We start from the raw sequence: 57,083 nt of genomic DNA, 5'->3' as shown, positions 1-57,083 counted from the left end.
ACGGCATGAACCAGGTCATCGACGATCTTAAAAATCCGATCAAGTGGAGCAAAATGTCCAGCTACTCGCCTTTCGAGTGGCTCGCGCTGATCGTCACTTGCAGCGGTCTGCTCGTCGCATTCCTGTTGTCGGGAAATATCCTGTGGAAATGGGGCCGTGAACTGCTCAAACGGTTCAAAAACTGATACTCGCTGCTGCCGCGTGCGCGAGCAAATGCCTGCATCAACGATTTGCTGTGCCATCAGCAAGAAGATAGCGTGTGCCGGGGGGCTATAGACCCCCTTTCACCCGTTTTAACGATATCCCCTTCGCTCAGAAAAATGGCTGCAAAAATGCGGAGACCCTCGCTGTGCCTTGAGCTTGCCGAAGGGTCATTGCAGATCGCTTAAATCTGCGCTTGTTTGAGCTTATGATGCGAACACTTGACGAGATTTAGCGCGTTTAGAGCGCCATCTAATCGGATGTACGCCAAATCTTTTTCCAACCAGATCTCGATATATAATTGTAGCCGTCGTCCCGCACAAGCCCATCAATTCAACCATTGATCCGCTGCGGAACATGCGACGGAAACAAAACTCGTCCAGATACGCCTGCAGATGCTTCGGGCCAATCCCTCCGAATGTCCGGGCCAGCCACCTGACGGCTTCCGTCCATGCTGCATGCAGTCCCGTACGCTCTTTGCGATTGCGACGATCAAAGATCTTTACTTCGCTGGAATCATTGGCATGATGCTGCAGAAACCGCCCGATTACGCCCCCAGCATCCTGGCCGGCTCTCGTGCATTCCACGCGCTTGATCTTCAATTGCTTAACCATATCCGTCTGTTCATTGACCGAAGCGCCGACGACTACAGACTGAGACTTATCCTCTTGCGCCGCGCCATTGCCGCTAAAATGACGGTGGAATTCGTATCCGTATAACTCGCTAAGCAACTGTAAACTCCCTTCTAAAGGGAGGTCGGCATCCCGCTGCTCGATGGCGTAGCGAAGCTTATGGTTCATTAGCCACGCGGTCTTATAGGTCACCTGAATGAGCTCGGACAGCAACTTCGCGCTTATGCCGATCTGCATCAGATACATCGCCTGAAACCACTTGCACAACGGCGTGCGCGTACCTTCGAGTATCGTGCCTGCCGTCAGCGAGGTCTGATGCCTGCAGGAGACGCACTCAAACAGCCCGCGCCCTCTCGAGGAAACGCGATAATAACGCGGATGCGAACAGCGAGGGCACCTATACCCTTCAGGCCACTTCGCCATAAAGAGGGCGCCCTCGCAATCTTCCTCGCTATAAGTCGGCATTCCGTCTCCGATTGAATATCGGCTTCCGCTCATCGCATCTCACTCCAAAGGGAACATTTGTTCTTATTTTAGCAAAATGCGAATGCCGTGTCTACTGATTTTTTGTGCTTTTTGGGCGGGGTAAACAAGCTTCGCAAAGCTGCTCGTCTCCCCCCTGATCGAAGGGGATATCGTTAAAACGTATCGCGCGAGCCATGCGACTGTCCCTGATTAAAGGGGATGCCGTTAAGACATATTGCGCAAATGTTCGCTCCCTGATTGAAGGGGATATCGTTAAAACGCGGCGGCAGGCACGGCTCTGGCGCATAAAAAAGAGAACGCCGAAACGCCCTTTATAGGGCGTCTTGCGTTCTCTAGATGGTGGAGCCTCGGCAGTTCAGACAATTAGAAAGTGAACCGGCTCCTTGCAATATTCGCAGTGCTGCGGCGGATCCCAGGCGGAGAACTTGGTCTCCTTCAAATTGACGAGATCGGGCGCATCCTCGTATTCGTCGACGAAGGTGTCGATCGCGAGCTCTACGTGTTCTTTACATACGCAATACATGATGAGATATCCTTCCTCTTGCCGGAGATCGGCTCATGTGGTTAGCCGTCGTTCTCGGTCTTCTCGACGAGCTTCACGCTGAGCTCGCCCTTCTTCCCGTCACGATAATAGGTAATATCTAGCGTATCCCCGATTTGGGTTTTCGTATACAAGTACTTGCGCAAATCGAGGGTGCTGCTGATCGGATGGCCGTCGAGCGATACGATAATGTCGTTAAAGGCAAGACCTGCCGCTTTAGCCGGGCCGACGGCTTCGAGAACGACCACGCCGTCGGTAACGCCGTCCGGTATGACGAGCTCTTCGCCTGCGGGAACATCGTCGTCGTCGCCGTTCGAATCCGGCGTAGCCTCGGCGTCTCCGTCGTCGGACGGCGCTTCGTCTTCCGAACCTGCCTTATTATCCAGGTAGATGGACAGGTCCATCGAGTAGACGCCCAGATAAGGACGCTTTATTTTGCCGTGCTCCATCAATTGGTCCACAATCGGCATGGCGTCGTCGATCGGAATCGAAAATCCGATGCCCTCTACGCTCGTATCCGCGACCTTCATGCTGTTGATCCCGACGACTTGGCCCTTCAAGTTGACGAGCGCGCCGCCGCTATTGCCCGGATTGATCGGTGCCGAGATCTGGATGACCTCTTCCTCCCAATCGTAGACACCGTCCTGGTTGAGCGAGATCGGCACCGTCGTCTTCAAGTTGGAAACGATGCCGTTAGACAGCGAGTCGCTGAATCCGAGCGGATTGCCGACCGCGATCACCGTCTCGCCTTTGCGCAGCTTGCCCGAGTCTCCGATGTCGGCGACTTGATTGATCCCCTTGTCGTCCGTCTCAAGGACGGCCAGGTCCGTGATCGTATCCTTGCCTACGACAGTCGCGGTCTTCTTGGTCCCGTTTGACAGAACGACCTGGAGCTTCACGCTATCTGCAATAACGTGAGCGTTCGTGATCATATAAGCCTTCCCTTTTTGTTTCAGGAAGATCACGCCCGAGCCCAGGCTGGTGCCTTCTTGGATCGCTGCCTCGTTGTTCGAGGATCCGCCTTGCGTCTGATTGATGACGCTCACGACGACAGGACCGACCTTGGCGGCAGCGGAGATGATCGCCTCGTTCGTATCGTACCCGCCCGAGACGCTTGACGATAGCGCCGGCGCCGCGGATCCGCTTTTCGGACGGTCGACGGCCAGATAGAAAAGGGATGCAACCAGCACGGAGCTAGCCAGCGAAGAGACGAGCGCTATTTTCAAAGCGGAATTCTGGCGGCCCCAACGGCTCGGCCGATTCCAGGAGCCGGACGGCTCCCGGCTGCTTCGCTTAACTTTGGTAGAGTAAAAATCGTCTTTGAAAAAGCCCATGAGACGCCTCCCTCGCTGACCGATTAAAAGCAAAGAAAATTGGAATGAATGGTAAGCGATTTGACTAAAATAGTAATAGATTAACAGAGCCATAGCAAGCAAACCGACGACAAATCAAAATGGTAATGCAAGGAGGACAAGCGCTTGAAACCCACGTCTCCCCATTGGTCGTTCGTAGACTTCGCGGCGCAGCTCGCCGACCTGAAGGACGACCGCTATCGTCAACTGCTGGCGCTCACCACGCTGATCGAAGTGTTGGTCGACAAAGGCATCGTCACCGCAGAGGAGCTGCGGTTAAAGTCAGAAGAGATGGAAGAAGAGCTGGAGCGCCATCTGTTCTGACAAACTACGCCTTCACCAGATCCCAAGGCGTCGGCCGGTCGGCGTACGTATCGCATAGCGCAAACTCGTGCTTTTGATAGAAAACGCCGTTATCTTCTAATACGGTATTCACCGTGAGCTTCGCTAAATCCATCAAATTGTGCTCCTGGCTCAAATGAGCGAGGTAAACGCGCTTGGTACGGCCTTCGGATAAGAGCCGGCATAGCGTATCGCCGGCCGCTTCGTTCGATAGATGGCCCATATCGCCAAGAATGCGGCGCTTGATGTTCCAAGGATATCGGCCCATCCGGAGCATGTTGATATCGTGGTTAGCCTCCAGCACGAGCACGTCCGACTCCAGCAGTTGACTCATGACTTTGTCGCTGACGTATCCAAGATCCGTCGCCAGCGTCAGCTTCGTGCCGTCCGACCGGAAGCAGTAGCCCACCGGCTCCTCCGCATCGTGCGAGATTGCATACGACTCGATCCGCAGGTCGAACAGTTCCATGACGCCACCGGTCGGCAGCACCTTGCGCTGTTCGTCCGGCAGCTCGCCGACATGCTTGTTCATGGCGCCCCATGTCTTCTCGTTGGCGTAAACGGGGAGGCTGTACTTGCGGGCAAAGGCGCCCAGTCCTTTAATATGGTCAGAATGCTCGTGCGTCACGAAGATGGCGTCCAGCTCGCTGCCCGACACCTCTCGCTCCTGCATCAGCGATTCGATTTTTTTGCCGCTTAGACCGGCATCGATGAGTACTGTCGCCGCGCTCGAGGAAACGACGGTCGCATTGCCCGTCGATCCGCTGGACAGCACCGTGAAGCGAAGTCCCATAAGCTTTGTTTCCCTTCTCTCTTCTCTCCGGCAAGGCTATATGTCTCTCTAAGGATCTTTATATTCGCGCACTCTATTTTATTCTATCAGATTAGAGCCCCTCAGCGTTAATTACTTCGGGCGCGCTGCGAGCCTTAAGGTTCCGATAACGGCTCGAGAGAGGTCTCCTTGTCCGTGGAAACCTCGCCGCTTGCCGCATTGACGTAGAACACGCCTCCGTCTTCGAGCAGGACGCGCCAGGAGGGCGCGGCCACCTGCGTATCGGAGTTAAAAATGCCCTGGCCGTGATAACCGAGCTGCACTTCCTTAACGGCGGCCCCTGTCGGCAAGTATTTTTTCAGGATCAGACTCGTAAGCGCCTGGGTTGCAGGCAGCACCTTCTGGTCCGGCCCGCCTTCGGACGGCAGCGTCTCGATCAAATCTTGGCTGTATTCCTGAATTTTCTGCTCGCTATAATAGAGAATCAGTTTGGCGTCGAAGAGAGGCAAGCCCTCGACCTTGCGATTGAACGCATATTCGCCTTCGCTCGCGCTGCCGTAATAATCGAATTGATATCTCGACAGCTCGGGAATGACATCCCCAAGCGCCTGCAACAGCTCTTTATTATTAAACACGATACGCGTCTCTCGAGACGGCTCGATCGCAATTCGTTTGTTCCCTGCCGCTCCGGACGGCACCTGCTGCTTGTACGCAATATCGCGCAGGCTTGGCGTATCGGTCGGGATCTTGGCTTCAATGCGAATGTTCTTCTCCTGCATGATCTGCCTAGCTTCAGCGGGCAAGGAGGTCCAGTCGACCGTCGAGTCGATTCGCTCCCGCCACTCGAGCCATAGCTGATATCCGAGCACGATATTTAGCGCTAAAAAAGCGACGATGAGCACCGTTTTCGCTCTTCCCCAGTCCACCTTGCTCCCCCTTCCGCAGAAAATGCCTTTTTCCGTCCGGCTCAGCCGGCGAAGCGAACTTCTCCGCTTGACGTGCGTATCGCCCATACCGGCTCCAGCACCAGCTTATCCTGAGCCAATGTCGTGCGGTAGGCCGGGAAAAGCGATGCGACCTGCTGGCCGCCTGCCGCTTGGCGAATTTTCACCAGCAGTTGATTGCCTGAAATCAGGTTGTACGGCTGCGCGGTTCCGACCTTGTCTCCCAGTACAAGCAGCGACCGCTCATAGGAGCTGACCACGCCCTGCTGCACGGTGAGCTGCATGTAGCCGAAACTGAACTCGCCAGCGGAGAGAAGCGGCACGTCGCCGTAGTATTGCTGGAACCGGATCGACGAGTCAGCATCGTCTGCCTGGGCGGAGCCCGGTGCCTGCGCCAGGCGAAACGTGCCGTTCCAGCCGCCGTGCAGGTTGACGAACTGAACGGCAGACGTGATGTTCTCCGCGGGGTCGTCCCGTCCCTCTGCCCGCGCGACGGGGTCCTTGTAGGACAGCCAGCCGCCCGCTTGCTCGATCTTGAGTCCGCGCTTCGTATCCGTGTAAATCTGCGCGCCGTCCTGGCTGTCCTGGATCATTTTTGTCGTCGTCGGGTCGTTGAACAGGTTGCGCTGCATCTGGTCGGCCGTATACTTGGTGAAACCCACCTCGACGCGACTCAGCGCAAGCGATTGATCCGGCACGTAGACGCCGTTGGCCCAATAGCTGAACGGCTTCCAATATTGGCCGAAGCCGACGCTCTGCTCGACGTCCTGCGCGGTCAGGTCGACCTGAGCGGCCTCGTACACCTCGGTGCCGTCGGCGTTCAGGAAGAAGCTGCGCACTTCTCCGCTGTCCGGACGGGCGAAGATCCAGATTCGGTCGATCGATCCCTCGGCGAGGATCGCCTCGCCGTCGATGCCTTTGAATGCGCGCTGCAGCATCGAAAAGGGGATATTGCGCCCGAAGCGGATCTCGATGCCCTCGTCCTGCCGACGCACCTGCTCCCAGTCGATCGCTCTCGCTTCGGCCCGCTGGAAGCCTTTGAACTCCCGGCTCGACAGCTTGTCCAGTACCATTCTGTAAAAAGTGTCTTGCGGGTAGAAAACGGTATGCTTGTCCTGCCCCATGTGAATGACGAGCGATTCCGGGAAGAGCAGATTCTCAACCTTCTCTTCGGGCCCCAGTTCCTCGGTTTTGACGTAATCCTGCTCAGTCTTCACCTGGATCTCCAGGTTCGGCATGCTGTAGGCCAGGAAATAGCTCTGCACAAGACTAAGGACGACGAGCAGCGCGAGCGCGACGGATTTGGCTTTATCGATCAAGCGTACTCACTTCCTTCCTGAACCATCGGAAGCATGACCGTCACGGTCGTGCCGACTCCCTGCTCGGAATCGAGGAGTATGCTGCCGCCGTTGACGCGGACGATTTCCCGGGCAATCGACAGGCCGAGACCCGTGCCGCCCATATTGCGCGAGCGCGCCTTGTCCACGCGGTAGAAACGGTCGAAGATATGCGCCAGATCCTTCTTCGGAATCCCAATGCCCGTATCGCGCACGGACACCGAGAGCTGTCCAGACTCGGTCGGCCCCGCGGTCAGGCGAACCGAACCGCCGTCGAGGGTGTACTTGATCGCGTTGGACACGATGTTGTCGAGCACCTGATCGATGCCGTCACGATCGATCCATACCTTGGCAAGGCTCGGATCGACCTCGACCTTGACCGTGATCGCCTTCTGTCGCAGCTGCAGCGAAAAGCGGTCGACGACGTCCTCCATCATCTCGCCGACGTCGGTCATCTGGCGCCGGAGCTGCGCCTGCTTGGAGTCGAAGCGCGACAGATGGAGCAAGTCGTTGACGAGCCGGATCATGCGCTCCGTCTCGCTGCGGATAACGCCGACAAAGCGCTCCGCAAGCGGCGGCTCGGCGAGCGCGCCGTCGTCCAGCGCTTCGGTGTAGCTCTTGATCGTCGTAAGCGGCGTACGCAGCTCGTGCGAAACGTTCGCGACGAACTCGCGACGCGAATTGTCGAGCTTCTCGGCCTCGGTGACGTCGTGGAGCACGGCGATGACGCCGACTACGCCCTTGTCTCTGCGGCGGATCGGAGTAAGCGACGCGCGGAATACAAGCTCTTCCTCGCTGACGGGCTGCATGCGAGAGATGAGGCGCGTCGACTCCTTGCCTTCGAGCGTGCCGGCGATGGCGGCCTTGTCGATGGCCAGGCACTCGGACAGGGTCATCCCTTCGATCGTCTCCTGCCCGAGCATCGCCCGGGCGCGGCGATTGGCGACGATGACCCGCCCGATCTCGTCCGTGGCGAGCACGCCGTCGTTCATGTTGGAGAGGATGGAGGAGAGCTTCTCGTTCTCCTCCTCGTTAATGGACAGCGCCTCGCTGAGCCGCTCGGTCATCTCGTTGAAGGCCGCGCTGAGCTGTCCGATCTCGTCGTTCCCGAGAATCGGCACCCGCTCGTCGAAGCGGCCTTCGGCTACGGCAGTGACCTGCAGCGTAAGCGCCTTGATCGGAGAAGTGATCGTGCCCGACAAAAGGATGCCGAGCACTGCCGTTAATCCGAGCGCGAGCAGCATGCCTGAGACGAAGATGCGGTTAATTCGTTCCACCGTATTGTAGAGCTCGGACATGGAGGCTACGACATAGACCGCGCCGATCACTCGGTCGCCGCTTAGGATCGGCTTGGCAATGACTTTCTTGCGGATGCGGTCCTCGTCGATGAGCTCGCCCGTATTGTCGCTGATGCCCTGGAGCGCGCGGCTGACGAGAAGCGACGTGTTTTTGCGGCCGATGTAGCTCTGATGAGACTCGAGCGAGGTGGAGAGCACGCGCCCGCTGGCGTCGAGCACCTGGGTCTCCGTGCCGTTCTGGCTGAAGAGGCTGCCGACGAGCTGCTTGAGCGACTCGATGGCTTCGTCGGAGCGGTTGCCCTCGCCGTCCTGCTTGGCGAATTCTCCCGAGCCAAGCATCAAAGCGAGCAGCTGCGCCTGCGTATTGATATTCGAAGTGAAGTTGTCGATGAGCGACTTCTTCATCGTGCTGATAAAGTAGACGCCGATCAGCTGCACCGCGATGAGGATGAGCAGGAGCACCATCATGATCAGCTTCGCCTGAATCGTGCGCAGCGGCGCGAACAGCTTCATCCCCCGTACCCGCCCGCCATCTTGGGACTGCGCATCAGATAGCCGAGGCCTCTGCGGGTCATGATCAGCTCAGGCTTGCTCGGATCGTCCTCGAGCTTCTCTCTGAGCCGCCGGATCGTCACGTCCACCGTCCGTACGTCGCCGAAGTACTCGAAGCCCCACACGGCTTGCAGCAGATGCTCACGCGTCATGACCTTGCCGCTGTTGCGCGCGAGATAGTGCACGAGCTCGAATTCGCGATGCGTCAGATCCAGCGGCTGGCCATTCTTGTAGACAACGTACATATCCGTATCGATAAAAAGATTGAATAGCTTGAGGCCCTGCCGCTCCGGCTCCGCCTCCTGCTCGGCACCCTCGCGGGGCTCGTCCAGCTTGCGCTGGCGGCGCAGATGCGCCTTGACCCGCGCAAGCAGCTCCCGCGTACCGAACGGCTTCGTGACATAGTCGTCCGCGCCGAGCTCGAGGCCCAGCACCTTGTCCAGCTCCGTATCCTTGGCCGTCAGCATAATAATCGGCGTCGACAGCCGGCTGCGAACCTCGCGGCAGACGTCCATGCCGTCCTTGACCGGCAGCATCAAGTCAAGGAGGATCAAGTCCGGATCGTGCTCGAACGCGAGCTGCACGGCCTCTCCTCCGTCAAAAGCGCAGATGACCTCGTAGCCCTCTTTTTCCAAGTTAAACTTCAATATATCGGCGATCGGCCGCTCGTCGTCCACGACCAGAATTTTGCCCGGCATGCGCTGGCCTCCGTATCCCTGTCCCGCTTCCTCGGATCTCAATCGTCCGGCGGCTATGATTAGCCTTATTTTAACATACCCTAGGTTTCTGCCCAACAGAGAACGCCCTCCGAAAGCGCGTTTCGAAGGGCGTTTGCATGGGTAAATGTTTACAAATAATCCGCGGGGTTCTTAAGCTTGCCGTTCAAGTAGACTTCGAAGTGCAGATGCGTGCCGAAGGAGTGGCCCGTGTTGCCCATCACGCCGATGGCTTCGCCTTGCTCCACGACTTGGCCGACCTTGACGTTTATCTTGCTGAGGTGACCGTACAGGGTTTTGTACCCGTTGTTATGATTGATAATAATGGCGTTGCCGTAGCCGCTCATGCTGTCGTCAGCGAGCTCGACGACGCCGTTGTCGGCAGCCTTGACGCTGCTGCTGCCGACCAGGTCTAGGCCCTTGTGCAGGCGGCCCCACCGCTTGCCGTAATAGCTGGTAATCTTATGACCGGATACGGGCCAGATGAAGTTGCCCGAGCCTTCGCTCGGCGTCACCTTCGTGCCCTTCAGCATGACGGTTGAGAGCGCCGGCGTCACGACTTGAGCGGATACCTGCTCTTCTTCGATGACGAGCCCATTGCGCCTAAGCAGCTTGTAGGTAACGATGCGCTTGCCGTCCGAGCCCGGCCTGACGATCTTGGATATGCCCGCTTTGAGTTCATCCGTCTTGCGAATCTCGAGCTGCGATTCGATCGTCTCCGTTTGCGTCACCGTCTCCTCGGACCGGACGTTAAGCAGGGGTTCCTGGACAGTCAGGTTCAACTGGTCGCCGATCTTGATCTTGTCTTCTTCAATCCAAGGATTGTTCTGATAAATGAGATCCTCGGACACCTGCTGCTCGTCCGCGATGCAGCCGATGCAATCGCCGGCCTTCACCGTATAGACGCGCTGCACGGTATGTCCCGCGATCAGGCGCTTGACGAGCGCTGCGTCATCCTCGATCTTGCTGGCATCCACCTCGGCCGGCTCCGCGATCGCCACCGTCTCCTCAAAGGTCGCACTGTCGTCGGCCACAGGCTTCTGTGCCGCTTCCTTGCCCGTCGCCGCGACTTGTCCGTCGCCGGCAGCAGGAAGCTCGTCGCCGGCTGTCGAAGCTTGCGCGCTGAAGGACAGCGACTGTACTTCCTTGGCGGCTGGCTTCTTCGCATTCTTTGCAGCCGCCTCTGCAGGGGCCGGCGCGTAGTGCGCCTTGATCTGCTCCAACACTCGCTCCGCGGTCTCTTTGTCCCGCACGACCGCAACGGCCTTGCCGTCGACCATCAGCTCGACGCCGGTCGGATGCGTCTTGAGCACGCCGCCAACCAGAGCAGCAACTGCCGCATCGTCCAGCTTTTTTCCGTAGGCTTTGGCATCCTTGTAAGCGACCTGCCCATCATCCAGCTCATACAAGACCTCGCCGCCCGCCTGAGCCAACTGGGCTGCCTTAGCGGCGACGCTTCGCTCGATGACACTTCGGTCGCCGACGTCCCCGACATGCTCGCCGCCGATCCATACTTCAGAATAAGACAACGTATGAGCCTCTATATGCTGCTTGACGAGCACCGTGCCTCCGCCTGCCGCGACGACTGCCGCGCATAAGGCGATCGCCGTCTTGCGTCCCGCCCGGCGTTTGATCCAGACGGCCGCTCCCTTGACGGCTCCCGCAATTCGCTTGCTTCTGCTGCCTTTATTCATGGATAACTCCTTGATCGCTATGTATGATAGATTGCCGCTGCAAAAAGCGACATCTTCAACACTGTAGCATAGCGTCTATCGGGCTATCAATGAAACGGGGCTTAGAATTCTCTCATCTAAAAGACTACTGCGCCTCCGGAACCTTCAACGCCTCCAGCATCGTGGCGTATTCTTTGTCGCTCAGTATGGGCTTCAGCAATGCCTCCAATTGAGGCACCTCCTCTGCGGTCAAGCCGTTGCGAATCAGCCCTGTCAGCTGAGCCAACTGATCGCTTGTCAGCTTGCTGACGACGACGGAGTAGATCTGCTGCTTCTCCTCGTCCGTGAGCCCGGAGACCGCCGACGAACCATTTTCTCCGTTCCACACAGGTACCGCTCCGTCGTCCTGCAAGCCATCGTCGCCCGTATCGCCCGGCGAAGCTGCAGCTTCCCCATTCGTCACCGAACCGCTTGGTTCCGGTCCCGGCTCCGGCGATGGCACGCTCCCCGCGTTGGCATCCGGCCTAGCCGCGCCGCCCCCGGTCGCCGCATCCGAATCAGGCGTGCCCATGCTGGATGCATCCGGTTCCCCTTGGCTCGACTCCACTCCGGCATCGGGTCTCGCAGTCGCAGTCGGCTCGGAAGTACCTGCTGCCTGGTGGTCCCCGTCGTCTACGGCCTGAGATTCCGCTTCCCCTTGCGCCGCTTTCTTTTCGCCACCCGCTCCCCACAACTTGCCCCACACGCCGCTCATCGCGAATGGCTGCTCATCCAGCGCAATGCCGTAGTCGGCCAACGCCGTCTGCACGTAGCTCGTCACGATATAACCCGTCGTCCAGATGCTCAAGAAGCTGACAAGCAGCGTCGCTCCGATTAATTGTCCCGCCCAGCGGATCCATTTCCACATGATGCGCGCCCTCCAAATCTATGAATTTCCATAGCATCAGTATGGGCAACCAGCAGGAACGGCATTCCGTCCGAGGCAAATAATGATGGCGGTGCGCTGCTGCGTTTTAACGGTATCCCTCTCAATCAGGAACTATCGCTGCGCAGCGTTTTAACGATATCCCCCTCGTTCAGGAGCATACTCCGTTTGCACGTTTTAACGATATCCCCTTCGATCAGGAACGCAGGCATCTCGCGTCAGCAATTACAAATGATTGCCAGTACTCAGATACGAAAAATACCCCTCCACCAGTAACGGAGATCCGTTCCCTGTCCGAAGGGGATATCTTTAAAACGGCGTATACCCGACATGCTGCCGACACGTTCGCCAGCTAATATTTGAATCGCATGCGCAGCAGCTTGCGAATGCCCCATGCGCTTAGCACGCATCCAAGCACAAAGCCGATATCGTAGCCAAGCCGGTCACCTGCGTTGAGCCTGAACAGTTCCGTACCCAGCATGCCCGCTACCATGGACGCGCAGAGGACGAAGCCGTAACGCAGAACAGTCTCTGCACTTTTGAATATCACCAGCTTGCCGTTGTTCTCCGTCGGATTGCGGCTGTACGCGAACCGGCCCAGCGCCAAGCTAGCCGCCGTCAGAGCGAGCAGGAATAGCGCTTTTCCCCACTTGATCTCCAGATATTGCGCGGAGGAATAATTAAAAAAGTTGAACCAGGAACGGATGCGATCTCCCCACATGACCGGCGAATAAGAGTCGTACCCCTCGCGGCGAGACATCTGGATGCCGTGCGCCTGTAGGGAGGAGTCAAGAAGCTCGACGAACAAGATCGGGAGCGCAGCCAGCACCCCTGTAAGAATGGTCTGAGAGGCAACGCTGCCTGTCACGGTTCCGATGAGGAGCGCGCAAGTGTATCCGGCCAGCACGACAAGAAGAGAATAACCGAATTGAACGGCAAAGTAATCGCCACGCAAAAACGCAGAGGCCGGCGATACCGCCAGCACCGTGGCGTCAATCAACGTATTCAGCAAAAGCGAACCGCCGAACAATGCAGCGCCAAGCAGCCACTTGGTCAAAAAGATATCGCTGCGCGAATAGGGCAGCGAGAATAGCAGCTCCTGAGAGCCGTTGCGCCGCTCGACGCCGAGCTGAACGAGCGCGAGCACGAAGGCCGCAAGCAACAGCCAGTATCGGCCGGCGGTTTCATGCGCGCCATTATCGTAAACGTAACGGTATAAGTCGCCGTGCGTAAAGGCGCTCGTCTGCAGGCGATCAAGCAGATTGGTACCTGGTCCGTTCCATAACCACTGATTCATGCGCGGCAGCCCCAGCGTCAGAAAATGCACGATCGGCACTGCGAAAATGAATAGACGCGCCTGCGCATATTCTCTGCCGAGCAGCGGTCGCATGCCGCTCCACCATGATTTAGTTCGCATACGTCTCGCCTCCAAGCTTCCAAACGTACAGATCCTCAAGCCGCACGGGCAGCGGCTCGACCAGCAACGGATTCATCGCCTCCAGCTCTGCGGCGGCCGTGCTTCCGGAGGCGACGTTCAGCAGCAGCGTATACACGCGGCCGATATGATCCAGCACCCGGACGTCGGTAGAGCGCAGCCAACCTTCGGGCGCTTCGCCTTGGAATACGACCTGCAGCTTCGATACGATGCCTTCGGCCGCGCCCTCGGAAGCATGCGTCTCGACGGTACCAGAGCGCAGGATCCATATCGTGTCGGTCATCCGCTCCAGCTCCTCCAGCAGATGCGAGGAGACGACAAGCGACATGCCGTCCGCAGCGGCTTCTATGAGTAGCGTCAGCACCTGCTTTTTGGCGATCGGATCGATTCCGTTGGTCGGCTCGTCCAGAAGCACGAGCCTAGCGCGCGTAGCCAAGCCTAGCGCAGTGCTGAACATCATCCGCATGCCTTTGGAGAAGTGACGTATGTTGCGGTCAAGCGGCAGACCGAACCGTTTCATCGTATCTCTGAAGTAGGCGGGATCGAAGCGCGGATAAATCTGACCGAACATATAGGCGGCTCCCCAGCCCGTATAACCGTACCAAGCCTCGGGCGTGTCCGGTATAAACACCAGCTCCCGTTTGGTCCCAGGCTCGCGGTGGATGGACCGGCCGTCGAACAGCACTTCGCCGCCGTCCGGATCGAGAATGCCGGACATGATCTTAAGGAGCGTCGTCTTGCCGGCGCCATTCCGTCCGATCAACCCGGCCACCTTGCCCGCTTCCAGCTCAAAGTCCACCTCTGTCAACACGGGCTTGCCGTCAATCCTTTTGCTCAAATGACGCACCGTCAGCACCGGATTCCCTCCCCTTGCCGTATTCCTTGATTTCTTCCTGCAGCCAATCGAGCAAGCGATCGCTTCCGACGCCCAGATGATGGGCCTCGACCGCGATGCGCCGCAGCTCTGCGCGCAATCGCAGCAAGCGTTCACGCTCCATGCCCGGCTCCTCCGCCGCCTTTGCCACGAATGCGCCTTTGCCCCGCAGCGATACGATTACGCCTTGGCGCTCGAGCTCTTGGTACGACTTGGCCACCGTGTTGTGGTTGACGAGCAGCGTCGCCGACAGCTCCCGTACCGAGGGAATCCGATCGCCTTCCGCTAACGCGCCTTTCGCGATCAGCGCTTTGAAGTTCTGCACGATCTGCTCGTAGATCGGCGTCGGACTTCTCTCATCGATGCGTATCATAGGACAACCGGGTCAGCTCCTTTTGCGTGTACCATTGTTGCGTGCAAAACTTTTATGTGTACCACTTTAACTAGTACACATTATACATTTGTAGGAAAGGACTTGCAAACCTCTTTTCGGACATAAAAAAAGCTCCCCCGCCGATCCCCGAGGGAAGGCGAGAGAGCTTGAAATTATGAGGTTCTATGGGATGCGCTGCTCCCGTTTAAGCGTAAATCTCCGCAACCTGGTTCGTCTGCTCTCGGTTGCGGCCGACGGAGAAGATCGCGATCGGGATGCCGGTCAGCTCGGAGACGCGCTGCACGTAGCGACGGGTATTCTCCGGCAGATCGTCCAGCGTCTTGGCGCCGGTGATGTCTTCGCTCCAGCCCGGGAGCTCCTCGTAGACGGCTTCGCACTCGGCGAGCATCTTGAGGTTGGCCGGATAGTGCTCGATGAGCTGGCCGCGGTAGTTGTAGGCGGTGCAGATCTTCACCGTCTCGAGGCCGCTCAGCACGTCGAGCGAGTTGAGCGACAGGCCCGTGATGCCGCTCACGCGGCGGGCGTGACGGACGACGACGCTGTCGAACCAGCCGACGCGGCGCGGACGGCCCGTGACGGTGCCGTACTCGTGGCCCTTGTCGCGGATCCATTGGCCGAGATCGTCATGCAGCTCGGTCGGGAACGGACCGTCGCCGACGCGCGTCGTGTAGGCCTTGGCCACCCCGATGACTTGCTGAATCTTGGACGGACCGACGCCAGAGCCGATGCACACGCCGCCGGCGGACGGATTCGAGCTCGTCACGAACGGATAAGTGCCTTGGTCGATGTCGAGCATGACGCCTTGGGCGCCCTCGAACAGCACTCTCTGACCGGCGTCGATCGCGTCGTTAAGGACGACGGACGTGTCGGTCACGAGCGGACGCAGGATCTCGGCGAGCTTCAGATATTCATCGATGATCTGCTCGGCGTCCAGCTTCTCGCCGCCGTACATTTGCTCGATGACCTGGTTCTTCTCTTCCACGAGACGGCGCGTCTTGAGCGTGAACTCTTCGGCATCCATCAGGTCGGCGATGCGAATGCCGTTGCGAGCGGCTTTGTCCATGTAGCAAGGGCCGATACCCTTGCGCGTCGTGCCGATCTTGTTGTCGGCTTTGCGGTCTTCCTCGAGTGCGTCGAGCACGAGGTGGTACGGCATGATGACATGCGCGCGATCGCTGATGCGCAGATTATCCGTGCTGAACCCGTTATCGCGGATATATTGGAGTTCCTCCACCAACGCGGCCGGATTGATAACCATGCCGTTGCCGATGACGCATACTTTGTTTTCGTTAAAAATGCCGGAAGGAATCATGGTCAGCTTGTACTTTTTGTTTTGAATGAGGATCGTATGTCCGGCATTGTTGCCCCCCTGATAGCGGGCGACGACGTCTGCCTTTTCCGCCAGGAAGTCCGTGATCTTGCCCTTGCCTTCGTCTCCCCACTGCGTTCCTACAACAACTACTGTAGACAATGCAATCCCTCCATCCGGCCTGTTGGCACTTGGCCAGCCGGCATGATTAGTGCCGCCCGCACGGATGCGAGGATGCCGAGGGCGCCAACTTCAAGCGCACGCGACAACGCACCGGGAAGAGTACGCTCCCCCGATGGACGGCAAATGGCCGCTATCGCGGCATTGTCTAGTTTAGCAAGCTAAAGCGTTCAAGTCAAATAAAAAAACCGAACGATCGGAAGGGGGTCCCCATAATCGTTCGGAAATGTTCGGATATTCGTCATCAGGAAGCGCTGCCGACCATCGCTTCCCCGTGCGCCCGATCCAGACTGACGAACTTGTTGAAGTTCTTCAGGAAGACGAGCTCTACGGTGCCGACGGGTCCGTTACGCTGCTTGGCGATGATGATCTCGATAATGTTCTTTTTCTCGGTATCGTGATTGTAGTAGTCATCCCGGTACAGGAACGCGACGATGTCGGCATCCTGCTCGATCGATCCCGATTCCCGAAGGTCGGACATCATCGGACGCTTGTCCTGCCGCTGCTCGACGCCCCGCGACAGCTGCGACAGCGCGATGACCGGCACCTCGAGCTCCCGCGCGATCTGCTTGAGCGTACGCGAGATCTCGGAGACCTCCTGCTGCCGGTTCTCCCCGGCTTTGCCGCGGCCCTGGATCAGCTGCAGATAGTCGATCAGAATCATGCCCAGCCCCTTCTCCTTCTTGAGACGGCGGCACTTGGCCCGCAGCTCCGCTACGGTAATGCCCGGCGTATCGTCGATATACACTTGCGCCTCGGACAACGAGCCGATTGCCATCGAGAGCTTTTCCCAGTCGTCGCCTTCGAGGAAGCCGGTCCGCATCCGCCCCGCGTCCACGTTGGACTCGGCGCAGATCATCCGCTGGACGAGCTGCGCGGCCGACATTTCAAGACTGAAGATCGCGACCGTCTCCTGCGCGCGCACCGCCACATTCTGGGCGATGTTGAGCGCGAAGGCGGTCTTGCCGACCGAAGGACGGGCGGCCACGATGATCAGGTCGTTGCGCTGAAAGCCGGACGTCATCTTGTCTAGATCGATGAATCCGCTCGGGATGCCCGTGGTGCCGCCCTTATGGTTGAACAGGAATTCGACCCGCTCGAATACGTCCATGAGCACGTCGCGAATGCTGATAAAGCCGTGCGCCGCGCGGCGATTGGACAGCTCCATGATGCGCGCCTCGGCGTCGTTCAGCAGCGCGCCGACGTCGTCCTCGGAGGCGTAGCCGCTCGAGACGATCTGCGTCGCTGTGCGGATGAGCCGGCGCAGCATCGCCTTTTCCTCGACGATCTGCGCGTAGTAGTCGACGTTGGCCGCAGTCGGCACGGCGCTCGCCAGCTTGGCCAGATACGAGACGCTGCCGACCTCCTCCAGCTGGCCGCGGTCGCGCAGCGTCGCGGTTATCGTGATGAGGTCCATCGGCTGATTGTTCTCGTTCAGGTCGACCATCGCCTCGAAGATCCGCTGATGCGCGACGCTGTAGAAGTCCTCGGTGTTCAGCCGCTCCATCGCCGTGATGAGCGCCTCGGACTCGAGCAGAATTGCGCCGAGTACCGCCTGCTCCGCTTCGAGGTTTTGGGGCGGCACGCGATCGAACGTCAGTTGATCGCCCCGTTCGCTCATGCCGTCACTCCTCCGTGACCTGCACGTTCAGCGTACCCTTGACGTCCGGGTACAGCTTGAGCGGCACCTGGGTGACGCCGAGCGTGCGAATCGGCTCGTTTAGCTCGATCTTGCGCTTGTCGATCGTGATCTTCTGCTTCTCCAGCGCTTCGGCGATCTGCTTGCTCGTGATCGCGCCGAACAGGCGCCCGCCCTCGCCGGCCTTTGCCTTGATGACAATCTTCATCTCGCCGAGCTTGACCGCGAGTGCCTTCGCGTCTTCCTTCTCCTGGGCCTTTTTCTTATCGACGGATGCCTGGATCTGATCGAGCGTCTTCTTGGCGCCGTCGGTCGCGATCTGCACGTAGCCCTGGGGCAGCAGGAAGTTGCGCGCGTAGCCCTCCGATACTTCTTTGACCTGGCCCTTCTTGCCTTGACCCTTTACGTCCTGCAGGAATATTACCTTCATTCGAAAAGACCCTCTTCCCCGTTAATATCGTTCAGCACTTTCTTAAGCTTCGCTGCGACTTCCTGGACGGTGCCCTGCACCTGGCAAGCCGCGTTCGTCAGATGGCCGCCTCCGCCGAGACGCTCCATGACAACCTGCACGTTCATCTGCCCGAGCGACCTGGCGCTGACGCCGATCGTGCCGTCCGGACGCTGGGCGATGACGAACGATGCCTTGATGCCCGTCATATTAAGCAGCGTATCTGCCGATTGCGCGATCAGCAGCTGCGGCACCGGCTTCGCCGGATCGGCGACCGCGATCGCGATATAATCGAAGTACGTCTCCGCGTTGCGGATGATCTCCGCCTTCTTGATGTATTCTTCGAGATCTTCCTTGAGCATCTTCTGAATCAACGCCGGATCGGCGCCGTTGCGCCGGAGGAACGATGCCGCCTCGAACGTGCGCGAGCCCGTGCGCATCGCGAAGCTCTTGGTATCGACCGTAATGCCGGCCAGCAGCGCCGTAGCCTCGCGCACGTCGAGCACGACGCGCTCGTGGATGTACTGGAGCAGCTCGGTCACCAGCTCGCAGGTCGAGGAAGCGTACGGCTCCATGTAGACGAGAACCGCGTCCTCGATGAACTCCTCGCTGCGTCTGTGGTGGTCGACGATGACGACCCGGTCCGTCTGCTGGAGCAGCTTGGGCTCGGCGACCATCGACGCCCGGTGCGTGTCTACGACGACCGCCAGCGAGCGCTTGCCCGTGAGCTGCGAAGCCTGCTCTGGCGTGATGAAGCGGCGAATCAGCTTTTCGTCTTCCTTGAGCATATGCATCATCCGCTGAATCGCGGGATTCACGCCTTCGAGCACGATAAAAGCTTCCTTGCCGACGTGCTGCGCCGCCTTGAGCACCCCGATGGCCGCGCCGATCGAGTCCATATCGGGCATCCGGTGGCCCATGATGATGATATGGTCGCTCTCCTTCATGAGATCGCGCAGCGCATGCGAGATAACGCGCGCGCGCACGCGGGTGCGCTTCTCGACGGCGTTGCTCTTGCCTCCGTAGAAGCTCTGCCGCTGGCCGAACTTGACCACGGCCTGGTCGCCCCCGCGTCCGAGCGCGATATCGAGGCTGCCCTGCGCCAGCTGGCCGAGCTCCGCGATGTTGTCTGCGCCCGAGGCGAAGCCGATCGACAGCGTCATTGGCAGCTTCAGGTTCATCGTGATCTCGCGCACCTCGTCGAGCAGCTCGAATCTGGATTGCTCCAGCAGCTTGAGCGCCACCTGGTTCGCGATGACCATGTACTTGTCGGACGACAGCCGGCGCAGGAACAAGCCGTACTTCTGCGCCCACTCGTTGATCTCGCCCGTCACCTTGGACAGCATGAGCGCCCGCTGCTGCTCGTCCATGCCCTGGGCGACTTCCTCGAGATTGTCCATCATTACGATGCCGATGGCGAGCTTCTCGTCCTCGTAACGCTTGGAGAGCGTCCAGTGGTCCGTCACGTCCGCGACGAACAGCATGCGCTCCGTCGGGCGGAACAGGATCTCATATACGCGGCCGTTCTGCGTCGTCTCCCACTTGCCAAGCGTCTTATCTTTTTCCTTCGCTTGCTGGATGCCGGGAAAAAGCTCCGACAACGGCGTGCCGACGGCGGACGTTCGCTCCGCGATTTTGGATATAAAGCCGTTGTGCCATTCGACCTCGCGGTCTTCGTTATAAAGAATGATTCCGAAAGGCAGTCCGCCGACGACTTCCGTGCCGACGCCCCGGATGCGGGAGGACAGCGTCAGCACGTAGTCGTTCCATTCTTTGCGAAAGGCCCGCTCGGCGAGCAGCGAGAAGACGCCGACGGCGCCTCCCGCCACCAGGGCGATAATGCCTAGCGGCCAATAGAACCATGTAAGTGCGGCCGTAAGCAAGAAGATGAGAGCGAGCGCCCAGACATTGTGCATGCCGTGCCACCGCTGAACGAGAAATTTGGGCATTGTGGCTTCGCTCCCCTACTTCTTGTCAAAATATCGGCGCAGCGGAAACGCCGTATCCAGCAGACCGATCAAATACAACGGTTGAATGAGAAACAGCGGGATCGCGATCAGAACGGGTACGACATTGGACCACTTCTTCTGATGCGCCAGATAAAAGAAGAACGCGAGCGCCTGGATGCGGAATAAAAAATCCAGCACGGGCACGGCATTGTCCGATGCCACCGCCCAAAAATTAACGCTGTTGGCCGGCATGGAAAATTGAATGATCCACACGATCACGTACAGCAGCACCGTGCTCTTGGGCAGCATCCAGCTGCGCATCGGCGTCAGCCCGGACACGACGATGCCGGACCAGGCGAGCACCTTGCGCGAGATGCCGTGCGTGATGATCGCCAGCAGGAACGAGCACAGCATGAGCAGCATCGGCAGCAGACGTACGACGGCCTCGCCGAAGGCCTGCGCCGTACCCGTCCAGTCTCCCGTCAGCATGTTGCTGGCCTGGAGCTCCTGGATGCGCTCGTCCAGGAAGGATGCGAGCTGCGCGGTGAAGTCGATGTCGTACTGAATCGAGAATAGCGTAAGCTCGGTCACCAGCTGCGCGAGCAGGATGATAAAGCCCACCGTGACGACGGTTTTGGCGGCGACCCGCTTTTTGTATAAATGCCCCATGACGATCGAAGGCACGAGAAAGAAAAATCCGAATGTCAGCGCCAGCGCCCCGGAGCTGCCGAGGATGAGGAAAGCCAATACGGCGATGCAGGCGATATGGACGGCAAACGAAACGGGTCGCAGCATCGTATAGAGCACGACCATCGGCGTCATCAACAGAAATATCGTTATACCGCTCAACGGGGTAGCGACGCTGAGCAGCATCAGCAGCGCCACGGCACTCCAGGCCAGCGACTTCAAGGCCGTGTTCAACGAGTTTTCACCTCTTGCGAATGTGTTCTTCCAGTGCCGAGAGGTCGCGGTACTGATCCTCCAGCTGATGCCCCTCCTGCTTCAGGCGGCTAAGCTTGTCTTCGACCGCCTTGTCGAGGTCTCGGTAGGAAATGCCCAGCCGGCGGCCAAGGATGTATGCGCTCGCGATGAGCCCGGACAGACTGTCCGTGATCCGCGCAGTGCTGCCTTCCCACATGGCCTTGAACAGACGGGATACCTGGTCCAGCACCTCACTCTTAAGCCATTCGATAGACCGGGCTTTCCCGGCGACATCCAGATTCTGATCGATTGAAGACAAGTCCTGTCCCTCCTCCGAAAAAATCCCTGTCTGACGGCTGCCGCATGCGAATATCGCGCTAAAGCTGTAACCAACATTATAGCACATAAACTCGCCGCTCCCACAATGGCATTTGCTAGTCTAACGCGGCATAGCCGCCGTTTTGGGTCGCCAATTATACCTTCCTTGCCCAGCACTTGCCCTTTGCAAATTTCAAAAAGCTGCACCGGGCTAACCGCCGGATGCAGCTTTACCGGTTGCAGCTTTTTAATTTTTGCCCCCTCGAAGACGAGCTCGCCATGATTGGCGCTGCGCAATCACGATCCGACGGCAGACCAGACATGCTGTCCGCGCTCGCGCACATCCATGCCCAGCCGCTTCAACACGGCTAGCGGCACGTAGTCCCGGCTGCCGACCGACAGCAGCTCGGCCTCCCCCTCGGGCCAAGTCAGCCGATGCCCGCGCTCCAGCATCAATGCGCCCGGGCCGGGCTCCTTCCTATCTGCTGCCGCGGCCCTCGCGCCTTCCGCCGAGACGGCTTGACCGCCCTGCGCCGCTCCCCCGCCTGGGCTGTCGCTTGCAGCCGCCTCCGCCACGAACGTATGCGAGCGCCCGTCCCAGCTCAGCGCGTAGCCCAGCGCTTCTAGCACGCGGACGTCCGCATACGCCTCGCCGCGATAAGACACCGCCGGCACCGACGTCTTCGCCAGCTCGAGCACGCCCGCGCCGCCTTCCGGCAGGCGGACGAACTCGCTGCGGATCGGCTCGCCGGCGCGCACGTTCTTGTGCAGCCCTAGGCCGTCCAGCGCGATCCGTCCTCCGATCAGCACGTACCGGATGCCCGCGGAGGGCAGCTCCGGCCGCTCGACCGTGGACCGGTCCCCGATCTTGCCGTAGTCAAAGATCACGATATCCGCATCCATCCCGCGCGCGATCCGCCCTTTTTTCCGCAGAGCCGGGGCCTGCCGCTCAAGACGCCGGGCGGGCATCAGCGACATCTTCGCCACGGCGTCCATCAGCGAGATGACGCGGTGCTCGCGCACGTACAAGCCGACGGTGCGGGCGAATGTGCCCGATGCGCGCGGATGATTGTTGTTGCCCGGCTCCAGAATGGCGTCGCTGCCGATCATGACGAAGGGCGCAGCCAGCGAATCCTCGATATCCTGCTCCGGGATGGCATAGGCGACGGCGAGCTTACCTTCCTTCTTGAACGTGCCGAATGTCGTCTCCGTCAGCCGCTCTGAGGTTCCGGCGATCTGCAGGTCCTTATAGGTGATCCTGAAACGCTCTTGCCAGCCTTCGTCGAAGCGCGCCGAGTTGAGATACGTCCCCCAATAATCGTAAGGGTAGGTGCAGGCGGTGATGTCGAGCCCTTCCGCGCGCGCCTTCGCCAGCATGTCCAGCGACTGCTTCATGGAGAACGTGCCGCCCGTGCTGTTGATGTGATCGACGTGGACGGAGGCGCCGGTCTCCCTCGCGTAGTCAATGATCTCGTTCATCGCGTCGATATTCGTACCTGGCTCGGTCATGTCGGAGTATCTGGCGTGAAAATAAACCGGCACATTGTACTTGTACGCGAGCCGCATAAGCGGCAGCACCTCTGCGGCGCCGATTCCCGGCACGTACTCCAGGCTGAACGAGATGCCGAGCAAGCCGTCCTGCAGCGCCTGCTCCGCTTCGGCTGCAAGACGCCTGGTCTGCGCGCCGCTCGCCGGCGTATACAGGCCGATGCCCTGCTTGTTGCGCGCCTTCGTATAGAAGAAGGAGGCGCCGTAGTGGAGCGGCGTCTCCGCGCGTTCATAATAGGGATACCATTTGCGCGGCGAATCCGTGCCGCCATGCATGGCGATATTCGCCGTGACGCCGTCGGCAATCTTGTTCCAGACGCCCAGCGGGTTCGGGTCATAGGACAGATTGTCGATAAAACCCGGCGCGACCACAAGCCCGCGAGCGTCGATCTTCCGCCGCCCTTTGACCGGCCGGTCCGTTACAAGCGCGATACGGCCCTCCTGGACGGCAACGTTGACGCCCCTGCGGTCGAGCCCCGTCTCCGGATTGATTACCCTGCCGCCCAAGATGACGGTGTCGTACGTGCGAGCCAGCTCCGCATCGGATGGCGTGGCAAGGACGGGAGCCGGCATTGCCGCGCCTGCTGCGACGCTCCCTACGTTTTTGACCGCCGGCGCCGCTTTATCCGGACGACTCAAAGAAGCGGCTTCCCGCGCCGGATACCCGAACGGACTGCCGCTTCCTTTTACAGCCGCGACAGCGATGGAAGCTGCCGCCAGGGCCGCGATCGAATAGCCGATCGCTTTCCATGGTTTCTTTTTATTCATGCGGGATGCCTCCAAGGTAGCTTCGAATGGCGCCCGCTGCTTGCGATGCCATCCTTTTCCACCTTTAAGCTTCCCGTTTTACCTTTTTATCATCCGTGCCGTGTCCAATCAACGATCCGGCGCAATAGTCGATGATATCGCTGCGACGCACGATGCCGATGAACGCGCTGGTGTCGTCCACGACCGGGACGAAGTTCTGGCCTTTGGCGAGCGAGATGAGATCTTCCATATTGGCATCGATCTGTACCGGCTTGTTCGTCGTTCGCAGAGGCACTTCCGATAATGGAATGCGAGCGGTTTGCTCAAATGATAGCCCTTCGCGATTCTTAAGATACCATAATAAATCGCCTTCCGTAACGGTTCCTACGTACTTCCCGTCATCGCCGAGCACAGGCACGGCCGTATACCGATGGCGCTCCATCCGCTCGAGCGTCTGACGCAGCGTGGCGTTCGAAGGCAGGCATACGACCTCCTGCTTCGGCAGGAGGAAAAACGCGATATTCATTTGTTCCTCTCCTCTAGCGCGTTGCGATTCGAATCCACCCCATTATACCATGCGGTTTGAAGTGTCTCCAAGGACATGGACGCCAGCCGCGCCAGATCGATCCAGCCGACGCGTCGGCCATGAATCCCGGCATAAAAAATCCGCGAACGAGTCGCGGACCGATTCATTAGGCCGTCTTGAAAATAGAAACCGCGCGGTACAAATCTCGGCCAGCACACCCAGCGATTGCGCTGCGGCGGCCGTCTCCTCGCTGGCAGCGGCAGACTGCTGGCTCGCGTTCGAGATGCTCTCCACGGAGCCGAGTAAGATCGGGCCCGATATGATCCTGGCGATCCATGGCGTAGCGCTGTCCTGCCAGACCGCATTCCACGTACTGCTCCCGTTCGCTTTGCATTACAGTACTGCACCTCCCTGGTCGTCGGGCCGGCTTCGAACAGGCGTCGTTTCGTAGAAGATGCGGACCTGATCGGCCATCGACGCAAAGCATTCGACAATAGGCAAGCTGAATTGCGTTCCGGCATGGGCAAATAGCTCCCTGATCGCTTCCTCGATCGGCTTTCCTTCACGATAGGGACGGTCGACGACCATGCTGTCGAAGGCATCCAGAACGCTGCAGACAATGGCGCCATAGGGAATGTGCTGTCCTTTTAACTTTGATGGATAGCCTGTGCCGTCCCATCTTTCGTGATGATGACGGATGACATGCATCGTCGTCAGTCCGATATTATCGTGACGAAGCAAATACGCCCCTAACTGAGGGTGTTCTTCAATTAGCTCCCATTCCTTGCGGGTGAGCGGCTTCATCGAGTCCAGAATTTCGTTGGGAATCAGCAATTTGCCGATATCATGCAGCAGACATCCACTCACGATTTCCTGCCGGTCCTTATCGGAGATCGGCAGCACCGTCGTCAGCTTTTCCGCCAGCCATGCCACCCTTAGACTATGTCTATAGGTATCCATGTGCTTGTCCTTCAAGGTTTCCAGCCAATTCATCGTCATGCCGGTTTCGGGCATTAGCTTGTTCAGCATTGAGACGCTATTGCGCATGTGGCCTCCGAATTTAAGTTTTTTCGGCAAAAATGCCGTTGAAATAAAAAAGAATAATCGTTTCCGCAATTCTCCTCCCGTTTTACTCATTCGAAACGAATTAACGTCGCACAATTATAGTTGTACGACCCATGAAAGGCAGGGCTATGTATGTTGGAATACGCTTCAGCCACCTTGAGCGAAGAAGAATCGGATGGCATGCAAACCATGGATGACGACGCTGTTATCGATATTTTTTTGTCGCTCTTTGAAAAATCGGTTCACACCCAGCGAAATTACCGTAGGGCGATTCAACAATTCAGAGCGTTTTTGGGAGAAGTTTCATTATCCAAGGTTACATGGAGGGATATTGAAGTATTTAAGTTGGGCTTGACCCGAGGGACATTAAACCGCACGAAAAAGCCGTTATCGGCGGCTAGCGTTGCCGCCCTCATCGCACCGCTGAAGTCACTTTATAAATGGGGAAGCGATCCGAATATCGGCGTCTTTCTCAAGAACCCCACGACGTCGGTGAAGCTTCCGTCCGTGAAAGTCACGAGCGCCCGCCATTTTCTAACGCTCGAGGAGCTTCAGATCCTTTTGAATGCGCTCCGTGCCCAGAGCATCCGCAATTATTTGATCGGTCTATGCTTAGCTACGCTTGGTCTGCGGGTTTCTGAATTGTCAGCCATTCGCCATTCGCACTTTCACTTTAATCCGTCGGAGACAACGGTATGGCTGAATGTCATCGCGGGAAAGGGGGGAAAGAGCAGAGAGATTAAGGTGCCGAGCCAACTATGGAAGCACTTGTCCGATTATATGAAAGCCGGACCTGAAGGGATGAACACGGAAGGCGTTTCCTCGAGACTTTTTGATCTTTCGCCGAGGCATATCGAACGTATTATCAAGGAAGCTTCACGCGTCCTGCATGGCAAAACGCCCACGCCGCACTGGCTCCGGCATACAAGCGCCACGCTTGCCCTGCTCGGCGGTGCTTCGCTTCAGCAAGTGCAAGAGACGTTGGGGCATACGCATATCAACACAACCCAGCGTTATCTCCATACGGTTGAGCAAATTAAGAAATCCGCTACCGACTTTGTCGAGGAGAGCATAACAGGATTGTCGAGCGAAGAGACATAGTCTTTTTTTATGGTTTGCGGCAATTCATATTGTCGGATTATGTCTATTGTCCTATAATGTATTGTAGGATTTTGTTGTTTTTGGTATAAATTTAGGCCCTATGTCGTACAACTATAATTGTACGACCAACGTTATACATAACAGTTTACGTCAGTAAACTCTTACCCATACAGAAAAAAATTGCTTTCAAAACGAGCAAGTCCCCGAATCTGCTGCATGGGCAGAAGTCGGGGATTTTTTCGTAATAAGAGCATGAATATAAAAAGGGCTATGCCCTCATGGAGGACATAGCCCTGGCTCGCGTTAACCGCAGCCTATTCGGTCACCCGACTCAGTCGGTGGTGTAAGGCAGCAGCGCCATTTGGCGGGAGCGCTTGATCGCAACCGTCAGCAGGCGTTGGTACTTTGCCTTCGTGCCCGTCACACGGCGAGGCAGGATCTTGCCGCGCTCGGAGATGAACTTGCGGAGCAGGTCCAGGTCCTTGTAGTCGACGTGCGTGATCTTGTTAACCGTGAAGTAGCAAACTTTGCGGCGCTTGTTGCGTCCGCGACGGAACTTGCGGGGCTCGCGTTGTTCGCGGTCGCCGCCTCCGCCCGGTCCGCGGTTCTCGCGGGGCGTATACGTGCGCTCTTCACGAGCGGCTGGTGCTTGTTGTTCGCTCATTTATAGTACCGTCCTTCCCTGTCTTAGAATGGCAAATCATCGTCCGATATATCGATCGGCTTGCCGTCATCGGCGAATGGATCCGATTGGTTGTTGCCGCCTCTAGAGCCGGAGCTGCGGCTGCCGCCGGAGTTGCCTCCACCGTACCCGCCGCCACCGCCGTATCCTCCGCCGCTATTGCCGCCACTGCCACCGTTACCGCCTCCGCCGTACTCGTCCCGTCCTTGCGATCCGCCTTCGCGGTTCGGCGATTCGAGGAAGCGTACATTGTCTGCGATGACTTCGGTGACATAGACGCGGCGACCTTCGTTATTCTCGTAGTTGCGCACTTGAATGCGCCCCTCGACGGCGGCCAGACGGCCCTTCCGAAGGTAGTTCGCGCACGTCTCCGCCAGTTGGCGCCAAGTGACGACCGGAATGAAGTCCGCCTCGCGTTCGCGTTCGCCCCCGCCGGAATCGCGGGAGAACGGGCGGTCTACAGCCAGCGTAAATTGGGCTACGGCCACGCCTGCAGGCGTGTAGCGAAGCTCGGGATCTTTGGTTAAGCGTCCGATCAGAATAACACGGTTCAACATCTTCGGTCCCCTCCTGCGAGTGACGACTTGAACGGCGTAAACCGCCGGGTATTGCGTGCTGTGCTGACTTAAGCGACTGCCTTAAGCGACATCGCGTACGACGATGTGACGAATGACTTCGTCCGTGATCTTCAGTACGCGTTCCAGTTCGGTGACCACAGCCGGCTCGGCCGTGAAGTGAACCAGCACATACGTCCCGTCGCGGTGCTTGTTGATCTCGTAAGCGAGGCGCTTCTTGCCTTGTACCTCATGCTTCGTGATCTCGCCGCCGTTCGCGATGATGCCCTGGAATTTCTCCGTGACAGCTTGAACGGACTCTTGGTCCACGTCCGGACGAATGATGTACATCAACTCGTAGTTGCGCATCTTCGTTACCTCCTTTTGGTCTTTGGCCCCCCATTTATATACCATGGAACCTGTCCATGGTAGAGGAGCAAGGAGTATGCCTTTTTATCGCATACCTGAATACTTTATCACATTCGCCCGCATACTGCAAGGTTTTTCCCGCAACACTAAGGCCGGGAGGTGATCATCAGATGGGTGAACAGACGCAGTTCGAACCGGGCGACCGCGCCCCGAACAACGGTCATTACATGGAAGTGAGCGAGGATGCTTTTCACATGAATATCGAGAACCCCAAGCATGTCACGTTGGAGAAGGGCGAGCGGTTCCCGGAGACGACTAATCACAACCGCAAGTGGAAAAAGGTGAAGCAATTTTAAAGCGGCGCGTATAACGCTCCCCCAAGGCGGACATTCTAATTACCGGCGACGAACAGAGAGGTGTTGGTTCCGTTGAACCTTTGCAGGCAACAACCCGCAGGAGGAACGTCGAAGACGGAGTAGGAAGCGAGGGGTTGTGTCGCAGACATGGTCTTGCAATACACGTTATCGCGTTAGCGAACCTTCAACAAGCCGAAGCGCCGGGATGAACCGGCAACGTCACGTACGACATGGAAGTCCAGCTTCAATTAACGTCGCCCGGAAGACCCCGCAAGGGGTCTTTCGTCATTTCTGCGCAGGGCCCGCGTCGGACAAGCGCTACCGGTTTGATTTTGATACTGACTGTTAAACTGTGCTACACTATGGTTAAGTTATTGTTAAAAGGGGGGCTGCCGATGACTAAATTGAATCCGACGCGCTCTGCCGGCGATCTGATTGCCTGGCTGCTGCTAGCCGTATTCATGATCTTCTCTACGCCCACCCCCACGCTAGAGTCAACAGCCGGCGAATCCGCTGCATCGAGCCTTCGCGGTACCGAGTTTCATACGCATGTCCAATCCCGAACGCCGGATCCCGCTTCAGGCAAACCGCGTCCAGGTGCCCCCTTGTTGTTCCTCTTGTTTGCCTTAATCGTCCTTAAGCCCAGACTGCCTTACCGCCTTCCCACCCATCACCACGCGCACATCGCCTCGGTGCATGTTCTGCTGCGCAGACGCTTGTTGCGCCCGCTTCAGTTCTCCTCCACTTACGTCTCCTAATCCGCCCATGTGGCAGCATAGCTCGCGCTTCGATTCGATTGAGGCAGCGTGTATTTTGATCTGCCCGGCTCAAGCGATTCCCGCCCTGTTATTCGCGATACTTCGCCTTCCTCCTTGCCTGCCGACTCATATCGGCGGTTCTTTTCCTACGGCTCATTGTTAAATTCCTGCATATAGAAAGGATGTTGTCCATGGATATCAGAGAGACGGATCTGCCCGGCGTCGGCCGGAAGTACCGAATCCTCACGCGCAGCGGCGACCGGCTCGTTGTCGTCATTCACGACGATGGCCATCGGGAGCTTTATCATTTTGAATACGAGGACCCCGAAGACAGCATCTCCATGATCACGCTCGACGACGACGAGGCTCGTTCGATCGCCGCGATCGTTGGAGGCATGACTTACAAGCCGCGCATGCTCGAATCGATAGAGATTGCGCTAAGCGATCTCGTTATCGAGTGGTTCAGGCTGGAGTCCCGCAGTCCATGCGTTGGCGTCTCGATCGGCGACCTCGAGATTCGCCGGCGCACCGGCGCTACGGTTCTCGCGATCGTCAACAGAGATCATGCCAAGCATATTACGCCCGGCCCCGACTTCGTGCTGACAGCCGATTCTATGCTGATTGCGGCAGGCGAGCGGGAAAACCTGAAGGCGCTCAAAAGCATCTTGACCGGCGGGGAGGTTTAATATGGACCATCTCGTGCTTGAAGTCGGCTTGGCCGTGGCATTGATCGCCCTCGCGGGTCTCATCTCCGCCAAGCTGCGATTTTCCGTCATTCCGTTCTATATCATTATCGGTATGGCCGTAGGTCCCCACTCTTTTAAGCTCTGGCATCTCGACTTCCGCTTCATCGAGAGCGCCTCGCTCATCGAATTCATGGGGAGGATCGGCGTGCTGTTTCTCCTCTTCTATCTCGGCCTGGAGTTCTCCGTCGGCCGGCTGCTCAAATCGGGCAAGTCGATCGCGTTCGGCGGTACGATCTACATCGCGATCAACTTCACGCTGGGCCTGGGCTACGGCTTCGTGACGGGCTTCCCTCTGGCTGAGACGCTGGTGATGGCGGGCATCACGACAATCTCCTCCAGCGCGATCGTAGCCAAAGTGCTTGTCGATCTCAAACGCACGGCGAATGCAGAGACCGAACTCATCCTGGGCATCATTATGTTTGAGGACGTTTTCCTTGCCGTCTATATTTCCATCCTGTCCGGCCTTGTCTTAAGCGACTCCTCCTCGGTCTGGGGGGTCCTCGGTTCGGCGGGCATCGCCTTCGCCTTCATGCTCTTCATGCTGGTCGTCGGACGCAAGTGCGTGCCGCTCCTGAACAAGGCGCTGAACGTCCGCTCCAACGAGCTCTTTGGCCTAATCGTCTTCGGCGGTTTGTTCCTCGTCGCAGGCTTTTCCGAGACGATCCACGTCGCCGAAGCGATCGGCGCGCTTCTGTTCGGCCTGGTGCTGGCGGAGACGGAGCATATTAAGCGGATCGAGCATTTCATATTGCCCTTCCGCGATTTCTTCGGCGCGATCTTCTTCTTCAGCTTCGGCCTCACGATCGATCCGCTGACGCTCGGAGATGCCCTGTGGCTGTCCTTGGGCGCCGTAGTGGTCACGTTGATCGGCAATTATGCCGCCGGCCTTCTGGCGGGCCGCAGCGCCGGTCTCTCGAGCAAGGCTTCTTCCAATGTCGGCTTGACGATCGTCGCGCGCGGGGAATTTTCGATCATCATGGCCAACATGGCGAAAGCCGGCGGACTGCTCGTCGTTCTCCAACCTTTTGCCGCCTTATATGTACTCATCCTGGCTATTTTAGGTCCGCTTTTGACCAAGGAATCCAAGCACATTCACAAGCTGCTCGGGAAGCTGCTCAGGTGGAACCGATCGGCGGATAACCAAGCAGCTTAGCGTAATGGCCTTATCCTATCGAATCCAATCCCGATTTAAGAGCCCACCATCTCTTCACGATCAGGAGGAAAGCTATGGATATCACCAACAATGCTTCTCGTATCCCGCCGCTCGGTCTTTCCCTTAGTCGTATCGCATGCGTGACCAGCTGCCGGGCAGCGGACATTCACGAAGCGATCTCGGCGCAGCTCCATTTAAAACGTGTATGGGCGCACGGCGATACGCTAGGCTATCCCGTGTTCCGCATCGAAGCCGTCGCCATCTCCCGGATCGCCCGCGACATCGATCCGGCTTGCTCAATCGAGGTAATCCCGCTAAGAAGAAGGTGAGCGTCGCTGCATGAAAAGGAAGAGACCCGAATGGTGATGAGCTCGGGTCTCTTCTTTGCTGACGATCCTGCCGTTCCAGCGGGCCCTCTTCCGCGTATCGTCGTGCTCGTATACGTCGTGCTCATATCGCTTGCTGCGTATCGTCGTACTCATATCGTCGGCTGCGTATCGTCGTGCTTATATGCGTCGGCCCTGTATCGACGTCCGCGTATCCTCGCCCGCGTCGTTCCTTTGCCGCAATGCCTGCAAATATACATCTTTCTCCACCATTATCGGCCCTTCTGACCAGGATAGATGCAAAAGCGCAGTTATTTTACTCCATCAGCCGAATTTCCGGTTTGCTTTTTGAATTTGCCTGCACATTTGCTGGTATTTCATCAGGTCTCGTTGGTAGGCAGAAAATACATGTATAAACGCAGGTTTTTTACCCCGCAAGCGACTGAAAAGCTCCGGCATGCCCCTGAAAGGTCTGCCATGCCACTGAAAAGCTCCGGTACGCCGAATGTGCGCTTACCTGCCCACGAATCGCCGCCAAAAATACTTTCTGAAGCATCAAAAAAGCGGCTCCCGGAAAGGAACCGCTTGATGTCTTAAGTATGGCGGAGAGGGTGGGATTCGAACCCACGCACGCCTTGCGACGCCTAGATGATTTCGAGTCAACCCCCTTGGACCACTTGGGTACCTCTCCGCAGCAAGGAATATCGTATCACAGATCAGGACAACTTGCAACACTATGTTGCGACCAATTTGCGATCTAATTGTACAAGCTTATTCCGCCTCTTTTTCGGCTGCATTCGTTTCTTCACGCGGCGCCGCCTGCAGCATTTTTTTCATGCTTTTCTCGAACTTCGCCCGAGGCAGCAGGATGCTGTGCTTGCACTTGACGCACTTAATACGGATATCCATCCCCATCCGGATGATCTCCATCTCATTGGCGCCGCAGGGGTGCGGCTTCTTCATCTGCACGATGTCGCCGAGTCCGAATTCCTTCCTTTCCATCCGTTAGCTCCCCGCCCTCTCCATGGCCTCGATCGAATAATATCGCGGATTGCCTGCGGCTTCGAACGCTTTTTTAACCTCCGCATTCAGATGCCTGGATACGGTGGCCTGCGTATTGGGCCGGCACAGCACCGTCAGTCGCAGGATCACGTCGCTCGCAGTTACCGATTGTATGCCGAGGAATTCCGTCCTGCCTACGATATTCGTATCTTCGAACTTCGCCGCTGCGCTTTTGACGATCTCCGCCATATGATCGAGGTTCTCAGTCGCCGCTACGGACACATCCACGACGGCCAGCGCATTGTTGACCGAATAGTTCGTTACGTCGGAGATATTGCCGTTCGGAAGGATGTACACCTCGCCGGTCCAGCTGCGGATTCGCGTCGCGCGAAGACCGATCATCTCGACTGTTCCTTTGAACTTGCCCCCGACCTCGATGACGTCGCCGACCGAGAAGTGATCCTCGAGAATGACGAAGAATCCCGTGATCACGTCCTTCACCAAGCTCTGGGCGCCAAAGCCGATCGCAAGCCCAATTACGCCAGCACCGGCAAGCAGCGGTGCGAGATTAATATTAAATTCGTTCAGCACGAGCAGCAGGACGATGAAGTTAATAATATAAGTCGCCGCATTTTTGAGCAGCTTCCCCACCGTTTGAACTCTTCTCGTCCGGAGCTTGAGCCGCTTCGATGCTTTGGGATTCATAAAGTTATCTACAATCCGATTGATGATAATGCGAATAATCCGACTGATGATGAGGATAACCAGAATCCGCAGCACTACCTTCAATACGCCCATCCACATGTGGGTATCGCTTAGCGAATCCCAAATATCGCCCATAAATTGCTGCCAAAGCGTAAGCTTTTCCTCGATCGTCTCCCCGGCATCTTCCAGCAAAAAAAGTTGTGGATATCCGGACATCCTCTCTTCACCTCTCTAATCGATTCGTTCGTAGCCGCCGCCGGATGGTCTGAACAAGCCGCGAATCTCTACCTTCTCCTCGACGATGATTCTTTGGACTTGCTCAAGCGCCTCCTGCGGGAATTCGATCGACAGCGCGCAACCCGCCGTGATCTCCTTCGGCGTCGGCCGGATATCGATCTCTACCTCGGCATATTCAAGCAGCATCTCGGCCCGAAGCGCCTGCTGCGTCGAGTCGAACGCGATCAGCAATGAATCCATGGCCTCTCCCTCTTCTTGCATCGGTTGCTAGTCTGCGACCCGAACAAGTATAAATTGTCCCTCTCGTCCATATACTACTACTATTCCATGGAGGAGGCGAAGCGGACGAATGAATGGCGCTTGGGATAAAAGGGCCGGCTATGCGGCGGAAGCCACCGCGCTCTCTTTGAAAATACCCTACAACGAACCTGCCGTCATGCAACGGCTGTCCGAGCGGCTCACGCGAGAGCTGCTTCACCTTCCCTCCGACCGGCAGATCGTCGTCGTCTGCGTAGGCACCGACAGGTCCACGGGCGACGCGCTCGGCCCGCTCGTAGGGACTACGCTCGCTAGGCACGCCCAGGGCTTGTTCGATCTGTACGGCACCTTGGACGAACCCGTGCACGCGATGAACCTGAGCGAGACGTTGTACAAGATCATGCGCAACTCCAAGCAGCCCTATGTAATTGCCATCGACGCCTGTCTCGGACAAGTTGCCAGTGTCGGCTGCATCCATCTCGCTTCGGGCCCCGTACGACCGGGAGCCGGCGTGAACAAGGACCTGCCGCCGGTCGGCGATATTCATATGACGGGCATCGTGAACGTAGGCGGATTTATGGAATACTTCGTTCTGCAAAATACGAGACTCAATCTGGTCGTGAAGATGGCCGACATTATCGCCGGCTGCATCTCCACAGCCATTCGCAATATTCGCGGCGTGCCTATTCCTTACGCGTTGCCTGACTGATTGCTGTCTTCTCCTCCGGCGTCAAGGGGTAGCTCGACTCTCCCCTGGACAGCGGCTTCGCATACAAGAAGGTCTGCTCCCGGCTATGAATGCCTGTCAAGACGACGCCGTCCTGCTCTTCGTTGACAATCGCGACCGCAAAGCTGATCTCTCCGCCTTGATCGGAGAATGCATTGAACCGGTGAACGCCTACGCGACCCTTGAGCGCCGCTAGGCGTTTTTCTTGGTTTGCCATCGTCGCGTCCTGTACAGCTTGCTTGGCCTGCACGTCTGCCATCCGATCGTGAACTTTCGCCAGCACATCTTCAAGCTTCGGCACGCCGGTCTCCCCAATCATGCGGCGGTGCGCGCGTGCGAGCTTGGACAGCTTGACGCTTAAGATAATGACCCAGACCAACAATATGATAATCAATATGCCGGCGCCGCCTAGCGCCGCCAAGCTTGCATCTTCGTCCATCCCGTTCACGCTCGATTGCTCCTCCGCTCTCCGGATCGGATCGGTCCCGCAGATACTGGACCTCCGTCCGCCATTCTGCGTCCCTTATGCCCGCATCGTATCTCCTATCTCTTGCACGGCTCTTACCAACGATACAATATCCGATTGCTCCGTAAAATATCCTGGGCTGGCTCTTACTGCCCCTGTCTCCGTTGTTCCTGCACTCTCATGTCCGAGCGGCGTGCAGTGGAATCCGGACCGAACGGCGATGCCGAACTGACGGTCCAATAGGAATGCCGTCTCGGAAGGATCGACGTCCTCCAGCGTAAATGCGACGATCGCCGTCCGCTCTACCTCTGGTCCCGGACCAAGTATGCGCACGCCCCGAATCTCCGAAAGGCCTGCCATAAGCTCCCGAGTCATACTCAGCTCCTTGGCATGGATACGCTGCACGGTCTCGCCAAGGACGTATCGTACACCTTCCGCAAGGCCCGCTATGCCGACTGTGTTCGGCGTGCCTGCTTCATACCTGTCTGGCCTCGTAGAAGGCTGCTCAGGCGATTCCGAACGACTCCCGGTGCCTCCATGCATGAGGGGCTCCAGATCGAGTTCAGGCCGGATGTATAGACCCCCCGTTCCCTGTGGTCCCAAGAGTCCCTTATGTCCCGGAAATGCCAGCATATCGATATTCATCGCTTCTACATCGATCTCCAGCACGCCCGCGCTTTGTGCTGCGTCGACGAGCAGCGGCACGCCGGCCGCTCGCGTTACATCGCCGATGTCGCCGATGGGCGTTATCGTTCCGAGCAGGTTCGAGCTATGCGTGACTGCCACGAGCTTCGTCGCCGGCGTGATCGCTTGCCTGACCTCGTTAGGATTCAAAATACCGTCAGCGCCGACAGATACATAGGTTACTTGAATTCCCAGCTTGCGCTTCAATGCCTCAAGCGGGCGCCGTACGGAGTTGTGCTCCATCGCTGTCGTTATGACATGATCTCCGGGCTTCAGCAAACCTTGAATGGCTTGATTAAGCGCGTGTGTCGTGTTTAGCATAAAAGCAATATCGTTCGGGTTTGCAATCTTGAACAGGCGCGCCAGCATCTTGCGTCCTTCAAAGAGAACTCTGCTCGCCTTCACGGCCATCTCATGACTGCCTCGACCAGGATTGGCTGCGGCTTCGCGCATCGCCCTCTCCATGGCTTCCAGCACGCCTGGAGGCTTCGGCCAGGAGGTCGCAGCATTGTCCAGATAGATCAATGGCCTTTCCTTCATCGAAGAGCCTCCTCTTCCCACACCTACTATTGTAATAATCTTAAACTCGATATAGAGATGGCGTAGCGCTTAGAACAAAAACGGCCTCGCTCTTGGCATTCCAAGTGCGAAGCCGTTTTATTTTCCGCTCCGTCACGAGCCTTCGATCGTGGATGGCAGATCTTATGCTTTGATCGCTTGCAGGATCTCTAGCAAACGCTCCAGATCCCCTTTGCTAAAGTAAGCCAATTCAATCCGACCCTTTTCTTTGTTCGGCTTGATACGCACCGTTGTCTGGAATCTTTCGCGCAGCGTTTCTTCAATCTCTTCAATGTACGGGTCGCGTTTTTTAGGCTTTGACTTGATGGTTTTCCCTTTAACGACTGCGTCCATTTGTTGCACGGCGTTCTCCAGCTCGCGGACGCTCCAGTTGTTAGCCAACGTCTGCTTTGCAAGATCTTTTCGTTTGGCGTCTTCCTTGATCCCCGCCAATGCTCTGGCATGTCCCATCGACAATGTTCCACGTGAAACATGTTCTTTGATCTCATCCGGCAGCGCGAGCAAACGAAGGAAGTTGGCAATGTGGGAACGAGACTTGCCGACTTTAAGCGATAGCTCCTCTTGCGTTAAAGCAAATTGATTCATGATCGATTGATACGCAATGGCGACTTCAATTGCATTCAAGTCCTCACGCTGTACGTTTTCGATAAGCGCGATTTCCATCACTTGCTGATCGCTATATGCACGGACAACTGCCGGAATCGTCGGATTGCCAAGAAGCTGTGATGCCCGGAAACGTCGTTCGCCCGCAATGATCTCGAAGCCGCGGAGTGCCGTCCGAACGATGATTGGCTGAATGACGCCATGTTCGCGAATCGATTCGGCTAGTTCTTTGATCGCTTCTTCTTCAAACGTCTTACGCGGTTGATAGGGATTCGCGCGGAGCTGCGCCAATGGAATCTCTACGATCTTGTCGTCTTCCTTGATGGATAGAGACGTGATCAGGGCATCGAGCCCTTTACCTAGCCGCTTGCTCATACGTAATCACTTCCTTCGCCAGCTCGAGATAAACCTCGGCCCCTTTGGATCTAGGATCGTATGTGATGATCGATTGCCCGTGCGATGGCGCCTCGCTGAGACGAACATTGCGCGGTATAACCGTCTGATAGACCTTTTGTTGGAAGTACTTTTTCACTTCTTCGATGACTTGGATGCCCAGATTCGTTCGAGCATCGAACATCGTGAGCAGAACGCCTTCGATCTGGAGTGCAGTATTCAGATGCTTCTGAACCAGGCGAATGGTATTGAGCAGTTGGCTTAAGCCTTCTAACGCGTAATACTCGCATTGAATCGGAATGATGACCGAGTCGGATGCCGTAAGCGAGTTGATCGTCAGAATGCCCAAAGAAGGCGGACAATCAATCAAGATATAATCGAATTCATTGCGAACCATGGCGAGCGCCTTTTTCAGGCGAACTTCGCGGGAAATGGTCGGCACCAGCTCGATCTCGGCACCCGCGAGTTGAATCGTCGCAGGAATGAGCTTCAGATTCGGCAGAGCCGTATCCACAATCGCCTGTTTGGGGTGGATCTCGTTGATTAAGATATCATAGATGCAATATTCCACATCGGCTTTGTTAATGCCGACACCGCTTGTCGTATTGCCCTGTGCGTCGATGTCCACGATGAGCACTTTACGTCCCAATGTAGACAGACAGGCGCCAAGGTTGACAGCCGTTGTCGTTTTGCCGACACCGCCCTTTTGATTGGCAATGGCAATAATTTTGGACAACCCGTTCACCTCATCGTCAGCCGCCTAACTTGCTGGATTTTCATGAATCCCAACTAGCTTGGATTGCTGTTGTTTTTCTTCGGTATCTTAATAACAATCTCAATATGATCGTCCATATCGCGTTCGCTGGACTTGATCGGGATACCAGAACCCGTGACCATATCTACTGATTGCCGTATGGTATTGATAGCGAGCCGAATGTCCTTGGAAAAGGAGACACGACGCGATTTGGCCGGCTTACTCGCTTCAAGTAGAAATGCGACGCGAGTTTCCGTTTGTTTCACGTTGAGTTCCTTATCGATAATCTCTTGTAGAAGCTTGTCCTGCGCTTCTTCATTCGGTAGCGACAGCATGGCGCGTGCATGACGTTCCGTAATTTTGCGTTCCATCAATGCGAGCTTAACGTTGTCGCCTAGCTGGAGAAGGCGAATCTTATTGGCTATCGTCGATTGGCTTTTACCCAAGCGCTGCGCCAAGCTTTCTTGCGTCAACTGATGCAGATCGATCAGTTTTTGATAAGCGACAGCTTCCTCGATCGAAGTTAAACCTTCGCGTTGAAGGTTCTCGATCAATGCCATAGATGCAGCCTGGGAATCGTTGATTTCTCTTACGATCGCCGGGATGTGTTCCATGCCCAGCTTGGTGACCGCACGCCAACGGCGTTCTCCCGCTATCAGCTCGTATTTTCCATCTCGGACACGGACTACGATCGGCTGTATGATGCCAAGCGTCTTGATCGTCTGACATAGCTCGTCGATCCGGTCGTCATCAAAGACTGACCTGGGTTGATAAGGGCTCGGGACGATATCCACTACGGCAATCTGCCGAACTTCTTCCTGGCCGCTCCGTTCGGACAATCCGAACAAACGAGATAACGGTTCTCTCATGTCTTCCATCCCACCACGTTCATCTGTAATGAGGTTCCGGTAATCGCAAATCTGCCTTGGTCCTAGCAAAACGATCGACAGATTGATAGAGTCTAGTGCAGCCTTTAAAACGACCCTTTTCTAAAACAATATTCGACAGGAGCCGCCGACAGACAGGACATTCTCATGCGGGAACTAGCCATTTCAGGGTGCCCGTTGCATGGAGAAAAGGCAAGGATTCAACCATGCCGGAGGTGCAGAGTGACGAAAAAAGCGCCGCCATTTCACGCCTTCGAGGCGCATATGCGGCACGACGATGTTGCAATACTATTCATATTCTCTATTGTACGCCTGAATCCTTCTCTTGAAAAGACTTTCCTCACTTTGGAGTCTGATTTGTTCCACGTGAAACACAAAATATGGCGATTTTGTTTCACGTGGAACATGAAATTAGATTAGGGGCTGCTTGAGAGGAATTCCCGCTTTGCGAGGATATTCTTTTGGTGTCTTTCCCAACTTACCGATAACGATCAACTGGCGCTCGGATTGCTCGAGCGGAAGCTTAAGCTCTCGCGTATATCTAAGCTTTGCGTTCAGAAGACGGATGCTTCTCGCGCTTTCTTCAAGTTCAGCCGTATGATCCGATCCCTTCATGGCAATGAAGTTCCCTTCAACCTTGGCAAAGGGAAGGCATAGCTCGTTTAATCCAGCCAGTCGGGCGACGGCGCGAGCCGTAACAAGATCGTAACGGTCACGATGCTCATTTAATCGACCGATATCCTCCGCTCTTCCATGGACAAGCATAACGTTGTCCAGTTGGAGCTCATCAACAACCGTCTGCAAAAAACGGATACGCTTGGCAAGGGAGTCGACAATCGATAATTCAAGTTGGGGAAACGCAATTTTAAACGGAATGGACGGGAATCCCGCTCCCGCACCGATATCCGCCATGCTGCTAGCCGACGTCGCTTCAGGCAACGCACCCAAGGTCAATGAATCGTAGAAGTGCTTCTCATAGACGGCGCCGCGTTCTGTAATACCCGTCAAATTCATTTTTTCGTTCCACTCGACAAGCAAGCGGTAGTACGACTCATATTGATCGAGCTGAGTATCGCTCAGCTCGATTCCAAAGTCGACTTGAACCCGCTCGCTGAACCAACGCTGCAGTTCGTCCGCCATCAGCTGCTCCTGGCCGCCGTCACGCGGTTATAATGCTCCAGATGCACGAGCAAAATGGACAAGTCGGCTGGCGTGACGCCGGAGATTCGCGATGCTTGGCCGATGTTAAGCGGACGGATCTGATGTAGCTTCTGTTTGGCTTCCGTCGCCAATCCGTGTACTGCGCTGTAGTCAATATCGTCTGGGATGCGTTTCTTTTCCATCTTAGCCAGCTTCTCGACCTGTGCAAGCTGTTTTTCGATGTAACCCGTATATTTGACTTGAATCTCGACCTGCTCCTTCATATCCTCAGACAAGTCTTCGGGAGAAGGGGAAAAACTTTCGATATGCGCATAAGTTACTTCAGGCCGACGAAGCAGCGTGACGCCGTCCACCGTATTTTGAAGCGGCGCCGAATCGATGGAAGCCAATAGCGCTTGCGTGGCCTCGTCCGGACGGATTCGAATCTCCTTCAATCTCAGGAGCTCTGCCTCCACCTTATGCTTCTTCTCCTCGAACAAGGCAAACCTCGCGTCTGAGATCAGACCGATCTCCTTGCCCAGTGGCGTTAGACGCAGATCCGCGTTGTCGTGACGGAGAAGCAAGCGATATTCCGCGCGGGACGTGAGCAGACGATAAGGCTCGTTCGTTCCTTTCGTGACCAAATCGTCGATCATGACCCCGATATATCCCTGGGAGCGATCGATAATCACCGGCGACTTGTCCTGTGCCTTGCGCGCTGCGTTGATGCCGGCCATAATGCCCTGTCCTGCCGCCTCTTCATAGCCGGACGTGCCGTTGATCTGTCCTGCTGTAAACAAACCGGAAATGACCTTCGTCTCCAACGACGGCCATAGTTGTGTCGGCACAACCGCATCGTATTCGATCGCATAACCGGTACGCATCATCTCCACTTGCTCCAGACCTGGGATAGAACGCAGGATCTGCAGTTGGACCTCCTCCGGCATGCTCGTAGACAGACCTTGCACGTAATATTCCTTGGTGTTCGCACCCTCTGGCTCCAGGAAAATCTGGTGCTTGGGCTTATCGGCGAAGCGAACGATCTTATCTTCAATCGAAGGGCAATAACGAGGACCTGTTCCTTCAATCGCACCGGAGAACATCGGCGCGCGGTGCAAGTTGTCGTTGATGATCTTGTGCGTATCCTCGGATGTATAGGTCAGCCAGCAAGGCAGCTGTTCCCCTGCCCGCTCCGAGTATTCCGTCTCATAAGAGAAATACTTCGGCTTATCGTCACCAGGTTGAATCTCCGTCTTCGAAAAGTCGATTGTATCCTTGTGAACGCGCGGCGGCGTACCCGTTTTGAAACGCACGAGCTTCAATCCGTTCTCGCGGAGCGACTCAGACAGCTTCACCGACGGCTGCTGATTGTTAGGACCGCTCTCATACATCAGCTCGCCCATAATCACCTTGCCGCGCAAGTAGGTGCCTGTCGTGATAACAACAGTCTTGGAACGGTATTCCGCCCCTGTCTTCGTAACGACCCCTCGGCATATTCCGTCTTCGACGATCAGCTCTTCGGCCATTCCTTGGCGAAGCGTCAGCTTCTCCTCCCGCTCGATCGTCTCCTTCATCTCATGCTGGTACAGAAATTTATCCGCTTGCGCACGCAGCGCATGAACTGCCGGGCCTTTACCCGTGTTCAGCATCCGCATTTGAATAAAAGTCTTATCAATATTGCGACCCATCTCTCCCCCTAATGCATCGATTTCGCGAACGACGTGTCCCTTTGCCGGCCCGCCTACCGATGGATTGCAAGGCATAAATGCGATCATGTCGAGATTGATGGTGAGCAACAGCGTCTCGCAGCCCATACGCGCAGCCGCAAGCGCAGCTTCTACGCCCGCATGTCCGGCACCGACGACGATAACGTCGTAATCGCCTGCTAGATATCCCACTGTGGATACACTCCTTTTGGTATTGTAAATATTTATTTACCTAAACAAAATTTTGAAAAAATCTGATCGAGCAACGATTCCGATGCCGTGTCGCCGACAATCTCCCCCAATGACTCCCAGGCTGCCGCGATATCAATCTGGATCAAATCCACCGGTAGCCCTTGCTCCGCACCGTCCATGGCATCCTGAAGCGATCGCGCCGATGCATGCAGCAGCGATATATGCCGAACGTTGCTAACATACGTGGCATCGGCCGACTCAATGCCTCCGCTCATAAAAAGCTTGGAGACGGCTCGTTCGAGATCCTCCATCCCCAGGCCTTCCTTGGCAGACAGAGAAACGATCCGCTCGCTGGAATAAAGGGCGCGTACTTCCTCTTCCTCTAAACGAAGATCCAGGTCCGACTTGTTCAAAATAACGATCGTCGGACGGTCCTTTAGCTCCTCCAGCAAACGTCGCTCCTCCTCGTGAAGCGCATCGCTGCGGCTTAATACGAGCAGTATCAGGTCGGCGTCGCCTAGCGCGCCACGCGAACGCTCCACGCCGATCCGCTCGACGACGTCCTCCGTCTCCCGAATGCCGGCCGTATCGAGCAGACGCAGCGGTATGCCTGACAGCGTAACCGACTCTTCGACGATATCCCGCGTCGTACCCGGAATATCGGTCACAATCGCTCGATTCTCCTTCACCAGCGCGTTCAGTAGCGACGACTTGCCCGCATTCGGGCGGCCAACGATCGCCGTAACGATGCCTTCCCGCAGAATCTTTCCTTCCGCAGCTGTCTTCAGCAGCGTCTCCACCTGCCGAAGCACAGCGCCGCAGTGATCGATGATGACGCCGGCCGTTACCTCTGCGACATCATGCTCGGGATAGTCTATATTGACTTCGACATGCGCGAGCAGCTCGATCAACTGCTCCTTAAGCGGCACAAGGTGCTTCGACAGCGCTCCCTCCGCCTGCTTGCGCGCCACCTGAAACGCCTTCGAGGACTTTGAACGGATCAGGTCGATGACCGCCTCCGCTTGCGTCAGGTCGATCCGGCCGTTCAAAAAGGCGCGCTTCGTAAATTCGCCGGGCTCGGCCATTCGGATCCCGCTCCGCAGCAGCAGCTCCAGCACCGCCTGAACCGCGACGATACCCCCATGCGTGCTGATCTCCACGACGTCCTCCGCCGTGAACGAGCGCGGCCCCTTCATAACGGTGACGAGCACTTCGTCCAGCACGCTGCCGTCATCCGGATCATTAATCCATCCGTAATGCACGGTATGGGATCCTACCTCTCTCAAGTCCTCTTTTGACTTGAAGAGCGGCGCTACCTTGCCGATCGCCTCCGCGCCGCTCACGCGGACGACGGCGATACTGCCTTCTCCGAGCGCTGTCGCTACCGCCGCTATCGTATCTTCATTCATATCGTTCCCTCATTTAGCGCTAAGCTGATATAAACCCCAATACCTGCCATAAACAAAAAACGCAATGGTCCGCTTGCATCTGCAAGCCATTGCGTTGGACATTCATTCACTTGATAGCAATGACGACGCAGCGGTTCGGTTCATCGCCTTGACTGTAGGTGCGCACGTTCGGATGGCCTTGAAGTTTCGCATGGATGATCTTCCGTTCGGAGGCGCTCATCGGCTCAAGCACGATGTCCTTCCTGGTCTTCGCGGCGCGCAGCGCCATCCGGTCGGACAAGGCTTCGAGCGTCTCTCTACGTCTCTTCCGGAACTGCTCCGCATCAACAACGATGCGAAGATGACGGTCCGAGTGACGGTTCGCGACGATGTTCGCCAGATATTGAAGCGCGTCCAAGGTCTGGCCCCTGCGTCCGATCAGCATGCCCAGATTAGCGCCGGACAAGTTAATCAACACTTCGCCTGCGGTCTCGTCCCGCTCGATCTCCACGGTCGAATGCATGGCGTCGGTCACTTCCTGAAGAAAAGCAACCGCGTGATCGACGCCGTCCGGCAGAAGCTCCACCTGTACGCGAGCTTCCTTGGCGCCGATCAGTCCGAACAGCCCTTTGCTGGGCTGCTCGAGCACGGTTACTTTAACGCGGTCCTCACTTACCCCGAGAGTGACGAGGCTTTTTCTTACCGCTTCCTCCACCGACTTTCCTGTTGCTTCGACCTTTTTCATCTGCGATGGCCTCCTTGCCTTTGCCTTGCGGCTCGGCTTTGCGTCCATACATGAAATAGTTCTGCGTGATGGTGTAGATATTACTGAAAATCCAGTAAAGCGGAAGCGCCGCCGGGAACGAAAGCGCCATGACGAAGATCAACACGGGGAAGATCAGCATCAGGCCCTTCATCGCACCCATCTGCTGCGGCTGCTGGGACTGCATCATTTTCGATTGAACGAACGTGGTCAAAGCTGCGATAACCGGGAGAACATAAAACTTGTCCGGCTTGCCGAGCTGGAGCCACAGGAATGTATGCTCATAAACGTTGGCGTTGACGGTAATGGCGCGATAAAGCGCGATAAAAATCGGCATCTGAATGATCAGCGGGAAACATCCTGCGAGCGGATTGACCTGATGCTCTTGGTAGAGCTTCATCATCTCTTCTTGCTGCTTGCGGGTGTCGTCCTTGTACTTCTCGCGGATCTCCTTCATCTGCGGCTGCAGCTTCTGCATCGCCTTGGTGCTCTTGTACTGCTTGATCATGAGCGGCAGGATAATCGTCCGCACGATGATCACGAGCAGAAGGATTGCGAGGCCGTATTCACCATTAAACCATTCGGCGAACTTGTCCAGCATAAGCGAGAACCAGTATACGACATTGCTGTCCCACCAGTTACCATTAGCCAGGTCCGATGTGGTCTTTCTTGTGGTCGGCGGCGTACATCCCGACAAGAAAACCATCAGGGAAACCAGAAGACCCGAGACCATCCAGAATTTGCGATTGCGCAACAACAAACCTCAAAACTCCCCTCTAAAATAACCCCACTAAGGTGGAGCCGTGACTTTGAAGACGTATCGGGACTTTGCGGGGATTCCGGAAATAGACGAATGACCGAAAACCGGTTCGCCGTTCGTGCATCCGTACGAATTCGCCGTCCCGGAACCGAGGGGCAGATCCGTCTCTTTCAAAGCCCAAAACACAAGTCAACTATACCATAAGATTATTGGCAATGGAAAGCGCGCGGGGCGCCGTTCCGGGTCTTCGGCTTGCCTCCGCCGGGACCCGAACGGTATGGTCTTCTGTCCTGCGCCGGCGGCGGCGTAGAGCCCTTGGTCAGACCCGCCTTGCGAAGCACGTGAAGCACGCTGCGTTCCATCTCTATATAAGGAAGCGAGATCGCCGGCTTGCGCACGATCAGGATCATATCGGTGCCCTCGATGATGCGCGAACCGTTAAGCCGCACGATCTCCTTGATCATCCGCCGCATGCGGTTGCGTACGACGGCGCCTCCAAGCTTGCTGCTCACCGAAATGCCTAGACGATACAGTCCCGGATCCGGCTTGCGACGCCAGTAGACAACGAACTGCGAGTTCGCGAAAGATTTTCCGCTTCTATAGATACGGCTGAAGTCTTCCTTGTTTCGCAGCCGCAATTTTCTTTCCATCCTCATCCCTCATCGCCGGATTATGGACTGAAGTCCGTTCATCAGTTATTCCCGTATACATGAAAAAAGACCACCTCACGTGGTCTTTATCCTTAAGCGGACAATACTTTGCGGCCCTTTTGGCGACGAGCGGCGAGAACCTTGCGTCCGTTCTTCGAGCTCATCCGGCTGCGGAATCCGTGTACCTTCTTGCGCTTGTTCACATTCGGCTTAAATGTCGGTCCCACTTCTTGATACCTCCTAATATAGAGTAAACGGCATTGCCGTTCGATTGAAAGGCGATGCTTCGTTTCGCGTTAAATTCGATGTCCGTCTGCACGATCCCCATACGAATCCCTCGAATTCAAAAAGAACTCATATGTCCATTTATTAAACCATAAGAGGGCCCAGAAGTCAATGTAATCAAAGTTGGGCGGCTTCGAAAGATATTCACATGTGCATAAAAAGGGAGAGAAAAAAGACTCGTCCGCCATTTTGTCGAATCTCCGCACAGAATATCAACAATATCTTGTGTTGTGCACAGATTTCATCCACAAGTTATTGAAATTGTGGATAACGGGGCGAATTCCGTTGAATTAAGCGGGTTCATCTGCTATGATAAGTTCACCCATTCGACGTGGATAACGGCTGTTAAACCTCTTTTTATCAACACCCTGTGCATAAATCTGTGAACAAAATCCCTTCTTATGGACATCTCAATAAAGAATAAAGAGGAATTGTGTGGATAACTTGTTGCAAAGGACATCCTTCGACACCGCCGCCCTCCCTCTTGTCCGCTGACGGGTTAAAGGAGTGACTCCATGTGGACAGCCGTACGAACGAGATCTGGCAGCAGGTCTTGTCGGTCATCCAGACAAAATTAAGCAAACCGAGTTACGATACGTGGTTCAAAGCCACCAAAGCAAATTTCCTTAATGACGAGACAGTGGTTGTAACCGCTCCCACCACCTTTGCGGCGGAATGGCTGGAGAATAGGTACAAGAAGCTCGTCTCTTCGACGTTGGCGGACTATCTGGATCATCCGGTGGAGGTCAGGTTCGCAATCGAGGAATTTCGGTCGCCCGAGCCGCCTGCGCCGTTCCCCGCCGTTCCCGTCGTCAAGAACGCGGGACCCGAGGAACCGGTCGGTCATATGCTCAATCCCAAGTACACCTTTGACACGTTCGTCATCGGCGCCGGCAACCGCTTCGCGCATGCCGCTTCCCTCGCGGTCGCGGAGGCGCCGGCCAAGGCATACAATCCGCTATTCCTCTATGGAGGCGTAGGATTGGGCAAGACCCACTTAATGCATGCGATCGGACATTATATTCTGGAGCACAATCCGTCTTCGAAGGTACTTTATATCTCGTCGGAGAAGTTCACGAACGAATTCATCAATGCGATCCGGGACAACCGCGGCGAGAGCTTCCGCAACAAGTATCGCAACATCGACGTGCTACTGATCGACGATATCCAGTTCCTCGCCGGCAAAGACGGTACGCAAGAGGAGTTTTTCCATACTTTTAACGCGCTGCATGAAGAGAGCAAGCAGATCATCATCTCCAGCGACCGCACGCCCAAGGAGATCCCGACGTTGGAGGAGCGCCTGCGCTCGCGCTTCGAGTGGGGATTGATCACGGACATCCAGCCCCCGGACCTCGAGACGCGCATCGCGATCCTCCGCAAGAAGGCGAAGGCGGAGAACCTGGATATTCCCAACGAAGCGATGGCGTACATCGCGAACATGATCGATTCGAACATCCGGGAGCTCGAGGGCGCCCTTATACGAATCGTGGCTTATTCTTCTCTGACGAACCAGGACGTGTCGACGCACCTGGCCGCCGAAGCACTCAAGGACATCCTGCCGAACGGACGCAACCGCCTTATTACCATTCAGGATATCCAGCAGCGCGTGGGCGAATTCTATGGTCTTAAGCTTGAGGATTTCAAGGCGCGCAAGCGTACGAAAGCCGTCGCTTTCCCGCGGCAGATCGCAATGTATCTGTCCCGCGAGCTGACGGATTATTCACTGCCCAAGATCGGCGACAACTTCGGCGGAAGAGACCACACGACGGTCATCCACGCCCATGAGAAGATCACGCAGCAGCTGAAGGTCGATGCCGAGCTGTACAAGATTGTCGGCAACCTGACGGAGAAGATCAAAAATCTGACGTAAGCGGCACCCGATATCCACCTGTGGACAAAAATGCCGATTTTAAAACGTGAATAACGAAAAAACCTATGCACAACTCATACACATGTGGATAGGTTGTCGCTTTCGGCTTTTTTGGGCTTATCCACATATTCAGGGCCCCTACTACTACGACTATCTTTTTAGACCATACCATTAAGGCATATAGACGAGGTGATTCCGTTGAAATTGACGATATTGCGCACGGAGTTAAACGAGGCGGTACAAAACGTATCCAAGGCGGTATCCGCACGCAGCACGATACCGATCCTGAGCGGCATTAAAATCGATGTGAGCGATCGCGGCGTGACGCTGACAGCCAGCGACACGGATATTTCGATTCAACACTTTATTCCGCTTGAATCGGCAAGCAAGACGGTCGTGAAGGTGGAACGACCCGGGAGCGTCGTTCTTCCCGCCAAGTTTTTCGTCGAGATCGTCAAGAAGCTGCCGCACGAGGAAGTCAATCTTGAAGTCGGCGAACGGTTCCAGACGCTCATCCACTCAGGCGCGACCGAGATTCAGCTCGTCGGGCTTGATCCGGAGGAGTTCCCCGTACTTCCAATATTGGAGGAAGACCGCGTATTTTCGATCCCCGGAGATTTGCTGCGGTCCATGATTCGCCAGACGGTATTCGCCGTTACGACCAACGAATCCACGCCGATCCTGACCGGCGTGCTCTGGAGTCTCCAAGAGGGCGTATTCAAGTTCGTAGCGACCGACCGTCATCGGCTGGCCACCTGCAAAACCACCATCGACACCGATCCTGGGCTGAAGTTTGCAGGCGTGGTCATCTCGGGCAAGACGCTTAACGAACTTTCGAAAATCATTCCCGACCAGAACACCCTCGTCGACATCGTCGTCGCCGACAACCAGGTGCTGTTCAAAATTGGCGAGGTACTGTTCTTTTCCCGGATGCTCGACGGCGCTTATCCCGACACTTCCAAGATTATTCCGAGCCAGTTCAAAACAGAACTCGTCCTGAACACAAAATCGCTCAGCGACGCAATTGACCGTGCATACTTGCTCTCGCGCGAAGAAAAAACGAATATCGTTCGCCTGCTGACGACGGATGACGGCAATATCGAGATCAATTCCAGCTCCTCCGAACTCGGGCGCGTACAGGAGCATCTGGACGTTACAGATCTGACAGGCGAGCCCCTGCGCATCGCCTTTAACTCCAAATATATGCTTGATGTACTTAAAGTCGTGGATAGCGAGCAGCTGTACATCGGATTCAACGGTGCGATGAGCCCGATTATCTTCAAGCCGCGCGATCACGACAACAGTCTGCATCTCATTCTCCCTTACCGGACGACGAATTGAGGAGCGCCTCATGAAGGAAATCGAGATCTCGACCGAATATATCCAGCTTCAGCAGCTGCTCAAGCTGGGCGATTGCATCGGGTCCGGCGGCGAAGTGAAGCATTTCCTGCAGGAGACCGAAGTATTGGTTAACGGAGAAAAGGAAGACCGCCGCGGACGCAAGCTGCGACCCGGCGACGTCATCGAAGTGGCTGGCTGCGGCAGCTTCGCTGTCCGCGTCAAGTCGTAGTCTGCGCCGGTACGGCCGTCCCCGCACGTGCCGTTGCCGGACAGTCCAGAGAGGAAGTCCCGCATGCAGCTGAACAAGATCGCACTGCATGGCTACCGCAACTACGGCGAACTGTCGCTTGCGACGGCTGCAGGCGTCAACATCATCATCGGGCCCAACGCGCAGGGCAAGACAAACCTGCTGGAAGCCATCCACGTGCTCGCCCTTACCAAGTCGCACCGTACGTCCAAAGACCGCGAGCTGATCGGCTGGAACGAGCCTTCGGCCCGCATCGAGGCAGAAATTGAGCGCAAGCTTGGCAAAGTTTCGCTGGAGCTCCAGCTTTCCGCGCAAGGCAAAAAGGCGAAGATTAACGGTCTTGAACAGCGCAAGCTCAGCGCTTTCGTCGGCACGGTCAACGTCGTGCTGTTCGCCCCCGAGGACCTCGACATCGTCAAGGGCGCTCCCGGCATCAGGCGCCGCTTCATGGATATGGAGATCGGCCAGGTACATCCGGCTTATTTGCACGACTCCATGCAATATCAGCGAATCCTCCAGCAGCGCAACAATTACCTCAAGTCGACGGACGCCGCCAGGGCCTCTGCCGAAATGCTCGACGTATGGAACGAACAATTAGCAGCCTCCGGTGTTAAAATGATGCAGAGAAGGCAAAACTTTATTCATAAGCTGCAAGGGTGGGCTGAGAAGATTCACGCCGGCATCACCGCAGACAAGGAATCGCTGACCGTCGTCTACAAGCCCTCTCTCGCCGCAGAGGAAGGGACCTCGCCCCAAGATCAATCTTCTTTATTGCAACAATTTATGTTAAAGTTAACACAAGGCAAGGAACAGGAATTCCGCCGCGGCACGACGCTAATCGGTCCGCATCGGGACGATTTGGCGTTTGCCATTAACGGCAGGGACGTGCAGACATTCGGCTCGCAAGGCCAGCAGCGGACGGCGGCGTTGTCGCTTAAGCTGGCGGAGCTTGAGCTGATGCGCGAAGAGATCGGGGAGTATCCGCTGCTTCTCCTCGACGATGTCTTGTCCGAACTTGATCAGGAGCGGCAGACCCAGCTCATCGAGACGTTTCAGAACCGCGTCCAGACGTTTATCACGACGACGGGACTGGAGAGCGTCAACATGGCTCGGCTCAAGGATGCCGCTATCTATCATGTACGCGGCGGTACCGTGCTGCCCTAAGGCAGGGAATGTGGAGGGGCTCAATATGTACATTCATCTGGGCGGGGAGAAGATCGTCCGGACTTCGCAGCTCGTCGCGATCTTCGATATCTCGATCGAGCAGTCCTCGAAGCTGTCCAGGCAGTTCGTGGCGCAGGCCCGGAAAAACCGTATCGTGGAGACGATCGGCGAGGAAGATCCCAAGTCTATCGTCGTCACCGAGGAGAGAGTGTATTATTCGCCCATATCGTCTTCTACCCTCAAGAAGCGGGCGCATCATCTGGTCGATTTGTAGGAGCAGCGCGTCAACGTTAAGAAGGCGGTGGAAGATTTGTCCGTGAATTCGCAGCAGAACACTTACGATGAGAGTCAGATACAGGTACTCGAAGGGTTGGAGGCCGTCCGCAAGCGTCCCGGCATGTATATCGGGTCGACCAGCGGCAAGGGTCTCCATCACCTTGTCTGGGAGGTCGTCGACAACAGTATCGACGAAGCCCTCGCAGGCTACTGTACCCGCGTCGACGTCATTATACATGAAGACAATAGCGTGACCGTTATCGACAACGGCCGGGGCATCCCGGTCGGCGAGAACGTCAAGCTGAAGAAATCGACCCTTGAGGTCGTCATGACCGTCCTTCACGCCGGCGGCAAGTTCGGCGGCGAAGGCTACAAGGTGTCCGGCGGTCTGCACGGCGTCGGCATATCCGTCGTGAATGCACTGTCCGAGTGGGTCAGCGTTACCGTTAAGCGGGACGGCAAGATCCATCAGCAGGAGTATCGCCGCGGCGCGCCTCAATACGATCTCAAGGTCATCGGCGAGACCGAGGACACCGGCACGCAGACGCGCTTTAAGCCGGACCCGGAGATTTTCACTGAGACGACCGTGTTCGAATACGACGTGCTCGTCGGGCGGATTCGCGAGCTGGCGTTCTTGAACAAGGGCATCCAACTGACGCTCACCGACGAGCGGACCAGCATGCACGATTCGTTCAAGTACGACGGCGGCATCAAGGAGTTCGTCCAGTACTTGAACCGTACGCGCGAAGCGTTGCACGAGCAGCCGATCTACGTGGAGGGCACCAAGGACGCCATTGCGGTCGAGATTGCCATGCAGTACAACGACGGCTATACGGAGAACATCTATTCGTTTGCCAACAACATCAACACGCATGAAGGCGGTACGCACGAATCGGGCTTCAAGAGCGCGCTCACCCGTATCGTCAACGATTATGCGCGCAAGATGGGCTTCGTCAAGGAGAACGAATCGAATCTCACCGGCGACGACTGCCGCGAAGGCTTGACGGCAATTATCTCGGTCAAGATTCCGGAGCCGCAGTTCGAAGGGCAGACTAAGACGAAGCTCGGCAACAGCGAGGCGCGAGGCATCGTAGAGTCGCTCTTCGCCGACAAGCTGCTGGAGTTCATGGGCGAAAATCCGGCAGTGGCCCGCAAGGTCGTGGACAAGTCCCTTCAAGCGTCCCGGGCCCGCGAAGCCGCGCGCAAGGCGCGCGAGCTTACTCGCCGCAAGGGCGCTCTTGAAGTGAGCTCGCTGCCAGGCAAGCTGGCGGATTGCTCGTCCAAGGACGCTTCGATCAGCGAACTGTACATCGTCGAAGGCGACTCCGCAGGCGGATCGGCCAAGCAAGGCCGCGATCGTCACTTCCAGGCGATCTTGCCGCTGCGGGGCAAGATTCTGAACGTAGAGAAGGCGCGTCTGGACAAGATTTTGTCCAATGCGGAGATCCGGGCGATCATTACGGCGCTGGGCACCGGCATCGGCGACGATTTCGACCTCGCCAAGGCGCGCTATCACAAGATCATCATCATGACCGATGCCGACGTCGACGGCGCGCACATTCGTACGCTGCTCCTCACCTTCTTCTACCGCTACATGCGGAACCTGATCGAAGAGGGCTTCGTATACATCGCCCAGCCTCCGCTCTTCAAGATCGAGCGCAACAAGGTTGTCCGTTATGCGCAGTCCGAGGCCGAGCGCAACCAGATCATCGCCGAGTTCGGCGAAGGAGCTAAGGTCAACGTACAGCGGTACAAAGGCCTCGGCGAGATGAACGCCGATCAACTGTGGGATACGACGATGGATCCGGATAGCCGTACGATGCTTCAAGTACGTATTGAGGATGCGATCCGAGCGGACTTGATCTTCGATACGCTTATGGGAGACAGCGTAGAACCGCGTCGGGATTTCATCCATCAGTACGCCAGGTACGTCAAGAATCTGGACGTGTGAGGCTTCGGCACCCGCCGGGCGCAGCGATGCGTTCAGCGGGTGCTTTTTTTATGGTTCCGCTATCGTTTTCCGAGGCTGCGACGCTTGGACTTCGCGGAAGCGCGGGCGCTGCGGCGGAAGCGTCCATAGGCTGTGGCGTACTTGCGAATCCGCCGATACACGCTGCGATCGGGCAGCCGCAGGAAGATGTAAGGATCGGGCAGCGTGTTGACCTCCAGAATCCAGGGCTTAAGCGCCGTGTCGACCGCAACGTCGATGCCGATCTCCTTAAGCCCCGGAAAACGCTTGCCGAGCACCGAAGCGACGTCCTCCCCAAGCTTCGAAAGTTCCCTTCGATAGCTAAGGCTCGTTCGGCCTGCCTTTTCCAGATGTGCCTTCATCAGCGTCTCCATGGGCAGGGGGGTGCCGCCGGCATGGTAGTTGGTTACGATTCGGCGGGGATGCGCGAGTCTGCCGATGATACCGGTCGTCTTCCATTGACCGGCCGGACTCATCTGCACCATCACGCGAAAATCGAACCTGCGGCCATTCTGCTTCAACAATTCGATGCCCTGTTGGGACAGATAGGGGCGGGGCCGTTTTAATTTCAGCAGCGCGTCGTACATGTCGTCGAAGCTTGAAAAGGAAAGCTGCTTTTCGCCGGCCTGGAGCGTGTAGACTTCATCCGGTCCTATCAATTTGCCAAGACGGATGACGCCATTGCCGAAGGTTCCGTTCACCGGCTTCACGTAGATCATGCCGTATTCGCCCAGCATGTCGAGAACCGTGACCTTGTCGAATGGCCTGGTGTCCGGCACGAGACCACGCAGCTCCATCGATGCCAGCAGCGCTTCGGTTTTCGCCCATTTGCTGCTGATCCGCCTGATCGGCATCGGCGTTCACGCCACCTTTCGCGCCATCAATATGGTATAATGTTTTCATTCATCCTTTTTTAGAGTATGACGCTTCTGCCGTGGGTGACCATGGCGATTTGACAATAGTGCAGGGATATTGAAGGAGGATCAGCATGGCCGAAGAACAGCGTTCCCCCCTCCGCGACCGGGATATCGGCGTGGAGATGCGGGAATCGTTCATGGATTACGCAATGAGCATCATCGTCAGCCGCGCGCTGCCCGACGTTAGAGACGGGCTTAAGCCGGTACTTCGCCGTATTCTGTACGGGATGTCGGAGCTCGGCATGTCTCCGGACAAGCCGTTCAAGAAGTCCGCGCGTATCGTCGGCGACGTCATGGGTAAGTATCACCCGCACGGCGACTCTTCCATCTACCAGACGATGGTGCGGATGGCGCAGGATTTTTCGCTCCGCTACATGCTGGTCGAAGGTCACGGCAATTTCGGATCCATCGACGGCGACATGGCGGCAGCTATGCGTTATACGGAGTCGCGCCTGTCGAAGATCGCGATGGAGATGCTGCGCGACATCAACAAAGAGACCGTAGACTTCGTCCCCAACTACGACGGCGAAGAGCAGGAGCCGGACGTGCTCCCTTCGCGTTTCCCGAACCTGCTGGTTAACGGTACGACGGGTATCGCGGTCGGCATGGCGACCAACATTCCTCCGCACAACTTGACCGAGGTCATTAACGGTACGCAGGCGCTGATCAAGAATCCGGAACTGACGGCCCTTGATCTGATGGAGTACATCACCGGCCCCGACTTCCCGACTGCCGGCTTCATCCTTGGACGTCAAGGCATCCGGCAGGCTTATAGCACGGGACGCGGCTCGGTCACGATGCGCGCCCGTGCAGAGATCGAGGAGAACGGCGGCAAAGCCCGGATTATCGTCCACGAGCTGCCTTATCAAGTCGTTAAGGCACGCCTCGTAGAGAAGATCGCCGAGCTTGTGCGGGACAAGCGGATCGAGGGTATTACCGATCTGCGCGACGAGTCCGACCGCAATGGCATGCGGATCGTCATCGAGCTGCGCCGCGACGTCAATCCGAGCGTTGTCCTGAACAATCTGTACAAGCAGACGGCGATGCAGTCGACGTTCGGCATCAACATGCTCGCAATCGTGAACAAGGAGCCGAAGGTACTGAACCTTCGCGACATGCTCCATTACTATATTCAGCACCAGATCGAAGTCATCCGCCGCAGAACCGAGTATGATCTGAAGAAGGCGCAGGCACGCGCTCACATCCTCGAAGGCTTGCGTATCGCGCTCGACCATCTCGACGAAGTCATCGCGCTGATCCGCGCTTCGCAGACGACGGAGCATGCGCGCGAAGGGCTCATGACGCGGTTCGGCCTGTCGCACGATCAGGCACAGGCGATTCTCGAGATGCGCCTGCAGCGCCTCACCGGACTCGAGCGCGAGAAGATCGAGCAGGAGTACCAAGAGCTCATGCTTAAGATTGCCGAGTACCAAGCCATTCTGGCTGACGAGGGTCTCGTACTGGAGATCATCCACGACGAGCTTGAGGAGATCAAGCAAAAATTCGGCGACGACCGCCGTACGGAGATCACGACGAGCGACGAGGAGATTCTCGACGAAGACCTGATTCCGCGCGAGGACGTCATCATCTCGATGACGCATTCCGGCTACGTCAAGCGCCTGCCTGTCACTACGTACCGCAGCCAGCGACGCGGGGGCCGAGGCGTCGTGGGCATGGATACGAAGGACGACGACTTCATCGAGCGCCTCTTCGTATCCAATACGCATCAGTTCCTCCTGTTCTTCACGAACAAGGGACGCGTATTCCGCCTCAAAGCGTACGAGATTCCGGATTTGAGTCGAACCGCGCGGGGCACGCCGATCATCAACCTGATTCAGATCGAGCAGGGAGAGACGATCAATGCGGTCATACCGGTCGAATCGTTCGAGCCGAACCAATACCTGTTCTTCGCAACCAAGTGCGGTATTGTGAAAAAGACGCCGCTCGATGATTATGCGAACATCCGCAAGGTCGGCTTGATTGCGATCTTGCTGCGCGAGGACGACGATCTGATCGGCGTCAAGCTGACGGACGGCAGCCGCGAAGTTGTCATGGGCACGGCACAGGGCATGTCCATTCGCTTCTCCGAAGACGACGTCCGCTCGATGGGACGCTCCTCCACCGGCGTGAAGGGCATTCAGCTGGACGAAGGCGACGAAGTCATCGATATGGATATCGTCGATCCCGAGCAGACCGTGCTGATCGTTACCTCCAAGGGCTACGGCAAGCGTACGCCGCTGAGCGAGTACCGCACGCAGACCCGCGGCGGCAAGGGCATCAAGACGCTGAACGTCACCGACAAGAACGGTGCGATCGTCAGCCTCAAGGTCGTTCAAGACGAAGATGACTTGATGATCATGACTTCTGGCGGCACGTTGATCCGTATGAGCATGTCCACGATCAATACGATGGGCCGGATCACCCAAGGCGTCAAGCTGATCAACATCAAGGACGAAGACGCCGTAGCGACGGTAGCGAGAGCCCCGCGCAACGAAGACGATGAAGAAGATACGGAGGAGTCGGAAGGCGCAGGCACCGAAGGCGTCGAAGATTCCGAATAATGGACGCGATCTAAGGGGAGGAAGACGTCGTGGCTGTGCTGCCGATATCGCAAGTACAGACGGGAGATCTATTGCTGCGCGAAGTGCAGACGTCATTCGGCAATATGCTGTTTCCGGAGGGACGTACACTCAGCGCGCGCGATCTTGAGATTCTGCAGGCGTACCTCATCCCGGACGCGGACATTAAGAGAGCGGGTCTTGAGGAGTCCGATCTGCTCGAGGCCGAGGAAGACAAGTCGGTGCCGCTCTCCTCGCTTCACCAGAACTTTCTGAAGATGGAGCGGCTGCTGAAGCATACGTTTCAGATGATGGGTCCGGGACAGAAGCTGCCGATCTTCGAGATTCGCGGCGGACTTAAGGACCTGTTGGATCACATCGACGAATATCACGTGCTGACATTCGTACCGCCATACGACGCTGCTGCGGAGCCTTGGATCCGCGGCAGCGTATTGACGTCGCTGACAGGATATCAGCTCGCCAAGTGGATGAAGCTGCCGGAGAAGGACTGGGTAGCAGTAGCGCTGTCCGGCCTGCTGCACGATATCGGCAACACGCGTATCGACTCAACGATCCTGCGCAAGCCGGGACGGCTCACAACAGACGAGCTGACGGAGATGCGGCAGCATACCGTCTATGGTTATAAGCTGCTAGAGGGCGTTACTTCGCTTAACCAGGGGATTATCCTGACAGCGCTGCAGCATCACGAGCGAATCGACGGCAGCGGCTATCCGATGAAAGCGACAGGGGAGAAGATACATCCGTACGCAAAGATCGTAGCGATCGCGGATATGTATCATGCGATGACGTCCGCTCGCGCCTATCGTACGGCCCAATCGCCGTATATCGTTCTGGAGCAGCTGCAGAAGGAAGCGTTCGGCAAGCTGGACCCATTGATGATCCAGTGCTTTATTGAACGCAACACGCAGTTTCACAACGGCATGCTTGTCCAGTTAAACGACAATAGGGTCGGGGAGATCGTCTTCACCGATCGGGCGAATCCGACGAGACCGATGGTGTCGATCTTCGGGGACATCGTGAATCTAGCCAAGGATCGCAATCTCTACATTACAGCGGTGTATTCATCCTGAGGGATGCAACAAAGAAAGAGATTGGACGAGTTAGAAGTCCGATCTCTTTCTTACTATATAAGCCTTCTGTTAGCCGTGTATGATGCATAAGTCTTGCAAAATGAGGGGGGATTGTCTGAAATAATATTCCTGCAAACAATTATTAAAAAAGGTGTTGCAATCGCCTAGGCGCCTGTGATATATTATTCAAGTCGCCGCTGAGAGGCCGCCGAGAACGAGGCCGAGAGCGAAGACGAGATTGCTCCTTGAAAACTGAACATCGAGCGTTAAAACAAACGGACGCTGAAGCCTTTCGAGGCGGA

Annotated in this window: 58 protein-coding genes, 1 tRNA gene and 1 pseudogene (1 of these 60 running past the window's edge); 17 read left to right on the top strand and 43 right to left on the bottom strand. The window is 56.6% G+C overall.

The features are described 5' to 3' along the window. Positions 1-185, top strand: partial view of a magnesium transporter CorA family protein gene (locus ACFSR7_RS15890; RefSeq protein ID WP_378163153.1) — the 3' portion only. It extends 1,285 nt beyond the left edge of the window; only the last 185 of its 1,470 coding nucleotides appear in the window; its start codon lies off the left edge, out of view; its stop codon occupies positions 183-185. 222 nt (positions 186-407) lie between these two features. Here ACFSR7_RS15890 and ACFSR7_RS15885 read toward each other — a convergent pair whose 3' ends face one another. The 4 genes and pseudogenes from ACFSR7_RS15885 to ACFSR7_RS15870 form a co-directional block, all read right to left on the bottom strand. Further along, a complete protein-coding gene (locus ACFSR7_RS15885) occupies positions 408-1,079 on the bottom strand; it encodes a hypothetical protein (protein ID WP_378164669.1) in 672 nt (223 codons plus the stop codon). A gap of 78 nt (positions 1,080-1,157) precedes the next feature. Beyond that, positions 1,158-1,298: pseudogene (locus tag ACFSR7_RS15880) on the bottom strand (transposase); the annotation flags it as partial. Positions 1,299-1,674: 376 nt separating this feature from the next. After that, positions 1,675-1,842, bottom strand: coding sequence for a CxxH/CxxC protein (locus tag ACFSR7_RS15875; RefSeq protein ID WP_282912126.1), 168 nt, complete (start codon positions 1,840-1,842; stop codon positions 1,675-1,677). Positions 1,843-1,883: 41 nt separating this feature from the next. Further along, positions 1,884-3,194: a S1C family serine protease gene (locus tag ACFSR7_RS15870; RefSeq protein WP_378163151.1), complete on the bottom strand. Its 1,311-nt coding sequence runs from the start codon at positions 3,192-3,194 to the stop codon at positions 1,884-1,886. Positions 3,195-3,338: 144 nt separating this feature from the next. Here ACFSR7_RS15870 and ACFSR7_RS15865 point away from each other — a divergent pair, with 144 nt between their 5' ends. Further along, complete coding sequence (locus tag ACFSR7_RS15865; RefSeq protein ID WP_378121730.1) at positions 3,339-3,536, top strand: hypothetical protein; 198 nt, start codon at positions 3,339-3,341, stop codon at positions 3,534-3,536. A gap of 4 nt (positions 3,537-3,540) precedes the next feature. Here the strand turns inward: ACFSR7_RS15865 and ACFSR7_RS15860 are convergent, their stop codons facing one another. The 19 genes from ACFSR7_RS15860 to ACFSR7_RS15770 all read right to left on the bottom strand — a co-directional run bounded on the left by ACFSR7_RS15860 (position 3,541) and on the right by ACFSR7_RS15770 (position 25,175). Then, positions 3,541-4,347, bottom strand: a complete 807-nt coding sequence (locus ACFSR7_RS15860; protein WP_282912123.1) for an MBL fold metallo-hydrolase — start codon at positions 4,345-4,347, stop codon at positions 3,541-3,543. 134 nt (positions 4,348-4,481) lie between these two features. Continuing rightward, complete coding sequence (yycI, locus tag ACFSR7_RS15855) at positions 4,482-5,252, bottom strand: two-component system regulatory protein YycI (protein WP_378163148.1); 771 nt, start codon at positions 5,250-5,252, stop codon at positions 4,482-4,484. A 41-nt stretch (positions 5,253-5,293) separates the two neighbouring features. Then, positions 5,294-6,589: a YycH family regulatory protein gene (locus ACFSR7_RS15850; protein ID WP_378163146.1), complete on the bottom strand. Its 1,296-nt coding sequence runs from the start codon at positions 6,587-6,589 to the stop codon at positions 5,294-5,296. Next, complete coding sequence (gene walK, locus ACFSR7_RS15845) at positions 6,586-8,418, bottom strand: cell wall metabolism sensor histidine kinase WalK (RefSeq protein ID WP_378163144.1); 1,833 nt, start codon at positions 8,416-8,418, stop codon at positions 6,586-6,588. The genes ACFSR7_RS15850 and walK overlap by 4 nt, the downstream gene beginning before the upstream one ends. After that, positions 8,415-9,155 carry a response regulator YycF gene (gene yycF / locus ACFSR7_RS15840; protein WP_378121735.1) on the bottom strand — a complete coding sequence of 247 codons (741 nt, stop codon included), beginning with the start codon at positions 9,153-9,155 and terminating at the stop codon, positions 8,415-8,417. The genes walK and yycF overlap by 4 nt, the downstream gene beginning before the upstream one ends. A 149-nt stretch (positions 9,156-9,304) precedes the next feature. Then, positions 9,305-10,867 carry a peptidoglycan DD-metalloendopeptidase family protein gene (locus tag ACFSR7_RS15835; RefSeq protein ID WP_378163142.1) on the bottom strand — a complete coding sequence of 521 codons (1,563 nt, stop codon included), beginning with the start codon at positions 10,865-10,867 and terminating at the stop codon, positions 9,305-9,307. 124 nt (positions 10,868-10,991) lie between these two features. Beyond that, positions 10,992-11,753, bottom strand: a complete 762-nt coding sequence (locus ACFSR7_RS15830; RefSeq protein WP_378163140.1) for a hypothetical protein — start codon at positions 11,751-11,753, stop codon at positions 10,992-10,994. Positions 11,754-12,123: 370 nt separating this feature from the next. Next, positions 12,124-13,188: an ABC transporter permease subunit gene (locus tag ACFSR7_RS15825; protein WP_378163138.1), complete on the bottom strand. Its 1,065-nt coding sequence runs from the start codon at positions 13,186-13,188 to the stop codon at positions 12,124-12,126. Further along, positions 13,178-14,062, bottom strand: a complete 885-nt coding sequence (locus tag ACFSR7_RS15820; RefSeq protein WP_378163136.1) for an ABC transporter ATP-binding protein — start codon at positions 14,060-14,062, stop codon at positions 13,178-13,180. The genes ACFSR7_RS15825 and ACFSR7_RS15820 overlap by 11 nt, the downstream gene beginning before the upstream one ends. Next, complete coding sequence (locus tag ACFSR7_RS15815) at positions 14,028-14,453, bottom strand: GntR family transcriptional regulator (RefSeq protein WP_378163134.1); 426 nt, start codon at positions 14,451-14,453, stop codon at positions 14,028-14,030. Before ACFSR7_RS15815 ends, ACFSR7_RS15820 begins: the two co-directional genes overlap by 35 nt. 205 nt (positions 14,454-14,658) lie before the next feature. Continuing rightward, entirely contained in the window at positions 14,659-15,945 is a 1,287-nt protein-coding gene (locus ACFSR7_RS15810) for an adenylosuccinate synthase (RefSeq protein ID WP_378163132.1), read from the bottom strand. A gap of 262 nt (positions 15,946-16,207) precedes the next feature. Continuing rightward, on the bottom strand, positions 16,208-17,584 hold the full coding sequence (gene dnaB / locus ACFSR7_RS15805; protein ID WP_378163131.1) for a replicative DNA helicase: 1,377 nt from the start codon (positions 17,582-17,584) through the stop codon (positions 16,208-16,210). A 4-nt stretch (positions 17,585-17,588) separates the two neighbouring features. Further along, positions 17,589-18,032, bottom strand: a complete 444-nt coding sequence (gene rplI, locus ACFSR7_RS15800) for a 50S ribosomal protein L9 (RefSeq protein ID WP_378163129.1) — start codon at positions 18,030-18,032, stop codon at positions 17,589-17,591. Next, positions 18,029-19,999, bottom strand: a complete 1,971-nt coding sequence (locus ACFSR7_RS15795; RefSeq protein WP_378163127.1) for a DHH family phosphoesterase — start codon at positions 19,997-19,999, stop codon at positions 18,029-18,031. The genes rplI and ACFSR7_RS15795 overlap by 4 nt, the downstream gene beginning before the upstream one ends. Positions 20,000-20,014: 15 nt before the next feature. Beyond that, positions 20,015-20,920, bottom strand: coding sequence for a DUF2232 domain-containing protein (locus ACFSR7_RS15790; RefSeq protein ID WP_378163125.1), 906 nt, complete (start codon positions 20,918-20,920; stop codon positions 20,015-20,017). A gap of 7 nt (positions 20,921-20,927) precedes the next feature. Continuing rightward, positions 20,928-21,230 (bottom strand): MazG-like family protein, encoded by a 303-nt coding sequence (locus tag ACFSR7_RS15785; RefSeq protein WP_378164603.1) that lies wholly within the window; start codon positions 21,228-21,230, stop codon positions 20,928-20,930. A 305-nt stretch (positions 21,231-21,535) separates the two neighbouring features. Next, entirely contained in the window at positions 21,536-23,554 is a 2,019-nt protein-coding gene (locus tag ACFSR7_RS15780; protein ID WP_378163123.1) for an amidohydrolase family protein, read from the bottom strand. Between the two features lie 64 nt (positions 23,555-23,618). Further along, positions 23,619-24,059, bottom strand: a complete 441-nt coding sequence (locus ACFSR7_RS15775) for a CBS domain-containing protein (protein ID WP_378121746.1) — start codon at positions 24,057-24,059, stop codon at positions 23,619-23,621. A 393-nt stretch (positions 24,060-24,452) separates the two neighbouring features. Next, positions 24,453-25,175 carry an HD-GYP domain-containing protein gene (locus ACFSR7_RS15770; RefSeq protein WP_378163121.1) on the bottom strand — a complete coding sequence of 241 codons (723 nt, stop codon included), beginning with the start codon at positions 25,173-25,175 and terminating at the stop codon, positions 24,453-24,455. An 81-nt stretch (positions 25,176-25,256) separates the two neighbouring features. Between ACFSR7_RS15770 and ACFSR7_RS15765 the strand changes: the two genes are divergently transcribed. Next, positions 25,257-26,225, top strand: coding sequence for a tyrosine-type recombinase/integrase (locus ACFSR7_RS15765; protein ID WP_378163119.1), 969 nt, complete (start codon positions 25,257-25,259; stop codon positions 26,223-26,225). A 331-nt stretch (positions 26,226-26,556) separates the two neighbouring features. On the opposite strand, the gene rpsR is transcribed toward ACFSR7_RS15765, so the two are convergent. The 3 genes from rpsR to rpsF all read right to left on the bottom strand — a co-directional run bounded on the left by rpsR (position 26,557) and on the right by rpsF (position 27,830). Next, entirely contained in the window at positions 26,557-26,889 is a 333-nt protein-coding gene (gene rpsR, locus ACFSR7_RS15760; RefSeq protein ID WP_378121747.1) for a 30S ribosomal protein S18, read from the bottom strand. Between the two features lie 23 nt (positions 26,890-26,912). Beyond that, a complete protein-coding gene (ssb, locus tag ACFSR7_RS15755; protein ID WP_378163117.1) occupies positions 26,913-27,464 on the bottom strand; it encodes a single-stranded DNA-binding protein in 552 nt (183 codons plus the stop codon). A gap of 81 nt (positions 27,465-27,545) precedes the next feature. After that, entirely contained in the window at positions 27,546-27,830 is a 285-nt protein-coding gene (gene rpsF, locus ACFSR7_RS15750) for a 30S ribosomal protein S6 (protein ID WP_378121749.1), read from the bottom strand. Between the two features lie 170 nt (positions 27,831-28,000). On the opposite strand from rpsF, the gene ACFSR7_RS15745 reads away from it, so the two are divergent. The 5 genes from ACFSR7_RS15745 (at position 28,001) to ACFSR7_RS15725 (ending at position 31,172) form a co-directional block, all read left to right on the top strand. After that, entirely contained in the window at positions 28,001-28,186 is a 186-nt protein-coding gene (locus ACFSR7_RS15745) for a YjzC family protein (RefSeq protein WP_378163115.1), read from the top strand. Between the two features lie 395 nt (positions 28,187-28,581). Beyond that, positions 28,582-28,944, top strand: coding sequence for a hypothetical protein (locus ACFSR7_RS15740; protein WP_378163114.1), 363 nt, complete (start codon positions 28,582-28,584; stop codon positions 28,942-28,944). Positions 28,945-29,135: 191 nt separating this feature from the next. After that, entirely contained in the window at positions 29,136-29,630 is a 495-nt protein-coding gene (locus ACFSR7_RS15735; protein ID WP_378163112.1) for a cation:proton antiporter regulatory subunit, read from the top strand. Between the two features lies 1 nt (position 29,631). After that, the gene (locus ACFSR7_RS15730; protein ID WP_378163111.1) at positions 29,632-30,843 is read left to right on the top strand and encodes a cation:proton antiporter; all 1,212 of its coding nucleotides are present in this window, start codon (positions 29,632-29,634) and stop codon (positions 30,841-30,843) included. Between the two features lie 74 nt (positions 30,844-30,917). Further along, positions 30,918-31,172, top strand: coding sequence for a hypothetical protein (locus ACFSR7_RS15725; RefSeq protein ID WP_378163109.1), 255 nt, complete (start codon positions 30,918-30,920; stop codon positions 31,170-31,172). Positions 31,173-31,769: 597 nt separating this feature from the next. Here ACFSR7_RS15725 and ACFSR7_RS15720 read toward each other — a convergent pair. The 4 genes from ACFSR7_RS15720 to ACFSR7_RS15705 all read right to left on the bottom strand — a co-directional run bounded on the left by ACFSR7_RS15720 (position 31,770) and on the right by ACFSR7_RS15705 (position 33,353). Continuing rightward, positions 31,770-31,860, bottom strand: a tRNA-Ser gene (locus ACFSR7_RS15720). 80 nt (positions 31,861-31,940) lie between these two features. Beyond that, positions 31,941-32,171 carry a DUF951 domain-containing protein gene (locus tag ACFSR7_RS15715; protein WP_378163107.1) on the bottom strand — a complete coding sequence of 77 codons (231 nt, stop codon included), beginning with the start codon at positions 32,169-32,171 and terminating at the stop codon, positions 31,941-31,943. Between the two features lie 3 nt (positions 32,172-32,174). Beyond that, positions 32,175-33,092, bottom strand: a complete 918-nt coding sequence (locus ACFSR7_RS15710; protein ID WP_378163105.1) for a mechanosensitive ion channel family protein — start codon at positions 33,090-33,092, stop codon at positions 32,175-32,177. A gap of 15 nt (positions 33,093-33,107) precedes the next feature. Further along, complete coding sequence (locus ACFSR7_RS15705; protein ID WP_378163103.1) at positions 33,108-33,353, bottom strand: putative Se/S carrier protein; 246 nt, start codon at positions 33,351-33,353, stop codon at positions 33,108-33,110. Positions 33,354-33,462: 109 nt separating this feature from the next. Between ACFSR7_RS15705 and yyaC the strand changes: the two genes are divergently transcribed. Continuing rightward, positions 33,463-34,080: a spore protease YyaC gene (yyaC, locus tag ACFSR7_RS15700; RefSeq protein ID WP_378121759.1), complete on the top strand. Its 618-nt coding sequence runs from the start codon at positions 33,463-33,465 to the stop codon at positions 34,078-34,080. On the opposite strand, the gene ACFSR7_RS15695 is transcribed toward yyaC, so the two are convergent. The 12 genes from ACFSR7_RS15695 to rpmH form a co-directional block, all read right to left on the bottom strand. Continuing rightward, entirely contained in the window at positions 34,055-34,537 is a 483-nt protein-coding gene (locus tag ACFSR7_RS15695) for a DUF4446 family protein (protein WP_378164601.1), read from the bottom strand. The two genes, yyaC and ACFSR7_RS15695, sit on opposite strands and share 26 nt — an antisense overlap. 84 nt (positions 34,538-34,621) lie before the next feature. After that, positions 34,622-35,788 (bottom strand): aminotransferase class V-fold PLP-dependent enzyme, encoded by a 1,167-nt coding sequence (locus ACFSR7_RS15690; RefSeq protein ID WP_378163101.1) that lies wholly within the window; start codon positions 35,786-35,788, stop codon positions 34,622-34,624. A 162-nt stretch (positions 35,789-35,950) separates the two neighbouring features. Next, positions 35,951-36,805: a ParB/RepB/Spo0J family partition protein gene (locus ACFSR7_RS15685; protein ID WP_378163099.1), complete on the bottom strand. Its 855-nt coding sequence runs from the start codon at positions 36,803-36,805 to the stop codon at positions 35,951-35,953. After that, positions 36,786-37,559 carry a ParA family protein gene (locus ACFSR7_RS15680; protein WP_378121762.1) on the bottom strand — a complete coding sequence of 258 codons (774 nt, stop codon included), beginning with the start codon at positions 37,557-37,559 and terminating at the stop codon, positions 36,786-36,788. The genes ACFSR7_RS15685 and ACFSR7_RS15680 overlap by 20 nt, the downstream gene beginning before the upstream one ends. A 53-nt stretch (positions 37,560-37,612) precedes the next feature. Continuing rightward, positions 37,613-38,446: a nucleoid occlusion protein gene (noc, locus tag ACFSR7_RS15675; protein ID WP_378163097.1), complete on the bottom strand. Its 834-nt coding sequence runs from the start codon at positions 38,444-38,446 to the stop codon at positions 37,613-37,615. Positions 38,447-38,875: 429 nt separating this feature from the next. Then, positions 38,876-39,604: a 16S rRNA (guanine(527)-N(7))-methyltransferase RsmG gene (rsmG, locus tag ACFSR7_RS15670; protein ID WP_378163095.1), complete on the bottom strand. Its 729-nt coding sequence runs from the start codon at positions 39,602-39,604 to the stop codon at positions 38,876-38,878. Further along, the gene (gene mnmG, locus ACFSR7_RS15665) at positions 39,604-41,502 is read right to left on the bottom strand and encodes a tRNA uridine-5-carboxymethylaminomethyl(34) synthesis enzyme MnmG (protein WP_378163093.1); all 1,899 of its coding nucleotides are present in this window, start codon (positions 41,500-41,502) and stop codon (positions 39,604-39,606) included. Before mnmG ends, rsmG begins: the two co-directional genes overlap by 1 nt. 32 nt (positions 41,503-41,534) lie before the next feature. Continuing rightward, positions 41,535-42,911, bottom strand: a complete 1,377-nt coding sequence (gene mnmE / locus ACFSR7_RS15660; protein WP_378163091.1) for a tRNA uridine-5-carboxymethylaminomethyl(34) synthesis GTPase MnmE — start codon at positions 42,909-42,911, stop codon at positions 41,535-41,537. Positions 42,912-43,017: 106 nt separating this feature from the next. Then, positions 43,018-43,635: an RNA-binding cell elongation regulator Jag/EloR gene (gene jag, locus ACFSR7_RS15655; RefSeq protein WP_378163089.1), complete on the bottom strand. Its 618-nt coding sequence runs from the start codon at positions 43,633-43,635 to the stop codon at positions 43,018-43,020. Beyond that, the gene (locus tag ACFSR7_RS15650) at positions 43,559-44,386 is read right to left on the bottom strand and encodes a YidC/Oxa1 family membrane protein insertase (protein ID WP_378164600.1); all 828 of its coding nucleotides are present in this window, start codon (positions 44,384-44,386) and stop codon (positions 43,559-43,561) included. The genes jag and ACFSR7_RS15650 overlap by 77 nt, the downstream gene beginning before the upstream one ends. Before the next feature lie 233 nt (positions 44,387-44,619). Further along, complete coding sequence (gene rnpA, locus ACFSR7_RS15645; protein WP_378163087.1) at positions 44,620-45,063, bottom strand: ribonuclease P protein component; 444 nt, start codon at positions 45,061-45,063, stop codon at positions 44,620-44,622. 92 nt (positions 45,064-45,155) lie between these two features. Further along, positions 45,156-45,290: a 50S ribosomal protein L34 gene (gene rpmH, locus ACFSR7_RS15640; RefSeq protein WP_090116863.1), complete on the bottom strand. Its 135-nt coding sequence runs from the start codon at positions 45,288-45,290 to the stop codon at positions 45,156-45,158. Positions 45,291-45,865: 575 nt separating this feature from the next. Here rpmH and dnaA point away from each other — a divergent pair. The 6 genes from dnaA (at position 45,866) to gyrB (ending at position 52,197) form a co-directional block, all read left to right on the top strand. Then, positions 45,866-47,218, top strand: coding sequence for a chromosomal replication initiator protein DnaA (gene dnaA, locus ACFSR7_RS15635; RefSeq protein ID WP_378163085.1), 1,353 nt, complete (start codon positions 45,866-45,868; stop codon positions 47,216-47,218). A 198-nt stretch (positions 47,219-47,416) separates the two neighbouring features. After that, positions 47,417-48,559 carry a DNA polymerase III subunit beta gene (gene dnaN, locus ACFSR7_RS15630; protein ID WP_378163083.1) on the top strand — a complete coding sequence of 381 codons (1,143 nt, stop codon included), beginning with the start codon at positions 47,417-47,419 and terminating at the stop codon, positions 48,557-48,559. A 10-nt stretch (positions 48,560-48,569) separates the two neighbouring features. Further along, a complete protein-coding gene (gene yaaA / locus ACFSR7_RS15625; RefSeq protein WP_378163081.1) occupies positions 48,570-48,788 on the top strand; it encodes a S4 domain-containing protein YaaA in 219 nt (72 codons plus the stop codon). Positions 48,789-48,851: 63 nt separating this feature from the next. After that, the gene (gene recF, locus ACFSR7_RS15620) at positions 48,852-49,970 is read left to right on the top strand and encodes a DNA replication/repair protein RecF (RefSeq protein WP_378163079.1); all 1,119 of its coding nucleotides are present in this window, start codon (positions 48,852-48,854) and stop codon (positions 49,968-49,970) included. A 25-nt stretch (positions 49,971-49,995) separates the two neighbouring features. Then, the gene (gene remB, locus ACFSR7_RS15615; protein WP_090116868.1) at positions 49,996-50,244 is read left to right on the top strand and encodes an extracellular matrix regulator RemB; all 249 of its coding nucleotides are present in this window, start codon (positions 49,996-49,998) and stop codon (positions 50,242-50,244) included. Between the two features lie 42 nt (positions 50,245-50,286). Continuing rightward, positions 50,287-52,197 (top strand): DNA topoisomerase (ATP-hydrolyzing) subunit B, encoded by a 1,911-nt coding sequence (gene gyrB, locus ACFSR7_RS15610; RefSeq protein ID WP_378164598.1) that lies wholly within the window; start codon positions 50,287-50,289, stop codon positions 52,195-52,197. Between the two features lie 59 nt (positions 52,198-52,256). Here gyrB and ACFSR7_RS15605 read toward each other — a convergent pair whose 3' ends face one another. Beyond that, positions 52,257-53,069: a YheC/YheD family protein gene (locus ACFSR7_RS15605; RefSeq protein WP_378163077.1), complete on the bottom strand. Its 813-nt coding sequence runs from the start codon at positions 53,067-53,069 to the stop codon at positions 52,257-52,259. A 134-nt stretch (positions 53,070-53,203) separates the two neighbouring features. Here ACFSR7_RS15605 and gyrA point away from each other — a divergent pair, with 134 nt between their 5' ends. After that, a complete protein-coding gene (gyrA, locus tag ACFSR7_RS15600; RefSeq protein ID WP_378163075.1) occupies positions 53,204-55,693 on the top strand; it encodes a DNA gyrase subunit A in 2,490 nt (829 codons plus the stop codon). A 29-nt stretch (positions 55,694-55,722) separates the two neighbouring features. Next, entirely contained in the window at positions 55,723-56,781 is a 1,059-nt protein-coding gene (locus ACFSR7_RS15595; protein ID WP_378163073.1) for an HD-GYP domain-containing protein, read from the top strand. Positions 56,782-57,083 lie beyond the last annotated feature (302 nt).

The sequence above is a fragment of the Cohnella sp. GCM10020058 genome (genome assembly GCF_042683485.1).
GTDB lineage: Bacteria > Bacillota > Bacilli > Paenibacillales > Paenibacillaceae > Cohnella.
This window is presented reverse-complemented; position numbering and strand designations above follow the sequence as displayed.

Bases quoted from the DNA above. Each gene is read 5' to 3' on its own strand.
- ACFSR7_RS15730 (WP_378163111.1), top strand. From the start codon at position 29,632: ATGGACCATCTCGTGCTTGAAGTCGGCTTGGCCGTGGCATTGATCGCC.
- ACFSR7_RS15775 (WP_378121746.1), bottom strand. From the start codon at position 24,059: ATGAATATCGCGTTTTTCCTCCTGCCGAAGCAGGAGGTCGTATGCCTG.
- ACFSR7_RS15795 (WP_378163127.1), bottom strand. From the start codon at position 19,999: ATGCCCAAATTTCTCGTTCAGCGGTGGCACGGCATGCACAATGTCTGG.
- ACFSR7_RS15815 (WP_378163134.1), bottom strand. From the start codon at position 14,453: ATGATACGCATCGATGAGAGAAGTCCGACGCCGATCTACGAGCAGATC.
- walK (WP_378163144.1), bottom strand. From the start codon at position 8,418: ATGAAGCTGTTCGCGCCGCTGCGCACGATTCAGGCGAAGCTGATCATG.
- noc (WP_378163097.1), bottom strand. From the start codon at position 38,446: ATGAGAGAACCGTTATCTCGTTTGTTCGGATTGTCCGAACGGAGCGGC.
- jag (WP_378163089.1), bottom strand. From the start codon at position 43,635: ATGAAAAAGGTCGAAGCAACAGGAAAGTCGGTGGAGGAAGCGGTAAGA.
- ACFSR7_RS15835 (WP_378163142.1), bottom strand. From the start codon at position 10,867: ATGAATAAAGGCAGCAGAAGCAAGCGAATTGCGGGAGCCGTCAAGGGA.
- ACFSR7_RS15780 (WP_378163123.1), bottom strand. From the start codon at position 23,554: ATGAATAAAAAGAAACCATGGAAAGCGATCGGCTATTCGATCGCGGCC.
- ACFSR7_RS15745 (WP_378163115.1), top strand. From the start codon at position 28,001: ATGGGTGAACAGACGCAGTTCGAACCGGGCGACCGCGCCCCGAACAAC.
- ACFSR7_RS15735 (WP_378163112.1), top strand. From the start codon at position 29,136: ATGGATATCAGAGAGACGGATCTGCCCGGCGTCGGCCGGAAGTACCGA.
- ACFSR7_RS15605 (WP_378163077.1), bottom strand. From the start codon at position 53,069: ATGCCGATCAGGCGGATCAGCAGCAAATGGGCGAAAACCGAAGCGCTG.
- gyrA (WP_378163075.1), top strand. From the start codon at position 53,204: ATGGCCGAAGAACAGCGTTCCCCCCTCCGCGACCGGGATATCGGCGTG.
- ACFSR7_RS15885 (WP_378164669.1), bottom strand. From the start codon at position 1,079: ATGTATCTGATGCAGATCGGCATAAGCGCGAAGTTGCTGTCCGAGCTC.
- ACFSR7_RS15830 (WP_378163140.1), bottom strand. From the start codon at position 11,753: ATGTGGAAATGGATCCGCTGGGCGGGACAATTAATCGGAGCGACGCTG.
- recF (WP_378163079.1), top strand. From the start codon at position 48,852: ATGCAGCTGAACAAGATCGCACTGCATGGCTACCGCAACTACGGCGAA.
- ACFSR7_RS15740 (WP_378163114.1), top strand. From the start codon at position 28,582: ATGACTAAATTGAATCCGACGCGCTCTGCCGGCGATCTGATTGCCTGG.
- ACFSR7_RS15870 (WP_378163151.1), bottom strand. From the start codon at position 3,194: ATGGGCTTTTTCAAAGACGATTTTTACTCTACCAAAGTTAAGCGAAGC.
- rnpA (WP_378163087.1), bottom strand. From the start codon at position 45,063: ATGGAAAGAAAATTGCGGCTGCGAAACAAGGAAGACTTCAGCCGTATC.
- ACFSR7_RS15765 (WP_378163119.1), top strand. From the start codon at position 25,257: ATGTTGGAATACGCTTCAGCCACCTTGAGCGAAGAAGAATCGGATGGC.
- yyaC (WP_378121759.1), top strand. From the start codon at position 33,463: ATGAATGGCGCTTGGGATAAAAGGGCCGGCTATGCGGCGGAAGCCACC.
- rpsF (WP_378121749.1), bottom strand. From the start codon at position 27,830: ATGCGCAACTACGAGTTGATGTACATCATTCGTCCGGACGTGGACCAA.
- ACFSR7_RS15860 (WP_282912123.1), bottom strand. From the start codon at position 4,347: ATGGGACTTCGCTTCACGGTGCTGTCCAGCGGATCGACGGGCAATGCG.
- ACFSR7_RS15685 (WP_378163099.1), bottom strand. From the start codon at position 36,805: ATGAGCAAGCGGCTAGGTAAAGGGCTCGATGCCCTGATCACGTCTCTA.
- ACFSR7_RS15725 (WP_378163109.1), top strand. From the start codon at position 30,918: ATGGATATCACCAACAATGCTTCTCGTATCCCGCCGCTCGGTCTTTCC.
- rplI (WP_378163129.1), bottom strand. From the start codon at position 18,032: ATGAAGGTAATATTCCTGCAGGACGTAAAGGGTCAAGGCAAGAAGGGC.
- ssb (WP_378163117.1), bottom strand. From the start codon at position 27,464: ATGTTGAACCGTGTTATTCTGATCGGACGCTTAACCAAAGATCCCGAG.
- ACFSR7_RS15875 (WP_282912126.1), bottom strand. From the start codon at position 1,842: ATGTATTGCGTATGTAAAGAACACGTAGAGCTCGCGATCGACACCTTC.
- ACFSR7_RS15710 (WP_378163105.1), bottom strand. From the start codon at position 33,092: ATGTCCGGATATCCACAACTTTTTTTGCTGGAAGATGCCGGGGAGACG.
- ACFSR7_RS15705 (WP_378163103.1), bottom strand. From the start codon at position 33,353: ATGGATTCATTGCTGATCGCGTTCGACTCGACGCAGCAGGCGCTTCGG.
- yycF (WP_378121735.1), bottom strand. From the start codon at position 9,155: ATGCCGGGCAAAATTCTGGTCGTGGACGACGAGCGGCCGATCGCCGAT.
- ACFSR7_RS15715 (WP_378163107.1), bottom strand. From the start codon at position 32,171: ATGGAAAGGAAGGAATTCGGACTCGGCGACATCGTGCAGATGAAGAAG.
- ACFSR7_RS15825 (WP_378163138.1), bottom strand. From the start codon at position 13,188: ATGCGAACTAAATCATGGTGGAGCGGCATGCGACCGCTGCTCGGCAGA.
- ACFSR7_RS15690 (WP_378163101.1), bottom strand. From the start codon at position 35,788: ATGAAGGAAAGGCCATTGATCTATCTGGACAATGCTGCGACCTCCTGG.
- ACFSR7_RS15695 (WP_378164601.1), bottom strand. From the start codon at position 34,537: ATGGACGAAGATGCAAGCTTGGCGGCGCTAGGCGGCGCCGGCATATTG.
- remB (WP_090116868.1), top strand. From the start codon at position 49,996: ATGTACATTCATCTGGGCGGGGAGAAGATCGTCCGGACTTCGCAGCTC.
- dnaB (WP_378163131.1), bottom strand. From the start codon at position 17,584: ATGAGCGAACGGGGCGATCAACTGACGTTCGATCGCGTGCCGCCCCAA.
- ACFSR7_RS15650 (WP_378164600.1), bottom strand. From the start codon at position 44,386: ATGGTCTCGGGTCTTCTGGTTTCCCTGATGGTTTTCTTGTCGGGATGT.
- rpsR (WP_378121747.1), bottom strand. From the start codon at position 26,889: ATGAGCGAACAACAAGCACCAGCCGCTCGTGAAGAGCGCACGTATACG.
- rsmG (WP_378163095.1), bottom strand. From the start codon at position 39,604: ATGGCGGACGAACTGCAGCGTTGGTTCAGCGAGCGGGTTCAAGTCGAC.
- mnmE (WP_378163091.1), bottom strand. From the start codon at position 42,911: ATGAATGAAGATACGATAGCGGCGGTAGCGACAGCGCTCGGAGAAGGC.
- yaaA (WP_378163081.1), top strand. From the start codon at position 48,570: ATGAAGGAAATCGAGATCTCGACCGAATATATCCAGCTTCAGCAGCTG.